General features: G+C 69.9%; 54 protein-coding genes (1 of these 54 cut by a window edge). 16 read left to right on the forward strand and 38 right to left on the reverse strand.

The features are described from left to right. Positions 1 to 46 precede the first annotated feature (46 nt). The 5 genes from infB to rimP form a co-directional block, all read right to left on the reverse strand. On the reverse strand, positions 47 to 2953 hold the full coding sequence (gene infB / locus UG56_RS02335; RefSeq protein ID WP_071326833.1) for a translation initiation factor IF-2: 2907 nt from the start codon (positions 2951 to 2953) through the stop codon (positions 47 to 49). A gap of 93 nt (positions 2954 to 3046) precedes the next feature. Next, positions 3047 to 3409, reverse strand: coding sequence for a YlxR family protein (locus UG56_RS27410; RefSeq protein WP_084100356.1), 363 nt, complete (start codon positions 3407 to 3409; stop codon positions 3047 to 3049). A gap of 77 nt (positions 3410 to 3486) precedes the next feature. Beyond that, the gene (locus UG56_RS02340; protein ID WP_084100358.1) at positions 3487 to 4311 is read right to left on the reverse strand and encodes an acyl-CoA thioester hydrolase/BAAT C-terminal domain-containing protein; all 825 of its coding nucleotides are present in this window, start codon (positions 4309 to 4311) and stop codon (positions 3487 to 3489) included. 2 nt (positions 4312 to 4313) lie between these two features. Then, positions 4314 to 5291 carry a transcription termination factor NusA gene (nusA, locus tag UG56_RS02345; protein WP_045549403.1) on the reverse strand — a complete coding sequence of 326 codons (978 nt, stop codon included), beginning with the start codon at positions 5289 to 5291 and terminating at the stop codon, positions 4314 to 4316. Between the two features lie 3 nt (positions 5292 to 5294). Then, a complete protein-coding gene (gene rimP, locus UG56_RS02350) occupies positions 5295 to 5777 on the reverse strand; it encodes a ribosome maturation factor RimP (protein WP_045549408.1) in 483 nt (160 codons plus the stop codon). A gap of 168 nt (positions 5778 to 5945) precedes the next feature. Here rimP and UG56_RS27760 point away from each other — a divergent pair, with 168 nt between their 5' ends. Both UG56_RS27760 and UG56_RS02360 read left to right on the forward strand, forming a co-directional pair. Further along, positions 5946 to 6383 carry a hypothetical protein gene (locus tag UG56_RS27760; RefSeq protein WP_143054877.1) on the forward strand — a complete coding sequence of 146 codons (438 nt, stop codon included), beginning with the start codon at positions 5946 to 5948 and terminating at the stop codon, positions 6381 to 6383. After that, positions 6380 to 6811, forward strand: a complete 432-nt coding sequence (locus tag UG56_RS02360; protein WP_052693666.1) for a DUF4439 domain-containing protein — start codon at positions 6380 to 6382, stop codon at positions 6809 to 6811. The genes UG56_RS27760 and UG56_RS02360 overlap by 4 nt, the downstream gene beginning before the upstream one ends. Before the next feature lie 225 nt (positions 6812 to 7036). Here the strand turns inward: UG56_RS02360 and UG56_RS02365 are convergent, their stop codons facing one another. The 3 genes from UG56_RS02365 to UG56_RS02375 form a co-directional block, all read right to left on the reverse strand. Next, positions 7037 to 7741, reverse strand: a complete 705-nt coding sequence (locus UG56_RS02365; protein ID WP_045549401.1) for an HAD family hydrolase — start codon at positions 7739 to 7741, stop codon at positions 7037 to 7039. 25 nt (positions 7742 to 7766) lie between these two features. Beyond that, positions 7767 to 9278 carry an acetyl-CoA hydrolase/transferase family protein gene (locus tag UG56_RS02370; protein WP_045549406.1) on the reverse strand — a complete coding sequence of 504 codons (1512 nt, stop codon included), beginning with the start codon at positions 9276 to 9278 and terminating at the stop codon, positions 7767 to 7769. Positions 9279 to 9395: 117 nt separating this feature from the next. Then, positions 9396 to 11156 carry a proline--tRNA ligase gene (locus UG56_RS02375; protein WP_045549400.1) on the reverse strand — a complete coding sequence of 587 codons (1761 nt, stop codon included), beginning with the start codon at positions 11154 to 11156 and terminating at the stop codon, positions 9396 to 9398. 91 nt (positions 11157 to 11247) lie between these two features. Here UG56_RS02375 and UG56_RS02380 point away from each other — a divergent pair, with 91 nt between their 5' ends. Continuing rightward, entirely contained in the window at positions 11248 to 12255 is a 1008-nt protein-coding gene (locus tag UG56_RS02380) for a hypothetical protein (protein ID WP_143054878.1), read from the forward strand. Between the two features lie 12 nt (positions 12256 to 12267). Here the strand turns inward: UG56_RS02380 and UG56_RS02385 are convergent, their stop codons facing one another. The 4 genes from UG56_RS02385 to UG56_RS02400 form a co-directional block, all read right to left on the reverse strand. Further along, the gene (locus tag UG56_RS02385; protein ID WP_045549398.1) at positions 12268 to 13113 is read right to left on the reverse strand and encodes a GNAT family N-acetyltransferase; all 846 of its coding nucleotides are present in this window, start codon (positions 13111 to 13113) and stop codon (positions 12268 to 12270) included. Between the two features lie 56 nt (positions 13114 to 13169). Next, a complete protein-coding gene (locus tag UG56_RS02390) occupies positions 13170 to 13829 on the reverse strand; it encodes a hypothetical protein (RefSeq protein ID WP_045549397.1) in 660 nt (219 codons plus the stop codon). A 125-nt stretch (positions 13830 to 13954) separates the two neighbouring features. Then, complete coding sequence (locus UG56_RS02395) at positions 13955 to 14734, reverse strand: SDR family NAD(P)-dependent oxidoreductase (RefSeq protein ID WP_084100361.1); 780 nt, start codon at positions 14732 to 14734, stop codon at positions 13955 to 13957. Further along, positions 14718 to 16724, reverse strand: coding sequence for a hypothetical protein (locus UG56_RS02400; protein ID WP_143054879.1), 2007 nt, complete (start codon positions 16722 to 16724; stop codon positions 14718 to 14720). Before UG56_RS02400 ends, UG56_RS02395 begins: the two co-directional genes overlap by 17 nt. A 221-nt stretch (positions 16725 to 16945) precedes the next feature. Between UG56_RS02400 and UG56_RS28175 the strand changes: the two genes are divergently transcribed. Both UG56_RS28175 and UG56_RS02405 read left to right on the forward strand, forming a co-directional pair. After that, positions 16946 to 17101 carry a hypothetical protein gene (locus tag UG56_RS28175; protein WP_177191407.1) on the forward strand — a complete coding sequence of 52 codons (156 nt, stop codon included), beginning with the start codon at positions 16946 to 16948 and terminating at the stop codon, positions 17099 to 17101. Continuing rightward, positions 17098 to 17511 (forward strand): hypothetical protein, encoded by a 414-nt coding sequence (locus tag UG56_RS02405; protein WP_045549394.1) that lies wholly within the window; start codon positions 17098 to 17100, stop codon positions 17509 to 17511. The genes UG56_RS28175 and UG56_RS02405 overlap by 4 nt, the downstream gene beginning before the upstream one ends. Positions 17512 to 17717: 206 nt before the next feature. Here UG56_RS02405 and ispG read toward each other — a convergent pair whose 3' ends face one another. The 5 genes from ispG to UG56_RS02430 all read right to left on the reverse strand — a co-directional run bounded on the left by ispG (position 17718) and on the right by UG56_RS02430 (position 25185). Then, entirely contained in the window at positions 17718 to 18872 is a 1155-nt protein-coding gene (gene ispG / locus UG56_RS02410) for a flavodoxin-dependent (E)-4-hydroxy-3-methylbut-2-enyl-diphosphate synthase (protein WP_045549393.1), read from the reverse strand. Between the two features lie 22 nt (positions 18873 to 18894). Continuing rightward, entirely contained in the window at positions 18895 to 20253 is a 1359-nt protein-coding gene (locus UG56_RS02415; protein ID WP_045549392.1) for a M50 family metallopeptidase, read from the reverse strand. Beyond that, positions 20250 to 21359, reverse strand: coding sequence for a 1-deoxy-D-xylulose-5-phosphate reductoisomerase (gene dxr, locus UG56_RS02420; RefSeq protein WP_256206395.1), 1110 nt, complete (start codon positions 21357 to 21359; stop codon positions 20250 to 20252). The genes UG56_RS02415 and dxr overlap by 4 nt, the downstream gene beginning before the upstream one ends. Positions 21360 to 21564: 205 nt before the next feature. Further along, positions 21565 to 23601 carry an acyltransferase family protein gene (locus tag UG56_RS02425; protein ID WP_071326834.1) on the reverse strand — a complete coding sequence of 679 codons (2037 nt, stop codon included), beginning with the start codon at positions 23599 to 23601 and terminating at the stop codon, positions 21565 to 21567. 141 nt (positions 23602 to 23742) lie between these two features. Beyond that, on the reverse strand, positions 23743 to 25185 hold the full coding sequence (locus UG56_RS02430; protein ID WP_045549389.1) for a gamma-aminobutyraldehyde dehydrogenase: 1443 nt from the start codon (positions 25183 to 25185) through the stop codon (positions 23743 to 23745). Between the two features lie 117 nt (positions 25186 to 25302). Here UG56_RS02430 and UG56_RS02435 point away from each other — a divergent pair, with 117 nt between their 5' ends. Beyond that, entirely contained in the window at positions 25303 to 26691 is a 1389-nt protein-coding gene (locus tag UG56_RS02435) for an aspartate aminotransferase family protein (protein WP_045549388.1), read from the forward strand. A gap of 7 nt (positions 26692 to 26698) precedes the next feature. Here UG56_RS02435 and UG56_RS02440 read toward each other — a convergent pair whose 3' ends face one another. After that, positions 26699 to 28108, reverse strand: coding sequence for an amidase (locus UG56_RS02440; RefSeq protein ID WP_071326835.1), 1410 nt, complete (start codon positions 28106 to 28108; stop codon positions 26699 to 26701). A gap of 65 nt (positions 28109 to 28173) precedes the next feature. Between UG56_RS02440 and UG56_RS02445 the strand changes: the two genes are divergently transcribed. Beyond that, the gene (locus UG56_RS02445) at positions 28174 to 28818 is read left to right on the forward strand and encodes a TetR/AcrR family transcriptional regulator (protein WP_071326836.1); all 645 of its coding nucleotides are present in this window, start codon (positions 28174 to 28176) and stop codon (positions 28816 to 28818) included. Here UG56_RS02445 and UG56_RS02450 read toward each other — a convergent pair. After that, a complete protein-coding gene (locus tag UG56_RS02450) occupies positions 28789 to 29403 on the reverse strand; it encodes a hypothetical protein (RefSeq protein WP_052693635.1) in 615 nt (204 codons plus the stop codon). The genes UG56_RS02445 and UG56_RS02450 overlap by 30 nt on opposite strands. A gap of 17 nt (positions 29404 to 29420) precedes the next feature. On the opposite strand from UG56_RS02450, the gene UG56_RS28180 reads away from it, so the two are divergent. Next, positions 29421 to 29594 carry a hypothetical protein gene (locus tag UG56_RS28180; protein WP_177191408.1) on the forward strand — a complete coding sequence of 58 codons (174 nt, stop codon included), beginning with the start codon at positions 29421 to 29423 and terminating at the stop codon, positions 29592 to 29594. Positions 29595 to 29712: 118 nt separating this feature from the next. Here the strand turns inward: UG56_RS28180 and UG56_RS02455 are convergent, their stop codons facing one another. After that, entirely contained in the window at positions 29713 to 31110 is a 1398-nt protein-coding gene (locus UG56_RS02455; RefSeq protein WP_045549317.1) for an NAD(P)/FAD-dependent oxidoreductase, read from the reverse strand. 115 nt (positions 31111 to 31225) lie between these two features. Between UG56_RS02455 and UG56_RS02460 the strand changes: the two genes are divergently transcribed. From UG56_RS02460 to UG56_RS02480, 5 genes are all read left to right on the forward strand, one after another. Beyond that, complete coding sequence (locus tag UG56_RS02460; RefSeq protein WP_008363265.1) at positions 31226 to 31699, forward strand: Lrp/AsnC family transcriptional regulator; 474 nt, start codon at positions 31226 to 31228, stop codon at positions 31697 to 31699. Then, positions 31696 to 33078: an NAD(P)/FAD-dependent oxidoreductase gene (locus tag UG56_RS02465; protein WP_143054880.1), complete on the forward strand. Its 1383-nt coding sequence runs from the start codon at positions 31696 to 31698 to the stop codon at positions 33076 to 33078. The genes UG56_RS02460 and UG56_RS02465 overlap by 4 nt, the downstream gene beginning before the upstream one ends. Before the next feature lie 75 nt (positions 33079 to 33153). Continuing rightward, entirely contained in the window at positions 33154 to 34461 is a 1308-nt protein-coding gene (locus UG56_RS02470; RefSeq protein WP_045549316.1) for a hypothetical protein, read from the forward strand. A 162-nt stretch (positions 34462 to 34623) separates the two neighbouring features. After that, on the forward strand, positions 34624 to 35496 hold the full coding sequence (locus tag UG56_RS02475; RefSeq protein WP_045549315.1) for a serine protein kinase RIO: 873 nt from the start codon (positions 34624 to 34626) through the stop codon (positions 35494 to 35496). A gap of 47 nt (positions 35497 to 35543) precedes the next feature. Then, positions 35544 to 36656, forward strand: coding sequence for an LOG family protein (locus UG56_RS02480; protein ID WP_045549314.1), 1113 nt, complete (start codon positions 35544 to 35546; stop codon positions 36654 to 36656). On the opposite strand, the gene UG56_RS02485 is transcribed toward UG56_RS02480, so the two are convergent. Further along, positions 36631 to 37791: a glycosyltransferase family 4 protein gene (locus UG56_RS02485; protein WP_045549313.1), complete on the reverse strand. Its 1161-nt coding sequence runs from the start codon at positions 37789 to 37791 to the stop codon at positions 36631 to 36633. The two genes, UG56_RS02480 and UG56_RS02485, sit on opposite strands and share 26 nt — an antisense overlap. A 232-nt stretch (positions 37792 to 38023) precedes the next feature. Between UG56_RS02485 and UG56_RS02490 the strand changes: the two genes are divergently transcribed. Continuing rightward, positions 38024 to 38455, forward strand: a complete 432-nt coding sequence (locus UG56_RS02490) for a hypothetical protein (protein ID WP_045549312.1) — start codon at positions 38024 to 38026, stop codon at positions 38453 to 38455. An 89-nt stretch (positions 38456 to 38544) separates the two neighbouring features. Here the strand turns inward: UG56_RS02490 and UG56_RS02495 are convergent, their stop codons facing one another. From UG56_RS02495 to UG56_RS02505, 3 genes are read right to left on the reverse strand one after another with little or no spacing between them, the layout of a single operon-like run. Next, positions 38545 to 40206 (reverse strand): ABC transporter substrate-binding protein, encoded by a 1662-nt coding sequence (locus UG56_RS02495; protein ID WP_045549311.1) that lies wholly within the window; start codon positions 40204 to 40206, stop codon positions 38545 to 38547. A gap of 50 nt (positions 40207 to 40256) precedes the next feature. After that, complete coding sequence (locus tag UG56_RS02500; protein ID WP_045549310.1) at positions 40257 to 41237, reverse strand: ABC transporter permease; 981 nt, start codon at positions 41235 to 41237, stop codon at positions 40257 to 40259. After that, positions 41234 to 42154, reverse strand: a complete 921-nt coding sequence (locus UG56_RS02505; protein WP_045549309.1) for an ABC transporter permease — start codon at positions 42152 to 42154, stop codon at positions 41234 to 41236. Before UG56_RS02505 ends, UG56_RS02500 begins: the two co-directional genes overlap by 4 nt. A 177-nt stretch (positions 42155 to 42331) precedes the next feature. On the opposite strand from UG56_RS02505, the gene UG56_RS02510 reads away from it, so the two are divergent. Then, entirely contained in the window at positions 42332 to 42766 is a 435-nt protein-coding gene (locus UG56_RS02510; protein ID WP_045549308.1) for a hypothetical protein, read from the forward strand. A 24-nt stretch (positions 42767 to 42790) separates the two neighbouring features. Here UG56_RS02510 and rlmN read toward each other — a convergent pair whose 3' ends face one another. From rlmN to rpsB, 8 genes are all read right to left on the reverse strand, one after another. Next, entirely contained in the window at positions 42791 to 43915 is a 1125-nt protein-coding gene (gene rlmN / locus UG56_RS02515) for a 23S rRNA (adenine(2503)-C(2))-methyltransferase RlmN (protein WP_045549321.1), read from the reverse strand. Between the two features lie 121 nt (positions 43916 to 44036). Then, entirely contained in the window at positions 44037 to 44435 is a 399-nt protein-coding gene (locus UG56_RS02520; protein WP_045549307.1) for a hypothetical protein, read from the reverse strand. A gap of 78 nt (positions 44436 to 44513) precedes the next feature. Next, entirely contained in the window at positions 44514 to 45017 is a 504-nt protein-coding gene (locus UG56_RS02525) for a histidine phosphatase family protein (RefSeq protein ID WP_052693633.1), read from the reverse strand. Positions 45018 to 45031: 14 nt separating this feature from the next. Continuing rightward, the gene (locus UG56_RS02530; protein ID WP_045549306.1) at positions 45032 to 45934 is read right to left on the reverse strand and encodes a phosphatidate cytidylyltransferase; all 903 of its coding nucleotides are present in this window, start codon (positions 45932 to 45934) and stop codon (positions 45032 to 45034) included. 158 nt (positions 45935 to 46092) lie between these two features. Then, on the reverse strand, positions 46093 to 46647 hold the full coding sequence (gene frr, locus UG56_RS02535) for a ribosome recycling factor (RefSeq protein WP_218145114.1): 555 nt from the start codon (positions 46645 to 46647) through the stop codon (positions 46093 to 46095). 63 nt (positions 46648 to 46710) lie between these two features. Next, a complete protein-coding gene (gene pyrH, locus UG56_RS02540; RefSeq protein ID WP_045549304.1) occupies positions 46711 to 47424 on the reverse strand; it encodes a UMP kinase in 714 nt (237 codons plus the stop codon). Between the two features lie 167 nt (positions 47425 to 47591). Then, on the reverse strand, positions 47592 to 48401 hold the full coding sequence (gene tsf, locus UG56_RS02545) for a translation elongation factor Ts (protein ID WP_008363301.1): 810 nt from the start codon (positions 48399 to 48401) through the stop codon (positions 47592 to 47594). A 48-nt stretch (positions 48402 to 48449) separates the two neighbouring features. After that, on the reverse strand, positions 48450 to 49325 hold the full coding sequence (rpsB, locus tag UG56_RS02550; RefSeq protein WP_045549303.1) for a 30S ribosomal protein S2: 876 nt from the start codon (positions 49323 to 49325) through the stop codon (positions 48450 to 48452). A 419-nt stretch (positions 49326 to 49744) separates the two neighbouring features. On the opposite strand from rpsB, the gene UG56_RS02555 reads away from it, so the two are divergent. Continuing rightward, complete coding sequence (locus tag UG56_RS02555; protein ID WP_045549302.1) at positions 49745 to 50371, forward strand: peptidoglycan DD-metalloendopeptidase family protein; 627 nt, start codon at positions 49745 to 49747, stop codon at positions 50369 to 50371. 63 nt (positions 50372 to 50434) lie between these two features. On the opposite strand, the gene UG56_RS02560 is transcribed toward UG56_RS02555, so the two are convergent. The 6 genes from UG56_RS02560 to UG56_RS02585 form a co-directional block, all read right to left on the reverse strand. Then, the gene (locus tag UG56_RS02560; protein ID WP_045549301.1) at positions 50435 to 51397 is read right to left on the reverse strand and encodes a tyrosine recombinase XerC; all 963 of its coding nucleotides are present in this window, start codon (positions 51395 to 51397) and stop codon (positions 50435 to 50437) included. Between the two features lie 29 nt (positions 51398 to 51426). Next, on the reverse strand, positions 51427 to 52599 hold the full coding sequence (gene dprA / locus UG56_RS02565) for a DNA-processing protein DprA (protein WP_045549300.1): 1173 nt from the start codon (positions 52597 to 52599) through the stop codon (positions 51427 to 51429). Beyond that, positions 52596 to 54179 carry a YifB family Mg chelatase-like AAA ATPase gene (locus UG56_RS02570; RefSeq protein WP_071326837.1) on the reverse strand — a complete coding sequence of 528 codons (1584 nt, stop codon included), beginning with the start codon at positions 54177 to 54179 and terminating at the stop codon, positions 52596 to 52598. Before UG56_RS02570 ends, dprA begins: the two co-directional genes overlap by 4 nt. Next, complete coding sequence (locus UG56_RS02575; RefSeq protein WP_045550892.1) at positions 54179 to 54544, reverse strand: YraN family protein; 366 nt, start codon at positions 54542 to 54544, stop codon at positions 54179 to 54181. The genes UG56_RS02570 and UG56_RS02575 overlap by 1 nt, the downstream gene beginning before the upstream one ends. A 140-nt stretch (positions 54545 to 54684) precedes the next feature. Then, positions 54685 to 54993: a DUF2469 domain-containing protein gene (locus UG56_RS02580; RefSeq protein ID WP_045550889.1), complete on the reverse strand. Its 309-nt coding sequence runs from the start codon at positions 54991 to 54993 to the stop codon at positions 54685 to 54687. A gap of 83 nt (positions 54994 to 55076) precedes the next feature. Next, positions 55077 to 55426 carry the 3' portion of a ribonuclease HII gene (locus UG56_RS02585; protein WP_045550888.1) on the reverse strand. It continues 343 nt past the right edge of the window, so the window shows 350 of its 693 coding nt (coding positions 344-693); its start codon lies beyond the right edge, outside the window — the gene reads right to left on this strand; the stop codon is at positions 55077 to 55079.

The following is a 55426-nucleotide window of genomic DNA, read 5'->3' on the forward strand; positions in this document are numbered from 1 at the left end:
GGCGCATCTGTGCGGGACAGATGCGCCGACTCGGCACGGTGGGGGGTCAGCCCCGGGGAATCTCCACCATCTCGAAGGCTTCGATGATGTCGCCTTCCTTGATGTCCTGGAAGTTCTTCAGGACCAGACCGCACTCGAAGCCCTCACGGACCTCGGAGGCGTCGTCCTTCTCGCGGCGCAGCGAGGCCAGGTCGAGGTTGTCGGCCGCCACGGCGCCGTCGCGCAGGACGCGAACCTTGGCGTTGCGGCGGATGAGGCCCTCGGTGACCATACAACCGGCGATGTTTCCGGCCTTCGACGAGCGGAAGATCGCACGGATCTCCGCCTTGCCGAGGACCTTCTCCTCGTACTCCGGCTTGAGCATGCCCTTGAGGGCCGCCTCGATCTCCTCGATCGCCTGGTAGATGACCGAGTAGTAGCGGATCTCGACACCCTCGCGGTCGGCCATCTCGGTCGCCTTGCCCTGCGGGCGGACGTTGAAGCCGATGATGATCGCGTCGGAGGCAGCAGCCAGGTCGACGTTGGTCTCGGTGATCGCACCGACACCGCGGTCGATGACCCGGATGGAGACCTCGTCGCCACCCACGTCGATCTTGGCCAGTGCGTCCTCGAGCGCCTCGACCGAACCGGACACGTCGCCCTTGAGGATGAGGTTGAGCTCCTGGCTCTCGCCCTTCTCCATGGAGGCCATGAAGTCCTCCAGCGTGCGGCGTACGCGGCGCTTGGCCTGCTGCGCGGCACGCTCGCGTGCCTCGCGCTTCTCGGCGATCTGGCGAGCCATCCGGTCGTCCTCGACGACCAGGAAGCTCTGACCCGCACCCGGCACCGCCGAGAGACCCAGGACCATCGCCGGACGCGACGGGGTCGCCTCGGTGATCTCGTGGCCGTACTCGTCGATCATCGCGCGGACACGACCGTGGGCCGGACCGGCGACGATGGACTCACCCACGCGCAGCGTGCCGCGCTGGACCAGGATGGTCGCGACCGGGCCGCGGCCACGGTCGAGGTGAGCCTCGATCACGATGCCCTGCGCGTCCTGGCTGGCGTTGGCCTGCAGGTCGAGCGAGGCGTCGGCGGTCAGCACGACGGCCTCGAGAAGGCCATCGATGTTGATCCGCGACTTCGCCGAGATCTCGACGAACATGGTGTCGCCGCCGTACTCCTCGGGGATGAGGCCGTACTCGGTCAGCTGGCCACGGACCTTGGTCGGGTCCGCCTCCGGCTTGTCGATCTTGTTGATCGCGACCACGATCGGGACACCGGCCGCCTTGGCGTGGTTGAGCGCCTCGATGGTCTGCGGCATCACACCGTCATCGGCGGCGACCACGAGGATCGCGAGGTCCGAGGACTGCGAACCACGAGCACGCATGGCGGTGAACGCCTCGTGACCCGGGGTGTCGATGAAGGTGATCTTGCGCTCGGTGCCGTCGACCTCGGTCGAGACCTGGTAGGCACCGATGTGCTGGGTGATGCCACCGGCCTCGCCCTCGATGACGTTGGCGTCACGGATGGCGTCGAGCAGCTTGGTCTTACCGTGGTCGACGTGACCCATGACGGTCACGACCGGCGGACGGACCGTCCAGTCGGACTCGTCGCCCTCGTCGCCGAGCTCGATGTCGAAGGACTCCAGCAGCTCGCGGTCCTCGTCCTCGGGGGAGACGACCTGGACGACGTAGTTGAGCTCCTCACCGAGCAGCTCGAGGGTCTCGTCGTTGACGGACTCGGTCGCGGTGACCATCTCACCGAGGCCGAACAGCATCTGCACCAGCTGAGCCGGGTCGACGTTGATCTTCTCGGCGAAGTCGGTCAGGCTCGCGCCGCGAGCCAGGCGAACGGTCTCGCCGTTGCCCTTGCGTACGCGGATGCCACCGATCGTCGGGGCCTCCATGGCCTCGAACTCCTGGCGACGCGCCCGCTTCGACTTCCGGCCACGACGCGAGGGACCACCCGGGCGACCGAAGGCACCCTGGGTCGTTCCGCGACCGCCGGGACGACCGGCACCGGGACGACCGCCACCGGGACCGCCGCCGAAGCCGCCGCCACCGGGACGACCGGCACCGCCGCCGCCACCGGGACGCCCACCGGCGCCCGGACGACCGCCGCCACCGGGACGACCCGGGGCACCGGCACGACCGCCGGGACCGCCACCGGGACGGGCACCGAACGCGGCCGGGGACTTCGGCATCATCGCCGGGTTGGGACGCGGCATGCCGGGACGGCCACCAGCCTGGCCACCCTCACGGGCAGCGGCAGGACGCGGCGGACGCTGGTCACCACCGGCCGGGGCACCACCCTGGCCACCCTGGCCTCCACCCTGGCCGGCGGGACGCGGACGCCCCATGCCCTGGTTGGAGGAGAACGGGTTGTTGCCCGGGCGGGGAGCGCCGGGCTTGCCGACCGGACGCGGACCGGGACGACCGGCACCGGCACCGCCGGTGCCACCCGCGCCACCGCGGGCCGCGGGGGCCTGCGGACGGGCGCCGGGCTTCGGGGCGCCAGGCTTGGGCGCACCCGGCTTGGCAGCCGCCGGCTTCGGGCTGGGCTTGGGTGCGGCGGGGGCCGATGCCGACGCCGCAGGCGCGACCGGTGCGGCCTCGGCCTTCTTGGCCGGGGGCTTCGGGCCGGGCTTGGGCGCGGCCGGCTTGGTCGCCGCGGGAGCCTCGGCAGGCTTCTCGGGCGCCGTGTCCGCAGCCTTCTTGGGGGCCGCAGGCTTGGGAGCTGCCGGCTTGGGGCCGGGCTTGGGGGCAGGCTTCTCGTCGGTAGACGCGGAACCACCCTTGCCGCCGGCCTTCAGGCCGGGGCCGATCTCCTTGCGGAAACGCATCTCCGCAGGCAGCTCGACGGTCGAGCTCGCCGACTTGACGAACTCGCCCATCTCCTTGAACTTCTCGAGAACGAACTTGCTCTCGACTCCGAACTCTTTGGCGAGTTCGTGGACTCGGGTCTTAGCCACGCTTCTCCTTCTGGCCACAGACCCAAATCCGGGTGAAAACTGTGACCACTAGTGGGTGTAGAACACGCTCATCGCGAAGTACTCATCGAGTGCTCATGAGCTTTTGCTCCAATTCCTGGTCAGTTGACCGTCGACGACGGTCGTGGGTGTTTGGCGCGTGTCGAGGTAGTCCTCCACCGGTGCGCTGGAAAGCCCGCCCTCGGCCCCCTTACCTTTCGGGAACAGGGCCCGGGTGAACGCCTTCCGGCGCACCGCGAGTTCGTAACACTCACGCGTGGGGTGCAGATGCGCCCCTCGCCCGGGTGCGGTGGCTGTCGGATCGGGCACCACGGCCGGCTGGCCGTTGCGGTCCGAGCCGGCGGTCACCCGCAACAACTCGCGCTTGGCGGCTCGCTTCCGGCAACCCACGCACGTACGGACGGGTCCGTTCTGCGTAGTTTCTTCGAGGCGTGCCACCGATCCTTAACACTACCGCTTCCGGGGTTCGGTAGACGAAACCGGGGCACAGGTCGTTCTTATTCCGTGACCCTCCCTCACAGGATGGCGGCGATCTCCGGCCACGCCCGCAGGCCGAGCTCGCGGTCGGCCTCCTCGGATCCGCCCCACGCGATCCTGCTGCTGAGCGGGAGCACCGGCTCGCCGGGCAGCACGACCCGGTGACCGGCGTCGGAATGGGAGACCACGATCGTCTCCAGGTCATGGGCGGTACGTCGCCGGCGCACCGCCTCCGCGAAGAGGACCGAGGGCCACAACGCGTCGGCTCCCCCGGCGACGAGGACGACCTCACCGGCGATGCGCTCGACCGGGATCGTCGCGGCGGGGACGCGGTCGGCGTACTTCTCCAGGGCCGAGAGGTAGGCCTCGCAGAACGACGGGAGCTCGCCGTCGGCCCCCTTCACCGCGTCCTCGATCGCCTCGTCGTCGAACGGCACGAACGGCACCGGCTCGCCCCGCAGCGTCCACGAGGACCGCTGCGGCCGCTCCTCGCTGAGCCCGGCCCAGGAGACGTACGTCGGGGAGATCCCGACCACCGCGTCGATCTCGGGGTGCAGGGAGCCGAGCAGCAGCGCCGCCTGGGCACCCCACGAGGTCCCGAGCACCACCAGCCGCTCGTAGCGGGAGTGGAGCTCGGTGAGGACGTCGTCGAAGGTCTCCAGCGGCATCAGCCGCGCCTCGGCCGGCTGGCCGGGACCGCCGAAGTAGCGGATCGAGGCCGCGGCGACCCCGTGCGAGGCGAGCATCCGGCACCGGTCGGTCTCGATCCGTCCCGAGGACCCCGAGAGCACGAGTACGCCGGTGGTGGCGCCCTCCGGCTCGAGCAGGACGCCCTCGGGGTCGGTAAGTGTGGTCTCACGCACGATCAGGCGACCGGGGTCTCCTCGTCGGAACGGATGTCGATGCGCCAGCCGGTCAGGCGGGCGGCGAGGCGGGCGTTCTGGCCCTCCTTGCCGATGGCCAGCGAGAGCTGGTAGTCGGGAACGACGACGCGGGCCGACTTGGTCGCCGCGTCGATGATCTCGACGGAGGAGACCCGGGCCGGGGAGAGCGCGGAGGCGACGAGCACCTTCGGGTCCTCGGACCAGTCGACGATGTCGATCTTCTCGCCCTGCAGCTCCGACATGACCTGGCGGACCCGCTGACCCATCGGGCCGATGCACGCGCCCTTGGCGTTGACGCCGGGGACGGTCGACTTGACCGCGATCTTGGTGCGGTGACCGGCCTCGCGAGCGATCGCGGCGATCTCGACGGTGCCGTCGGCGATCTCGGGCACCTCGAAGGAGAAGAGCTTCTTGACCAGGTTGGGGTGGGAGCGCGACAGGGTGATCTGCGGGCCGCGCATGCCCTTCCGCACCGACACCACGAGGGCCTTGATCCGGGTGCCGTGGCCGTAGTCCTCGCCCGGCACGCGCTCGGAGAGCGGGATGACGCCCTCGAGCCGGCCCAGGTCGACGAGCACGTCGTCGGGGTTGCGGCCCTGCTGGATGACGCCGGAGAGGATGTCGCCCTCCTTGCCGGAGAACTCGCCGAACTTCACGTCGTCCTCGGCGTCGCGCAGACGCTGCAGCACGATCTGCTTGGCCGTGGTGGCGGCAATCCGGCCGAAGCCCTCGGGCGTGTCGTCGTACTCCCCGACCACGTTGCCCTCGTCGTCGACCTCGGAGGCCAGCACGCGCACGTGACCGGTCTTGCGGTCCAGGTCGACCCGCGCCTTCGTCTGGGCGCCCTCGGTCTTGTGGTAGGCGGTCAGCAGCCCCTGCTCGATCGCCTCGACGAGCACATCGAGCGAGATCTCCCGCTCCCGCTCCAGCATCCGCAGGATGCTCATATCGATGTCCATGGCCTACTCCCCCTCGTCGATCCGCTTGAACTCGATCTGCACAAGCGCCTTCTTCACGTCCGCGTACGCCACCTCTCGGCGCTTGCCGCTCACCTCGAGGCTCACCCGCTCCTCGTCGGACTCCTTGACGCGTCCGGTGAACGTGGAACCGTCGGTGGCGGTGACCTTGACCAGGCGACCCTTGTTGCGGCGCCAGTGGCGCGGCAGGGTCAGCGGCCGGTCGACACCGGGCGAGGTCACCTCGAGGGTGTAGGGCTGCTCCCCCATGACGTCGGACTCGTCGAGGATCCGGTTGACCTCACGGGTTGCCTCGGCGACCTCCTCATGGGTGATCCCGCCGTCCTTGTCGACGGCGATCCGCAGGATCCGGCGCTTGCCGGCCGGCGTGATCTCCACGGCCTCGATGTCGAGACCCAGGGCCAGAAGCGGGTCCCCGAGCGCCTTCTCGATGGCACTCGCGATCGCGTCCTTCCGCTCAGCACTCAACGCGATCTCCCCCTGCATCCTGTTGTCCGGTCCTGTTGTGGTGCGCCTCCGAGCACGCGGCGCCTCTGGTGACACCATACCTGTACGCCTCGGGTGTCTCGAACGCCGCGCGGCTGTGTTGGAAAGCCGCCGACGCGACTCCCGCCGGGTGTCGTTAGGGTTCCTCACGTGACCAGCGCACGTGCCCTTCGGATGCTCTCGCGACGCACCGCCGTAGGTGTCGCCGTGGTTGCCCCGCTGGCCGCCTCGGCGTGTTCGGCCTCGGAGGTGCTGGATCCTGTCAAAGCACCCCCGCCGAGCACTCCCCCGGCCCCCACGAACCCCGACCAGAGTGTGATCGACGCCACGGTCGCGGAGATCCTCGGCGCCGACAAGGGTGCCCCCTCGGCGTTCGCGCAGCTCCATCGGGCGCACATCGAGGCGCTCGCTCCGACCAAGGGGGTGGCGGCGGTCCCGGCGAAGGGACGCTGGCAGGACCGCCAGGTCGCCCTGGTCACCACGCTCACCACCGCCGCCGGCCGGGCGGCCGACCCGCAGCTGATCACGCTGCTCGCCTCGGCCGCCGCCGGCCAGCAGCAGCTCCTGCACGGCAGGGGTCTGGCATGACGACGGCGAACTCGGCCTCCACCGAGGCGGTCCAGGCGGCGCTCGCGGTCGAGCACGCCTCGATCTACGTCCTGGGCGCGCTGGGCGGGCGCACGTCGGCGACGTCCTCACCGGCCCTTGCGCGGGCGCTCACCGATGCGTACGACGACCACGTGAACGCCCGGGAGGCGCTGGCCGCGCACGTGGTGGCCGCCGGGATCGAGCCGGTCGCACCCTCCGCCGTCTACGACCTGCCCGCCCGGATCCGGTCCGATGCCGGCATCGGCGCGGCGGCCCTGCGGCTGGAGAAGGACACCACCGCGACCTATCTCTCGCTGGTCCCGAAGGCGACCGGCTCCGACCGTACGCTGCTCATCCAGCTGCTCTGCCGGGCGGCTGCACGGCAGCTCGACCTGGGCGCCGAGCCGGTCGCGTTCCCCGGGACCTGAGGCCTGGCCCGCCCTGAAAATGGACTTGGCCCGCGAACCGTCCGGCGCGGGAGACTCCCGAGATGTCTCCCGAGACCGGGCGGCTCGCGGGCCAGGTTGAGGCCTGGACACGAGGCCTGAGAAGCCGCCTGAGGCGGAACCTCTCTTGCAGAAGTATGCAATCCCCGCTCAGAGTGGCACAGACCCGCAAAGTCGCATTGCAAGAACTTGCAATTTTTCCCGGTGTCATTCCCAGGTGCGAACGATCTGGTGTATGTCGCTCAGTCGCTGTGCGACGGCGTCCGGTGAGCCCTCGCTGTGGCCGACCTGGCTGCTCGGGATGTTGCTGTGCGGGATGTGGATCGCCCGCAGACCAGCCTTCTGAGCACCGTACACATCATCGAAGAGCCTGTCGCCCACGTAGACGCATCGAGACGGATCCGAGACCTTCACGGCCTCCATGGCGGCCTGGAAGGCCTCCTCGGCGGGCTTCGTCCACGGGACCTCCGAGGTGTAGACGTCACCGTCGAGCAGGTCGAGCACGCCGTCGCGCTCGAAGAAGCCGCGGTGCCACGCGCGCGGCCAGATCGTGTTGGACAGCACCCCGACACGTACGCCGTCGGCGCGGAGCGCCTCCCAGAGCGGCCCGACCTCGGGGTCGGTGAGCGTGTGCGGCTCCCAGAACTCGTAGTAGGCGTCGAGCAGCTCCGGGTCGTGCTCGAGTCCGGCCTCGTCGAAGAGGTCGCTGATCGTCGAGCTCTGCTGATGGTCGCGGCTGCGGGCCCAGATCGTGTCTCCCGCCCGGTGCAGCCTGGTCGCGTTGACCGGGTGGTCGTCGTCGCAGGCACCCTTCACCGCCTGGGCCAGCGCCAGCGACTCCGCGTGGAAGTCGATGTCGTGCCACTTCGTCAGCGTGCCGCCCCAGTCGAAGATCACCGCGTCGATCGCCATGGCCCGACCCTATCGACGGGCGGTCTCACATGTGTCCGGTCTCCAGATAGGAGCGGTGCCACGAGAGCGCCTCGCCGAGCAGGTGCGGGGTGTGCATGGCGTCGGGACGCTCGCGCTGGGCCCGTTCGAAGTAGTCGGCGAGGCGGTCGCGGTAGTCGGGGTGGGCGCAGCGGTCGATGATCTTGCGTGCCCGCGCCCGCGGCGAGAGACCACGCAGGTCGGCCAGGCCCTGCTCGGTGATCACGACCTGGACGTCGTGCTCGGTGTGGTCGACGTGGCTGACGAACGGCACGATCGAGGAGATCGCGCCGTTCTTGGCGGTCGAGGGCGACACGAAGAAGTTGAGGTAGGCGTTGCGGGCGAAGTCGCCCGAGCCGCCGATGCCGTTGACGATCGCGGAGCCGGCCACGTGGGTGGAGTTCACGTTGCCGTAGATGTCGGCCTCGACCATGCCGTTGATCGCGATCAGGCCGAGCCGTCGGACGACCTCGGGGTGGTTGGAGATCTCCTGCGGTCGCAGCAGGATCCGGCCCTTGTAGTGGTGGATGTCGTCGTTGAACCGCCGGGCACCCTCCTCGGAGAGCCCGAACGACGTCGAGGAGACGCCGATCAGCTTGCCCGAGTCCAGCAGGTCGAGGAGGCCGTCCTGGATCGTCTCGGTGTAGGCCGTCAGGTGCTCGAACTCGGCGTCCTGGAGGCCGGCCAGGACCGCATTGGCGACGTTGCCGACACCGGCCTGGAGCGGGAGCAGGCTCGGGTGCAGCCGGTCGTTGCGTACCTCGTGGCGGAGGAAGTCCACGAGGAGGTCCGCCATCGCGCGGCTGTCCTCGTCGAGGGGGCGCAGGGGCGAGTTGCGGTCGGGATGGTCGGTCGCGACGACGGCGACCACCTTCTCGGGATCGACCCGGAGGTAGGGGTCGCCGATCCGCTGCATCGGCGTGGTCAGCTGGATCGGTGCTCGTTGCGGTGGCAGCCGGGTGCCGTAGTAGATGTCGTGGAACCCCTCGAACCCTCGCGGCTGCCAGCTGTTGACCTCGAGGATCACCCGGTCCGCGTTCTCCAACCAGGTCTTGTTGTTGCCGACGCTGCTCGTGGGGACGAGCAGCCCGTTGGGCAGGATCGCGGCCACCTCGACCACGGCCACGTCGAGGTCCCCGTAGAAGCCGAACCAGCTGTGCTGGGCGACGTGGGACAGATGGACGTCGACGTACTCCACCTCGCCCGAGTTGATCTGCTGGCGCAGCAGCGGGTCGCCGTTGTAGGGCAGCCGCTTGGAGAGCCCGTGCGCCTCGGCGAGCACGCCGTCGAGGTCGGGGGCCGTCGACGCCCCGGTCCACGCCTGGACCCGGAACTCCTCGCCGTCGGCGTGAGCCGCCCGCATCCGCGCCGCCAGCGCCGCCGGCACCGCCTTGGGGTGGCCGGCCCCGGTGAACCCGGAGAACCCCACGGTCTCCCCCGGGCCGATCTGCTCGGCCGCCTCCGCGGCGCTCGTCATCCGTCCGGCGAGCGTACGGTCAAGAATCCTGTCCCCCGTCATGGGGTCGATCTTGCCGTATTCGGGGTCGTTGGAATCCCCGGTCAACCGGGTATCCCTGCACTTCTCAGGCGTTGCAACACCGGAGAAGTGCAGGAAACACCGGAGAAGTTCCGGTGATCAGCCGGCGACGACCTCGGTCAGGTGAGCGACGGCCTCGGCGAGCGCGACCTCGGTCTTCTCCCCGCTCTTGCGGTCCTTGACCTCGACCTTGCCCTCGACCAGGCCCTTGCCGACCGTGACGATGGTCGGCACACCGATCAGCTCGGCGTCCTTGAACTTCACACCCGGGGAGACCTTGGGACGGTCGTCGTAGAGCACGTCGATGCCGGCGGCCTCGAGCTCACCGGCGAGCTTCTCGGCGGCCTCGAAGACGGCGGCGTCCTTGCCGGTGGCGACCAGGTGGATGTCGTACGGAGCGACGTTGCGGGGCCAGACGAGACCGATGTCGTCGAGGGTGCCCTCGGCGATGGCGGCCACGGCACGGGTGACGCCGATGCCGTAGGAGCCCATGGTGACGGTGACGAGCTTGCCGTTCTCGTCGAGCACCTGGAGACCCAGCGCGTCGGCGTACTTGCGGCCGAGCTGGAACACGTGGCCCATCTCGATGCCGCGCGCCAGCGTCAGCGGACCGGAGCCGTCGGGGGCCGGGTCGCCCTCGCGCACCTCGGCGGCCTCGATGGTGCCGTCGGGGGTGAAGTCACGGCCGGCGACGAGGTCGATGACGTGCTTGCCCTCGACGTTGGCGCCGGTGACCCAGCGGGTGCCGGTGACCACGCGCGGGTCGACCAGGTAGCGGATGCCGGAGGCCGACTCCTCCCCCAGCGCCTGGGGCCCGATGTAGCCCTTGACGAGCTCCGGGTGCTTCTTGAGCTCGACGTCGTCCATGGGCTCGACCTCGATCGGCTCCAGCTGGCCCTCGAGGCGCTTGATGTCGACCTCGCGGTCACCGGGAAGCCCGATCGCGAGCGGCTCGGAGGTGCCGTCGGGGTGGCGCAGCATCACGAGCACGTTCTTCAGCGTGTCGCCGGCCTCCCAGGGGCGGTCCTCGCGCGGGTACGCCTCGTTGAGGTGGTCGACGAGGGTCTGGATCGTCGGGGTGTCGGGGGTGTCCTCGGCGTGGGCAGCGGGCACGCCCTCGTAGGAGATCGGCTCGGGGGCCAGCGTCGTGACCGCCTCGACGTTCGCGGCGTAGCCGCCGGGCGAGCGTACGAAGGTGTCCTCGCCGGCCTCGGAGACGGCCAGGAACTCCTCGGAGGCCGAGCCGCCCATCGCGCCGGAGGTGGCCTTGACGATGACGTACTCGAACCCGAGGCGGTCGAAGACCTTGACGTACGCGGCCCGGTGGGCGTCGTAGGACGCCGCCAGGCCCTCGTCGGAGACGTCGAAGGAGTAGGAGTCCTTCATGATGAACTCGCGGCCGCGCAGCAGCCCCGCGCGCGGACGCGCCTCGTCGCGGTACTTCGTCTGGATCTGGTAGATCGACAGCGGCAGGTCCTTGTAGGAGCCGTAGAGGTCCTTGACCAGGAGGGTGAACATCTCCTCGTGGGTCGGCCCGAGCAGGTAGTCGGCGTCCTTGCGGTCCTTGAGCCGGAAGATGCCGTCGCCGTACTCCGTCCAGCGGCCGGTCGCCTCGTAGGGCTCGCGGGGCAGCAGCGCCGGGAAGTGCACCTCCTGGGCGCCGATCGCGGCCATCTCCTCGCGGATGATCCCCTCGACCTTGCCGAGCACCCGCAGGCCCAGCGGCAACCAGGAGTAGATACCCGGAGCGGCGCGGCGGATGTAGCCGGCACGGACAAGCAGCTTGTGGCTCGCGACCTCGGCGTCGGCGGGGTCCTCACGCAGGGTCCGCACGAAAAGGGTCGACATACGGGCGATCATGCAGGCAAGCGTACGGCGCACCGGACCGCTCCCGCGAACCGGTTGGAATTGGCGTTGCAACCTCGACGGCGACCCGCGCATCTTTACGTTCATGAGAGGTATCCGAATCCCGGCACTGGCCACGGCCATCCTTGCTGCTCTCATGCTCCCGGCGACGTTCCTGTCACCGGCTTCTGCGGCGGCTCCGACCGTCGACGTACGTCCCCTTCCCCTGCCGGTCGGCGAGAGCCCGACCGTTCCCTACCTCGACCGGCCCTCGGACACGTCGGTCGTGGTGGTCGACCCGACGACCGGCACGAAGACGCCGGTGACCCCTGTCGGCGACGATCTCGACTCCTACGAGCTCCTGGGCCGCTCCGGGAGCGGGTTCGTGCTGCGGATCCGCAACCGCAACATCGACCGGATCGTCCGGGCCCAGCTCGGTGTCCCACAGAAGTCCCTCAAGGACATGTACTACGCGGACCTGGCCAGGCTGTCGGCCGACAACCGCTACCTGCTCAACACGGCGACCCTGAGCACCGGCGGGATCCAGGTGCAGGTCCGCAACACCACCACCGGCGCGGTCGTCGCCCGGCGCACCTTCAAGGCATCCACCAAGCCCGACCCGATCGACGTCAGCGGCACGCGCGTGCTCGTGGGTGGCTACAGCACCCCGCGCACGATGATCTGGGACTGGAAGGCCGGCACGGTCAAGACGATCGCCTCCCGGGCGGCGTACGCAGGCAGCTTCGCCACCAACCGGCTGGCGACCTACACCAAGAACCCGTCAGCCTCCGACGCGTGCTCGGTGGTCTCCACCATCACCGCACCGGGCACCACCCTGTGGCGTGGCTGCCTCGAAGCGGTGGCGTCCTTCTCGCCCGACGGCGCCCGCTTCGCAACCGATGCGATCGCCCACGAGAGCGCGGTCGTCGTCCGGCGCCGCAGCATCCGAGGCACGCTGCTGACCACCTACCGGAACCCCAACAAGGTGTGGATGCACGCCTGGGAGACGAACACCCGGATCCTGCTGCGGTCCTACCCGGCCGATGGCGGTGGCCCATGGCTGGTGCGCTGCGAGACCACCGACTGCGAACGCGCTTGGCGGGCGTACTCCTAGGACGTCGCCGGATCAGAACATGATGGTGGAGAAGCGGGCCGTCTCGAGGAAGCCGGCCCGCTCGTAGGCACGACGCGCGGGAGCGTTCCACTCGTTGACGTAGAGCGAGACGCGTGGAGCGATCTCGTTGCGGACGATCTCGCAGACCGCGGCCATGCCGCGGGCTGCGAGGCCCTCGCCGCGTCGGTGCGCGGGCACCCAGACGCCCTGGATCTGGGCGGCCTCCGGGGTCGCGCAGGCGACCTCGGCCTTGAAGACGACCTCGCCGTCCTCGATCCGGGCGAAGGACCAGCCGCGCGAGATCAGCTGGAGCACCCGGGCGCGGTAGAGGTCGCGGCCTCCGCCGGTCTCGGGCGAGATCCCGACCTCCTCGGTGTACATCGCCACGCACGCCGGATAGAGCACGTCCATGTCGGCGCGGACGGTGCGGCGTACGAACGGGTCGGGGTCGACCAGGCTCTGCAGCTGCTGCTCGAGGTGGGGCTGCTCCCAGCGCTGGTCGCGTGGCTCGCCCCAGGACTCGCCGATCGATCCCCACAGCGCCCGGACGGCTGGCTGCCGGCCGACGATCGTGGAGACGGTGCGTACGCGGCTGCGGGCCCGCTCGCCGAACGCGAAGGCGTCGTCCTCGGTGGCCTGGATCGGGACCAGGTTGGCGCCGACATGGCAGGCCGCGACCAGGTCGCCACCGTCCCAGCGCCCCCAGATCTCACCGCCGAGCCAGCGCGGCTCGAGGTTAGTGGTGCGCGCCCGGTATTCCGCGAACACGTTCACCACCGGATCGAGGGCGGTCAGCTCCAGGAACGCGCTGAGATCACCCGCATGCAGCGGGCGGATCCCTTGGCGCGTGGTGAGCATGTCACCGAGCCTAGGGCCAATCTGGTCGTACGTCGCCCTGCGGCTCGCTGGCCGGATCAGGCAAAGATGCGTTCGATCGTGTGCATACGCTCGCGGATGGTCTTGAGGCGTACGTCCTGACCGGCCTCGCCGGTGTCACCCCAGACCGCCCGGCCGACCATCACACCGCTCGCCCCGAGCGCCCGGACCTGCGGCAGGCGCTCGCTGAACTCGTCCCAGCCCATCCCGTCGGAGCGCGCGACCCACGAGGCTCGCGCGACGTCGGCTCGGCCGATGGCCGCGAGACCCTCGTCGTTGACCTTGAGCTTGAGCACGATGCCGCCGCACCGCGACCGGGTGGCCAGCCTGGCCAGATCGTCGAGGCAGTCAGGCGTGGTGCAGTAGGGCTCGAGGAAGACCCGGTCGTAGCCGGGGAGGCGCTCCAGGATGGCCAGCGCCATCGGGGCGCAGGCGGCCTCGTGGTCGTCGAACCCGACCTTCACCGCGTCCGTCGTCCGCTCCGGGACGACGAGATCGTCGACGGCCTCGATGTCGGGGAGCCCGGCGCAGGCGAGCTCGCGGCGTACGTCGCCGTGCCCCTGCGTGGGACGCACGACGATGCCCCAGCCGGGGGTGGTGGCCACCAGATCGAGGATGCCGGACCTGATGTCGGAGGAGTCCGGGGTGCGGAACAGCGCGTCGTCCGCGTGATCGATGGCAAGCCAGAAATTGGTCACTGTTGTCGCCAGTCTGAGATGGGAGGAAGAAGGCGTGTGGAGGCGCTAGGCGAAGCCTAAGCAGAGCGACCGCGCATCACCGGCATCTTGGGTAAATTGAAGATTTCGGGTCGCGCCGCCGGGCGTCAGTACTCCCCGCCGTCGGCGACGATGCACTGGCCGTTGATCGCGCCCGAGACGTCGGAGGCGAGGAAGACGCAGACCTTGGCGACGGCGTCGGCGGTGACGAACCGGTGGCCGGGGATGCGCGCCGCGCGGTAGGCGATGTACTGGTCGACGGTCACCCCCTCCTTGCGGGCGTGCTTGACGAAGACCTGCCGGGAGGACTCGCTCCACATCGGGCCCGGAGCGACGACGTTGGCCCGGACGATGCCCTCCTCCTCCTGCGCGATCGCCTGGGCGAGCCCGGTCAGGGCGTGCTTCGACACCCCGTAGGCGGCCCGTCGCGACGGCGTACGGATCCCGAAGACGGAGCTGACCAGGACGACCGCGCCGGAGCGCGCCGCGCGGAGCCTCGGGAGCGCGAGCGAGGCCGTGCGCCAGGCCGAGGTCAGGTTGAGGTCGAGGGTGAGCTGCCACTCGGACCGGTCGATCTCGGCGACCGTGTCGGGGCTGGGATTGATGCCGGAGCAGTTGATGAGTCCCGAGAGCGTCTCGAACCCGGCCAGCGTCTCGGCCAGGGCGTCCACGCCGGCGTCGGTGGTCAGGTCGCCGTCGACCCTGGCGACGGCACCGGTCTCGTCGGCCAGGTAGGCCAGCTCGGTGGTGCGGCTGTAGGCGTGCAGGATGACCGGGGTGCCCTCCGCGGTGAGCCGGCGCGCGACCGCGCTGCCGAGGTCGCCGGTCGCGCCGAGGACGAGCACGGGAGGCCGTGGCGGGGTGCCTGACTCAGACGCTGTGCTCATGGCGCTCCTTGATCCGGTGGATCGCCGCCCTCACCACGTCCTGATGGGCGGGCGGCAGACCAGTGAGACCTTCGAGATGGCTCAGGCAAGTGATATCACCCATTTGCCCGAGCCGGTACGCGGTGATCGGAATCGCCGGAGCCAGGACCGGATGGTGCAGCCGGCGGACCAGTGCCTCGGTGATGTCGGTGCCCCAGCCGAGCACGTCACGCTCGCGGGCGACCGCACCGGGATCCTCCTCACGGTCCAGGATCTCGAGGTAGCCGTCGACCGGGACCCGGCCGCGCAGGATCAGCTGGAACATCGCCGCCTTGCGCAGGAACAGCGACCGGAACGCCTCGAGCACGAACTCCAGCTCGTCCCAGTAGCGCTCCGGTGCCTGGTCGAGGAGGTCCCCGTAGTCCTCGCGCTCCTCGGTCAGGTAGAGGCAGATCAGCCGGTCCATCCAGGACAGGCTCTCGCGTACGCTCAGCCGGGCCACCGCGTCGAGGTCGCCGGGCTGGAACCCGGCCTTGAGGAACGTCATCACCAACGGCCCCATGTGCATGTCGGCGAACCGGGCGCCGTCGAGGGCCATGCCGTGCCCGTCGCGCAGCCGGTCGCGGATGCCCTCGGCGACGAAGTACTGGTAGAAGGTCTCGTGGGCGAACTCCGCCGACTCCACCGAGTCCTTGGTCCGTCCGGTCACGCCGAAGACCTCGGAGTGGTCGAGCAGGTCCGCGATCCATTCGTACGTCAGGAAGTCCCGTTGCCGGGTGATGTCGAGGTCGCGCTGCAGGTTGGCGAAGAGCCACTCCGAGACGCGCGGGACCGGGATCAGGTCCTGCTCCTGCGAGTCCGGCTCGTCCATCCCGGTGAACAGGTCCCAGGCGATGTCGCGGTAGGTCTGGAACCGCACCCGGCTGGGGATGCGTGAGCTCTTCCGGTCCCACGGCTGACCGCAGACGTGCTTGAGGTGGACGGTGTAGCCGTCCCACTGGGTGCGGGGGGCCGCCACGCCCTCCTCGAGGGAGGCGTAGAGCTGCTTGAGGACCATCGGGGTCGCCGGGAAGAACCCGCCGCCACGCTCCATCTCCGCGGCCAGATTGCGCAGCTTGTCGTCGCCGCCGCGCTCCTCGCCGAGGGCGCGCACGTCGGCCGGTGAGATCGGCTCGACGCGCACGACCATCGCCGCCTCGACGCCGAGGTCCTCCAGCCGGGCCGGGCTGCGCAGCTGCTCGGCGAGCTCGTCGCGCTCGGTCTGCAGGTTGCGCTTGCTGATCACCACGAAGCGGCCGCCCCGGCCGAAGGCCGAGCGCAGCTCGCTCAGGTCGGGACGGTTGACACCGTGCTCCTCGGCGCTGGAGGAGATCAGGTCGAAGTCGTCGATGACGATCGGCGAGCGGTCCTCGCCGACCAGGTCGCCGTAGTCGACCGCGCCGTCGCGCAGGCTGATGTAGCGCACCTGCTCCTTCGAGGCGGTCCACTCCCGGACCTCGATCGTCTTGCCCGAACCCGAGGGGCCGGTGAGGAAGAAGAGGTTGGACTCGGTGTTCTCGAGCCACCGGCCCAGCGCCTCGACGAGCGGGATCGTGGCCTGATCGGTCGTCAGCCCGCTCAGCGCCGCCACCCGGGCTCGCGGGAAGGTCAGCCGGGAGCTGGTCGTCGTCGCCGGCGTCGGGGCCGCGAGCGTGGGGGCCAGCACCGGACCGGGCGGCTCGGCGCCGGCATCGCGCCAGGCGTACGCCTTCCACCACTTCGCCTGCCAGATGCCGGTGTTCTTCCGGATCCACTCCCCGCGATGGGCCGGGTCGAGGGTGCGGGGCACCGACCCGCCCACCACCCGGATGAGCTCGTCGAGCGGCATCAGCTTTGAGCCGGACGTACGCCGATAGAAGGTGCTCCTGGCCATCGCGACGCCGGCGCCACCATCAGCTTTTCCGGTCACCTGCCGGACCCAGGCGCGCAATTCACTGTTGAACTGCTCTGGTGAGAGAGATTCGTCGGTCATCGCCCCTCGCCCAGTCGCCCGCGTTCGCGGTTGAGAGTATCCCGCAGGTGTCCCAATTCTGTCCCAGAAACGTCCCAACTCAGCTGGGACTGTCTTCACATCGTCCCCACTCCCGCCCGCCCTCTGGCGAGACACATGTGGCCTCCGCCACCGTGGGATCGTCCCCACAGGGACAGCGCCGGCCCCACCTACGGGCCCCACCGCTGAAGGAGATGATGACCATGAGGAACCACAAGTTCAGCATCGCCACCTTCGCCGTCACGCTTCTTGTCGTGTTCGGCTTCAACCAGCTGCTCAGCGCCGAGCCGCCCACGTGCCAGGCAACCGCCGGCACCTCGTCCGTGTCCGTCGTCCTCACGGAAGGAGCGCTGTCATGACCCGCGACTTCATGCGCCTCGGCGATACCGTCAAGGCCCACGGCGGCGTCCGTTCCGGAAAGCGCGGTGTCGTCGTCGCCACCGCCGCAGGCCGCACCAAGGTCCGTTTCAACGGCACCAGCGGCACCCGCTGGGTGCGCAGCAGCAACCTGAGGTCCACCGGCAGCGGCTCGCTGTCCTGGATCCTTCCGGTCAAGGCCGCGCTCCTCCTGTTCCTGGTCGTGCCGGGTCTCCGGTTCGTCGTCGTCTACCTGTGGACCCACGGCGGACTCGACGGCTTCGCCACGGCCCTCGGGAACCAGATGGGCCAGGCCGCGCTCGCCTGGGGCCACCTGGTCACCACGGACCCGGTCGGAGCCCTGCTCCACCTCGGGTTCCTCGGCGTGGTCTCCAGGCTGATGCACTGGTGAGTCCGCCGACATCGTTTCGCGACGTACGCGAGGGGGACGCCGCGAAGCAGACGAAGAGGCCCGGTCCGAGAGTTCGGACCGGGCCTTCTTGTGTGCGCGCGGGGGCGGATGCTGACCGAGATAACTCGGTCGGTGCGCACTGCCTTCATGGAGTTCCACGAGGGCAGTGACCGTTCACCGAGTTACCTCGGTGAACATCCAGCCGGTCAGCCGCTGACGGAAACCGATGCTGCCGCGCCCTCGACCGGCTCCATGCCCTCGGCGATCTTCATCGCCTCCTCGATCAGGGTCTCGACGATGGCGGCCTCGGGGACGGTCTTGATGACCTCGCCCTTGACGAAGATCTGGCCCTTGCCGTTGCCGGAGGCGACACCGAGGTCGGCCTCGCGGGCCTCACCGGGGCCGTTGACGACGCAGCCCATGACGGCGACCCGCAGCGGGACCTCGAGGCCGTCGAGACCCGCGGTCACTGCGTCGGCGAGCTTGTAGACGTCGACCTGGGCGCGGCCGCAGCTCGGGCAGGAGACGATCTCGAGGCGGCGCGGGCGGAGGTTGAGCGACTCCAGGATCTGCAGCCCGACCTTGACCTCCTCCACCGGCGGCGCGGAGAGGGAGACCCGGATGGTGTCGCCGATGCCCTTGGACAGCAGCGAGCCGAAGGCGACCGCGGACTTGATCGTGCCCTGGAACGCCGGGCCGGCCTCGGTGACACCGAGGTGGAGCGGCCAGTCGCCGGCCTCGGCGAGCAGCTCGTAGGCGCGGACCATCACGACCGGGTCGTTGTGCTTGACCGAGATCTTGAAGTCGTGAAAGCCGTGCTCCTCGAAGAGGCTCGCCTCCCAGATCGCCGACTCGACGAGCGCCTCGGGGGTGGCCTTGCCGTACTTCTCCAGCAGCCGCTTGTCGAGCGAGCCGGCGTTGACGCCGATCCGGATGCTGGTGCCGTGGTCCTTGGCCGCGGCGGCGATCTCCTTGACCTGGTCGTCGAACTTGCGGATGTTGCCCGGGTTGACCCGGACCGCCGCGCAGCCGGCCTCGATGGCGGCGAAGACGTACTTCGGCTGGAAGTGGATGTCGGCGATCACCGGGATCTGCGACTTCTTCGCGATCGCCGGCAGGGCGTCGGCGTCGTCCTGGCTGGGGCACGCGACCCGGACGATGTCGCAGCCCGACGCGGTGAGCTCGGCGATCTGCTGCAGGGTCGAGTTGACGTCGGAGGTGAGCGTGGTCGTCATCGACTGCACGGAGATGGGGCTCTCGCTGCCGACACCGACCGAACCGACCTTGATCTGGCGGGTCTTGCGGCGGGGGGCGAGCACCGGAGCAGGCGCTTCCGGCATACCGAGGGGGATGGACGTCATGTCTACCAATCTTACGTGCGGGTCAGGCCTGGAGATGAAGCGGGACGGCGAGGTCGGCGACGATCAGGACAACACCCATCACCAGGAGAGCCGAGGCCACGACGTACGCCACCGGCAGCAGCTTCGCCGGGTCGGCATGCCCCGGTTCGGGCCGTCGGAAGACCCGGGCGAAGGCGCGGCGGATGCCTTCCCACAGTGCCGTCGCGATGTGACCGCCGTCGAGGGGCAGCAGCGGGACGAAGTTGAAGATGCCGATGAAGAGGTTGAAGCCACCGACCAGGAACGCGAAGCCGGCGATCTTCTCGCTGACGTCGAAGTCGTCGTGGGTGGCGATCTCACCGGCGATGCGGCCGCCGCCGACGATGCTGACCGGGCTGTCGGCCGAGCGCTCCTCGACGCCGACGATCGCGAGCGCGACGTGCCAGACCTTGACCGGAAGGCGCACCAGCGAGTGGACGGCGTTCTCGGCCATCGCGCCCATCTCCTTCAGCACGTAGACCGGACCTTCCTTGGTCGTCACGTCGTGCGACTCGGGAGTCATGCCGAAGAAGCCGACCTTCGCGGTCTCGGGGTCGGCGCTGGTGTCGTTGACGTCCTTGACCCGTTCCTGCACGACGGTCTGGGTGTGCAGCGTCATCCGCTCACCGTCACGCTCGATCACGATGGTCGCGTCACCGTCCATGTTGTTGCGGATCACCTTCTGGGCGACCGACCACGAGGTCAGCTCTGTGCCGTTGAAGGAGATCAGCTCGTCGCCGGGCTTCAGGCCGGCGTCGGCGGCCGGCGTCGGCTTGTCGCTGGGGCGGCACTCTCGGCCCTGGTCCTCCCAGCTCAGCAGGCACTCCTGCAGGCTCGAGACGACCGGATGTCCCGCGTTGACGACCTTCTCCTGGACCCCGTAGATGCCGAAGACGCCCCAGAGCACGAAGAACGCGATCGCGATATTCACCGTGGGCCCGCCGGCCATCACGATGACCTTCTTCCACCACGACATCTTGTAGAAGAGGCGCGGCTCGTCCTCGGGACGGATCAGCTCCCACTCGGCCGAGCGGGCGTCGCTGATCAGCTGGGTGAACATGCCGGTGTTGGACTTGCGCACCTTCAGGGCGCCGTCCGCGGTGCGCTCACCCAGCTGGTCGGCTCCGGGCGGCAGCATCCCGATGATCTTGACGTAGCCACCGAGCGGGATCGCCTTGAGGCCGTACTCCGTCTCGCCGATCTGCTTGGACCACACCGTCGGCCCGAAGCCGATGAAGTACTGGGTGACCTTTCCACCGAACGCCTTCGCCGGGATCATGTGGCCGAGCTCGTGGAGCCCGATCGAGGCGAGGATCGCGACGATGAAGCCGATCACGGCCAGCGTGTAGAGCACGACACTCATTTCTGGGTCTCCAGGATCCGAGCGGCTTCCTCGCGCGCCCAGGCGTCGGCGGCGAGCACATCCTCGATGGTGAGGCTGCCTTCCGAGCGTACGCCGTGGTGGGCTGCCATCACCTCCGCAATCGTGTCGACGATGCCGGTGAACGGGATCCGGCCGTCGTGGAAGGCGTCCACGCAGACCTCGTTGGCGGCGTTGTAGACGGCGGGGTGGGTGCCGCCGCGGGTGCCGGCCTCGCGGGCCAGCCGCACCGCGGGGAAGGCACCGTCGTCGAGCGGCTCGAAGCGCCAGTCGGCGGCCTTGGTCCAGTCGATCGGCGTCTCGGCGTCGGCCACCCGCTCGGGCCAGGCCATCCCCATCGAGATCGGCACCAGCATCGTCGGCAGCCCGAGCTGGGCGACGACGGCGCCGTCGGTGAACTCGACCATCGAGTGGATGTACTGCTGCGGGTGGACGACGACGTCGATCCGGTCGAAGGGTACGTCGAAGAGCAGATGCGCCTCGATGACCTCCAGCCCCTTGTTGACCAGGGTGGCGGAGTTGGTGGTGATCACCCGCCCCATCGCGAAGTTGGGGTGCCGGAGCGCCTGCGCCGGGGTGACCTGGGCGAGCTCGTCGCGCGAACGGCCGCGGAACGGGCCGCCGGAGGCGGTGAGCACGAGCTTGCGCACCTCGTTCGGGGAGCCCGCGCGCAGCGACTGCGCGATCGCGGAGTGCTCGGAGTCGACCGGGACGATCTGCCCCTCGCGCGCGACCCGCTTGACCAGCGGCCCACCGATGATCAGCGACTCCTTGTTGGCCAGGCCGAGGGTGTTGCCGGCCTCCAGCGCGGCCAGCGTCGGACGGAGCCCGACGGCGCCGGTGATGCCGTTGAGCACCACGTCGGCCGGCTGCGCGGCGGCCTCGGCCGAGGCCTCCTCCCCCAGCCCGGAGAATTTCGGGGCGAACTCGGCCACCTGGGCTTCGAACAGCTCCTTGTTGGACCCGCCGGCGGTCAGCCCGACGACCCGGAACCGGTCCGGGTTGGCCCGCACCAGGTCGAGCGCCTGGGTGCCGATGGACCCGGTCGAGCCGAGGATCACCACGTCGCGTGGTCGCTGATCGTTCACCCGCCCATTCTCCCAGCAGAGGCTGAGAGGGCGCCAAGCGGCCGCCGTCGCGCGCCGAAAAACTTCAGGGGAAATAGCAACAGCCCCGGACTCCCCCACGGGTCCAGGGCTGTGCATGAAACGTTTTGCAACGTCTGGCCACAATTAAGCCACAAAGATGCACGCGAAAGCAAATCCTGAAACGCGGGTCCCAGTTAAATCTGCATCAGATCAAGGGGGCGAGGATGACACCGAGCCGCGGCGCGACGTGGCGGACCCACGACCGGGTCAGGTGCGAGTCGTCGTAGTAGGTGACCTTCTCCCCCACGACCAGCGGGCAGCGGTCCTCGGCGCACACGAAACGCTGGGTGTCGACGTACGTCGCCTCGGTGCCCTTCAGGGCCGCCTCGGTGAGCTCGTTGCTGCTGGTCTCGCGCGAGTCCGGGTCACTGAGGCAGGAACGCTGGTCGGCCTCGGGGGCGCTGAGGCAGTCGGCGGGGTTGTGGTCGACCTTGGGTACGTCGCCGAGGACGACCACCCGCTCGGAGATCTCCCGGTAGGCCGTCACCGTGCTGCGCACCGCCTTCGACCACTGCTCGTCGCGGCTCATCCCGTCGTAGGTCTTGGGCATGAAGAGCTGACCGCGGGCCGTCGAGACGATGGCGTCGGGGTCGAGGCGCCGGAGGCGGTCCGCGGTCCAGGCGCGGAAGTCGTCGCACTCGGCCTGGGTCATCTTCTTGCCGCGGTGCTGGACCGGGTAGGGCGCACAGCCGACCTTCACGACCGGCACGACCCGGAAGCCGTTCTCCTTGCCGAGGTCGTCGAAGGCGGTCAGCCACATGCCGGCATGGGAGTCGCCCACGACGGCGACGGTCTTCTTCGCGTCCGTGTCACCGAGGGTGCAGTCGGCGGCGCGGGTGTCGCCGTAGTTGGCGTAGCAGTCGCCGTAGGTCTTCTGCCACCGGTCCTCGGTGATGTCCTCGCCGAGCACCGCCGGCGGGATCGGACCGCCGCGGTCGGCGATCTCGAGCGCGGCGCGGAGCTCACGCTGGACCTGCGGCGGGCCGCCGGTCTCGGCGGCGGTGTCGGGCACCTCGTTGGCCGCGAACCACGCCTGCGCCTCGGCGACCCGCTCCTTCTCGGTGTACGCCGCATAGCCGGTCGTCAGCCAGCCGCTGCCGACCGCGAGCACGAGCGCGACCGGCCACAGGCCCAGCGAGCGCAGCCCGTGGGAGAGCACGGGCACCTGCTTGCGCTGGAACGGCAGCTCGACGAAGCGGTGGCTCAGCGCGGAGAGCAGCAGCGCGGCGGCGACCGCGACCGTCATCTCCAGGGCGGCGCTGCCGAGATGGAGAGCCTCCGGGACGAGCACGGCCAGCGGCCAGTGCCACAGGTAGAGCGAGTAGGAGATGTCGCCGACGTAGCGCAGCGGGCGGACCGCGAGCAGCTTCGCGGTCGGGGCGTCGGCTCCGGAGGCGAGCAGCGCGACGGTGCCGAGGGTGGGCACCAGCGCCTGCCAGCCGGGGAACGGGGTGGCCTCGCTGAACACGACGGTCGAGACGAGGATCGCGGCTGCCCCACCGAGGCCGGCCGCGGCACTCGCGGCGCCCTTGAGCCGGCCGCCCCAGCAGGCCAGCAGCGCCCCGGCGGCGAGCTCGTAGGCACGCGCGGGCGTGGAGAAGTAGGCGGCGGTGGGGTTCTCGCCGGTGGCATGGACCGACCAGGCCAGGCTCGCGACCGCGATCACCGCGGCGACGATCGTGAAGCCCCTGCGGCCGAGCCTGGGGATGAGCAGGAGCGCCAGCACCGGCCAGACCAGGTAGAACTGCTCCTCGACCGAGAGTGACCAGTAGTGCTGGAAGGGCGAGGGCTCGCTGGGCTGGAAGTACTGCACGCCCTCGGCGGCGAAGTGCACGTTGGCCAGGAAGAACGCGGCCCAGGTGCCGTCGGAGGCCGCGTCGGAGAGCCGGGTGGTGGGCAGCTGCCAGGCGGCGTACGCCAGGACGACCAGGATCACGAGGGTGGCCGCCGGCAGGATGCGACGGGCACGGCGCGCGTAGAACTGCGGGATGCTGACCGTGCCGGACTCGCCGGCCTCACGCAGCAGCAGCGTGGTGATCAGGAAGCCGGAGAGCACGAAGAAGACGTCGACGCCGACGAAGCCGCCCTCGGTGTGCGGGACCCCCGCATGGGCAGCGACGACCAGGCCTACGGCAACGGCCCGGAGACCTTGGACATCTGTCCGCCATCGCTTGGCTGACATGTGGGGTGCACCTCGTGTGGGGGTCGGCTGCTTCCATCGCTGGGTCCGAGTCGCGGAGGTGCGCGAAACGGGCCCTCGATGCTTTCACGGACATGGTCTGCTCGCACATCGAGGGTCGCCGGTCGGCCTGTTCGTTCGGTGTCAGCCCCCGATGTAGGACATCACGTGCTTGATCCGGGTGTAGTCCTCGAACCCGTAGACCGAGAGGTCCTTGCCGTAGCCGGAGTGCTTGAAGCCGCCGTGGGGCATCTCGGAGATGTAGGGGATGTGGGTGTTGATCCACACCACGCCGAAGTCGAGGCGCTTGCTGACCCGCAGCGCGGTGGCGTGGTCGGTGGTCCACACGCTCGAGCCGAGGCCGTAGTCGACGTCGTTGGCGTACCGGAGCGCCTCGGCCTCGTCGGCGAACCGCTGCACGGTGATCACCGGGCCGAAGATCTCCTGCTGGATCTGCTCGTCGTCCTGGCGCAGGCCGGCCAGGACGGTGGGCTGGTAGAAGTAGCCGTTCTCGCCGCCCTCCACCCGTGCCGGCGCTCCCCCGGCCGCGATCGTGGCGTGGTCCGGGAGCCGCTCGACCATGCCTGCGACCCGGGCGAGCTGACCGGGGTTGTTGAGCGCGCCGACGTCGCGGTTGTCTTCCGGGAGCCCGACCGTGGTGCTGCGGGCAGCCTCGGCGAGGGCGGCGACGAACTCGTCGTGGATGCCGGCCTGCACCAGCACCCGGGTCGCGGCGGTGCAGTCCTGGCCGGCGTTGAAGTAGCCCGCGGCGGCGATGCCCGCGACGGCTTTGTCGATGTCGGCGTCGTCGAAGACGATCACCGGCGCCTTGCCGCCGAGCTCGAGGTGGACGCGCTTGACGTCGGCCGCGGCGCTCGCGGCGACCTCCATGCCGGCGCGCACCGAGCCGGTGATGGCGACCATCTGCGGCGTCCTGTGCCGGATCAGGGCACGGCCGGTGTCGCGATCCCCGGTGACGAGGTTGAGCACCCCGGGCGGCAGGAACTCCTGGGCGAGCTCGGCCAGCAGCGAGGAGCTGGCCGGGGTGGTGTCGGAGGGTTTGAGCACGACCGTGTTGCCGGCGGCGAGCGCAGGGGCGATCTTCCACGACATCATCGCGAGGGGGTAGTTCCAGGGCGTGACCTGCCCGATCACGCCGATCGGCTCGCGGCGGATCCAGGAGGTGTGGTCGGCCAGGTACTCGCCTGCGCTCTTGCCCTCCAGGGTCCGGGCGGCACCCGCGAAGAAGCGGAAGTGGTCGATCGTCGGGGGCAGCTCCTCCTCCAGGGTCAGCTGGAACGGCTTGCCGGTGTCCTTGACCTCCACCGCGGTCAGCTCCTCGGCCCGGGCCTCCATCGCGTCGGCGATCCGGAGCAGCGCCAGGCTGCGCTCCTGGGGCGTGGTCTCGCCCCAGGTCTCGAAGGCGGATGCTGCTGCTGCGTACGCCCTGTCGACGTCGGCCTCCCCTGACATCGGGGCCTGCGCGTAGACCTCGCCGGTGGCGGGGTCGACGACGTCGTACGTCGCGGCGTCGGCTGCCTCGCACAGCTCGCCGGCGATCACGTTCCTGAAGGTCTGATCAGCCATGCGGTAGAGACTAACTCCTTCCTGTAACAGCGATGTCACAACTGAATCCGCAGTGATATTCGCACTTTGGAACGGATTCGCTTGCGAAAGCGAGATGCGGTAGGTGACCATGGAGTCATGACCGGCAACCACGAGCAGCTGCAGCGCGACGCCAAGGACCACCTCTGGATGCACTTCACGAGGCATTCGAGCTACACCGAGGCCGATGTGCCGATCATCGCCCGGGGCGAGGGCGCCTACATCTACGACATCGAGGGCAACCGCTACCTGGACGGCCTCGCCGGCCTCTTCGTCACCCAGGTCGGCCACGGGCGCGCCGAGCTCGCCGAAGCCGGCGCGGAGCAGGCCAAGCAGCTGGCCTTCCACCCGCTGTGGTCCTACGCCCACGAGCCGGCGATCGAGCTCGCCGCCCGGCTGGCCTCGCTCGCTCCCGGCGACCTGAACCGCGTCTTCTTCACCAACTCCGGCTCCGAGGCCGTCGAGACCGCGTGGAAGCTCGCCAAGAACTACTTCAAGCTCCGCGGCAAGCCGGGCAAGCACAAGGTGATCGGGCGCAACATCGCCTACCACGGCACCACCCACGGTGCGCTGTCGATCACCGGCCTGGCCGACATCAAGGCACCGTTCGAACCGCTCGTCCCGAGCACCTTCCGGGTGCCGAACACCAACATCTACCGGGCCTCTGAGATCACCGGCGGGCTGATGGACGGCAGCGACCCGGAGGCGTTCGGCCGCTGGTGTGCCGACCAGATCGAGTTCGTGATCCAGGCCGAGGGCCCGGACACGGTCGCCGCGGTCTTCCTCGAGCCCGTGCAGAACTCGGGCGGCTGCTTCCCGCCTCCCCCGGGCTACTTCCAGCGGGTGCGGGAGATCTGCGACGAGCACGACGTGCTCCTCGTCTCCGACGAGGTCATCTGCGCCTACGGCCGGCTGGGCACGATGTTCGGCGCGGAGCGCTTCGGCTACGTCCCCGACATGATCACCTCGGCCAAGGGGCTGACCTCGGGCTACGCCCCGCTGGGCGCCACGATCATCTCCGACAAGCTGATGGCCCCCTTCCTCGAGGGCGAGGAGACCTTCTACCACGGCTACACCTTCGGCGGTCACCCCGTCTCCACGGCGGTGGCGCTGGCCAACCTCGACCTCTTCGAGGCCGAGGACCTGCTCGGCAACGTACGCCGCAACGAGGCCGCCTTCCGCGCCACGCTGGAGAAGCTGAAGGACCTGCCGATCGTCGGCGACGTACGCGGCACCGGCTACTTCTACGGCATCGAGCTGGTCAAGGACCGTGGGACCAAGGAGACCTTCACCGCGGAGGAGTGCGAGCGGATCCTCTACGGGTACGTCTCCAAGGCGCTGTGGTCCGAGGGCCTCTACTGCCGCGCCGACGACCGCGGCGAGCCGGTCATCCAGCTCTCCCCGCCGCTCACCGTCGGCCAGGCCGAGTTCGACGAGATGGAGCAGATCCTGCGCCGGGTGCTGGAGAAGGCCTCGACGATGCTCTGACCCGGGGTCAGCCCTGGATCCGTGGCCACGGCGACTGCTCCTCGAGCGCATAGCCGAGCTCGAGGAGCGTCCGCTCGTCGCCGTACGCCGCCGAGAGCTGCACCCCGATCGGCAGCCCCTCCTCGCTGAGCGCCATCGGCAGCGAGATCGCCGGCGCCCCGGTGATGTTCTGCAGCGGCGTGAACGCGACGTGCCGGCGGAGCCGGTCGACGAGCTCCTCGAACGGCACGTTCGGTGAGAGGTGACCCAGCGGCGGGGTGACGCCGGCGACGACCGGGCACAGCACCACGTCGTGGCGGTCGAAGACGGCCGCGTACGCCGTCGCAGCCCGGCGCAGGCGGAGCAGGGCCGCGGGCGTCTGCCGCCAGCCGCCGGAGGTGAAGGCGCGGCGCAGGCCGTCGGTGAGCCCGTCGAGGCGGGCGGTGTCGAGGGTCCGGTCGATGGTCAGCCGGCCCAGGTTGCCGGCGAGGAAGGCGAGCAGGCCCCAGTAGCTGAGGAAGTCGTCGCCGAAGCGCGCGTCGACGGGGATCGAGACCGGCTCGACGCTGTGGCCCTGCTCCTCCAGCAGGGTGGCGGTCCGTTCCACGGCAGCCTTCGTCGGCGTGTCCACGACCGCGTCGGTCACCGACTCCATGATCATCGCGACCCGGAGCCGGCGCCGCGCGGGCCCCTCGACCAGCCCGAGCGGCGGCAGCGCCGGGTTGCGCCAGTGCCGCTCGAGCGCGGCATGGAAGGTCGCGGTGTCGCGGACTGTGCGGGTCAGCACGCCTTCGCTGACCATGTTGATCGGCAGGGTGCGGGCCATCTCGCCGTCGAGGTGCCGGCCGCGGCTGGGTTTGAGCCCGACCAGCCCGGCGGCCGCGGCCGGGATCCGGATGGAGCCGCCGCCGTCGTTGGCGTGCGCGACCGGCACCGCTCCGGCGGCTACCAGGGCGGCCGCGCCTCCGGAGGACGCGCCGACCGAGTGCCGCGTGTTCCAGGGGTTGGGCGTCGGCGGCCCGCTGCGGAACTCCGTGGTCGCGTTGAGCCCGAACTCGGGCATCCGGCTCTTGCCGAGCACCGTCATCCCGGTGCTGAGGAACTGGGTCGCGTAGCGCCCGTCGCGGGTGGCCGGGCGCGCCCGGATCGCCTCCGAGCCGTGGTTGGTCGGCATTCCTCGCAGGTCGGTGTTGTCCTTGAGCAGCGTCGGCACGCCGTGCAGCAGTCCGGTGTCCTCGGCCGGGCGGCGGGGCGCGTCGTAGGCCTCGTACGCCAGCGCGTGCAGCTGCGGGACCACCGCCCGCATCCGGGCGACCGCCGCCGCCTCGACCTCTGTCGCACTCAGCTCGCCGGTCCGGACCAGGCGGGCCAGCTCGACGGCGTCGTGGTCGGCGAGGGCGTCGTCGGTGAAGGCATGGACGCGGGTCGGTGCGGTCATGCCGACAGCGTGCGGGATCTGCCTCGAAAAGTCTAGAAGATCTTCCAGACTTTATGCTGGCTCCCATGAAGCGACGGCACGGCGACAGCGCCCGGCAGCGACGCGACGCGCTCGTCCGCGCCACGATCGAGGTGGCCGCGGAGAAGGGCATGGCCGGAGTGACCCACCGCGCGGTGACCGAGCGCGCCGGGCTGCCGTTGGCGACCGTCGGCTACTTCTTCGACTCGATCACCGACCTGGCGGCCGAGGCGCTGCGTACGGGCGTGGCCGAGGACGTCGCCCGGCTGCGTACGCTCGCCGACGAGCTCGCCGCGACCTCGCCCGGCACCGACGCCATGGCCGAGGCGTTCGCGGCGGCGCTGATGTCGCCGCCGACCGACGCGCTCGCGTTCCTGGAGGGGCTGCTCCACGCGGCTCGCGACCCCGCGTTCCGCCCGGTCGTGGCCGAGGTGGTCACCGCCGGCCGCGACGTCGCGGACCGCGCGGCGACCGTCGCCGGAGCGACCCGGACCGATCCGGCCTCCGTGCTCGCCCTCGTGCACGGCTACCTGCTGCACGCCCTCGCGGCCCCCGACCTGGTCGACCCCGGCGACCTCCTGCGCGGGCTGCGCGCCCTCGTGATCGGCACCCTGGTCGAGAGCGGCGAGATCGAGGTCGCCCTGCGGCTCGCCGGCCGCGGGTCAGCCGACGACGCGTACCTCGCTCCCTAGGACCGCGCCGTCCTGCAGGGTCAGGTGGTCACCGGACCAGAAGCGGCCCGGGTCGTAGTAGTTGGTGGGCCGCTCGTCGTCGAGCAGCCCCATCTCCTGGTAGGTGGCCGCGACGACCTCGGCGCAGTAGACCTGCTCGATGCCGGCCTTCGAGCGAACCCTCCCCCGCGCCCACCGGCCGGCCAGGTTCACGGTCGAGGGGAACGGGGTGCCGTCGAGACGGGCGATCGTACGCAGCAGGGCATCCTCGCGCTCACGGCTGATGTCGGCGGTGAGCTGACGCAGCCAGACCTGCTGCTCGTAGCGGCCGGCCCACTGCTCGACCGCGGCCCGGAGATCATGGAGCTGTACGCCGCGGTGGTGGGTGCCGGTGTAGAGATCGAGCAGTCCCTTGCCGAGCTCGGCGTGCCACATCAGCGGCGGCAGGTCGTCGAGCACGACCGCCATCCCGACATGGTTGACCGGGGCGTTGCTGAGCATCCGGATCGCCCGGTCGGCGACCGAACGGCCGCGGAAGAGCCACAGATCGCCGGTGCGGGTCTGGTCCACGGCGTCGGCAAGGGAGATAGTGGTGTCGTCAGACATCGTGAGCAGGGGGTCCTATGAGTTTCGGCAGTGCACGCGTGTGGAAGATCGTCGGTCTCGCCGGCCTGGCCGGAGTCACCGCGACAGGCGTCATCATCGCGCGCAACCACCGCCAGCGTACGCAGCGCACGCCGGAGGAGATCCACGCCAGGCTCCGTGAGCGGGTCGCGGCGGCGCAGAAGGCTGCCTGAGCCGGGCGCAGGGATACCCGGTTAACCGGGTATCCCTGCACTTCTCAGGCAATGCAACACCTGAGAAGTGCAGGAACTGCCTGTACGCCGTGACGGATGATGCTCGAGTGACTCGCGCCTAGGAGTCGAACCCGAGCCCGAGCCGGTCCATCGTCCGCAGGAACAGGTCGCGGCGGCCGCCGTTGGCGTCGGCCTTGCCGAGCGAGCGGACCATCATCGAGATGCCCGCGTAGCGCGCCGGCTCCGGCGGGAACGGCAGCGGCTTGGAGCGCACCATCTCCAGCGACGTACGTTCCGTCTGCTCGCCGCTGAGCAGGTCGAGCATCACCTGGGCGCCGAAGCGGGTGGCCCCGACGCCGAGACCGGTGTAGCCGAGCGCATAGGCGACGCGGCCGGCGTACGCCTTACCGAAGAAGGCCGAGAAGCGGGTGCAGGTATCGATCACGCCGGCCCAGCGGTGGGTGAAGCGGAGCCCCTCGAGCTGCGGGAAGGTCTCGAAGAAGTGGCTCGCGAGCTTGTCGTGGGTCGCGCCGGTCTCCAGCTCCGGCGAGATCTTCGAGCCGTAGTGGTAGATCGCGTCGTAGCCGCCCCACAGGATCCGGTTGTCCCTGGTCAGGCGGTAGTAGTGGAAGTGGTTGGCGGAGTCGCTGACCCCCTGCCGGTTGGCCCAGCCGATCGCGTCCATCTGGGAGGCCGAGAGCGGTTCGGTCATGAGCACGTAGTCGTAGACCGGCACGGTCATCATCTTGAGTCGCCGCAGCAGCGGCGGGAAGGCGTTGGTGGCCAGCGCCACCCGCCCGGCCCGCACCGACCCCGTGAGGGTCGAGACCCGCATCCCCGCCCCGTCGCGGGCGAGACCGGTGACCGCGGAGCCCTCGTGGATCACCACACCGGCGTCCAGGCAGGCCTGCCGCAGCCCCCAGGCCAGCCGGGCCGGCTCGACGGTCGCGGTGTCGCCGAGCACCTCCAGACCACCGAGGTACGTCGGCGAGCGGAGCTCGTCCCGCACGCCGGTCTCGTCCAGCAGCCGGTGCTTGATGCCGTGGTCGGTCAGTGCGTCCGACCACTCGGCCAGGTCGTCGACCTCGTGCGGCCTGGTCGCGACGTTCAACGCACCGGTCAGCCGCCAGTCGCAGTCGATGCCGTGCTCCTGGATCGTCGCGGCCATCTCGTCGAGATTCTGCTGACCGAGCCGGTCCAGCGTCGCCAGCTCGTCGGGCCAGCGCTCCAGACCGTTCCAGAAACCGTGGGTCAGGGAGGCCTCGGCGAAGCCACCGTTGCGGCCCGAGGCCTGGTCGCCACACTGACCGGCCTCGAGCAGCACCACCGACCACGACGGAAACCGCACCCGGGCCAGCAGCGCCGTCCACAGCCCCGAGTAGCCGCCTCCGACGACCAGCAGATCGGCCGAGGCCACCCCGAGCAGAGGCGGCAGCGGCGCGGGTCTGGCGGGGTCGTCCAGCCAGTAGACGGCGGGCTTCGCATCGGTGAGCGCGACATGGTTCACGACGCCCACTATGACAACTCTGGAGCCCCTCAGCCACACAGAATGTACGGAATCATGGAAATTGTTCGTTACACACGACGGATTTCGTTGCATCTGCGGTCGGCGAAAAGGTTGACTGGGCGCCATGACCACTCGCAAGCGCAACGGGGGCGCTCACCTCGACGAGGTCAACAAGCTGATCATCGAGCAGCTCCAGCAGGACGGCCGGCGCAGCTATGCCGCCATCGGCAAGGAGGTCGGCCTGAGCGAGGCCGCGGTGCGCCAGCGCGTGCAGCGACTCGTCGACAGCGGCGTCATGCAGGTCGTCGCGGTCACCGATCCGCTCGAGCTCGGCTTCGCGCGACAGGCCATGATCGGCGTACGCACCTCCGGGCCGATCGAGGGGATCGCCGACGAGCTCGGCAAGCTCGACGAGGTCGACTACATCGTCATCACCGCCGGCTCCTACGACCTCCTCGTGGAGGTCGTGGCCGAGAGCGACGAGGCCCTCCTCAACCTCGTCTCCAGCAAGATCCGCGCCATCGAGGGCGTGGTGAGCACCGAGACGTTCATGTACCTCCACCTGCACAAGCAGACCTACGCCTGGGGTGTGCGGTGACCAACGACTACCCCGGCATCAGCCTGTGGCACGAGACCGCGGGCGACTCCTGGGAGCCGCGTCCGGCGCTGATGGGCGACCTCGAGGTCGACGTCGCGATCGTCGGCGCCGGCTACACCGGCCTGTGGACCGCCTACTACCTGGCCGAGGCCAGGCCCGAGCTGAAGATCGCGATCCTCGAGGCCGAGGTCGCCGGGTTCGGAGCCTCCGGGCGTAACGGCGGCTGGTGCTCGGCGCTGTTCCCCGCCTCGCTCGACAAGGTCGCGGCCGGCTCGAGCCGGGAGGCCGCGCTCGCCCAGGACCGGGCGATGCGGGCGACCGTCGACGAGGTGATCCGCGTCGCCGAGGCCGAAGGCATCGAGGCCGACATCGCCAAGGGCGGCACCGTCGTCGTGGCTCGTACGCCTGCCCAGCTCGAGCGCGCCCGGGCCGAGGTCGAGCACGCCCGTTCCTGGGGTCTGGGCGACGCCGAGCTCTCCCTGCTGGACCAGGCCGCCGCCGAGAAGCGGCTCGCCGCGACCCACACCCTCGGCGCCACCTACACCCCCGACTGCGCCGCACTCCACCCGGCCAAGCTCGTCCGCGGCCTGGCCCGCGCCGTCGAGGCTCGCGGGGTCACGATCTACGAGCAGACCCGGGTCACCTCGATCGGGCCGCACACCGTGCGGACCGAACGTGACGTGGTCTCCGCCGACGTCGTCGTGCGGGCCACGGAGGGCTACACCCCCACGCTGGCCGGTCTCGAGCGCGAGGTCATCCCGGTGCGCTCGCTGATCATCGCCACCGAGCCGCTCACCGACCTGGTCTGGTCGAGCATCGGCCTGGAGGAGCGCGAGACGTTCTCCGACGGGCGCCACCTGCTGATCTACGGGCAGCGCACCGCGGACGACCGGCTGGTCTTCGGCGGGCGGGGCGCTCCGTACTCCTTCGGCTCGAAGATCACCCATGCGGACGCCTCCGACCTGCGCACCCACCATCGCCTGCAGGAGACCCTGGTCGAGATGTTCCCGGCCGTACGCGGCCACAAGATCACCCACCGATGGGGCGGTGTCCTCGGCATCCCTCGCGACTGGCACGCCTCCGTCGGCTACGACCCCGCCGGCGGGCTCGCGCACGCCGGCGGCTACGTCGGCGACGGCGTCGCGACGACCAACCTCGCCGGCCGTACGCTGCGCGACCTGATCCTCGGCAACGACTCCGACCTCACCGCCCTCCCCTGGGTCGGCCACGTCTCGCCCCGCTGGGAGCCGGAGCCGCTGCGGTGGCTCGGCGTCAACGCCGGTCTGCGCGCCATGACCGTCGCCGACGCGGAGGAGAGCGCCACCGGGAAGGGCTCGCTGGTCGCCCGGGCCGTCGCGCCGCTCGTCGGCGGTCACTGACATCCCGCGCCTTCGCCGGTCCCCCATGATCGGGCATTACGCTGCCGCTGTCGCACGAACGTCTCGGGGGAAGTCATGGCTGTCTCGTCCGGCGCCAAGAAGGCGCTCGTCTCTGTCGGAGTGTTGGTCTGCGTCGGCGCGCTGCTCGTCGGGATCGGGCACTGGCGCGCCTACGACCTGATCTCCGGGGACGTCGTTTGGCATATGGCGGCCGAGGACAACGGCGATGATGCGGTCGTCGTACGCGACCGGATCTACACCTACGACAACGACCGGCTGACGATCCGTGACCTCGACTCCGGGAAGAAAGTCGCCGAGGAGTATCGGGACGGCACGTGGGCGTTCGTCGGCGACGGCGGGCACGTCGCGGTCGTCGATACCGGCAGCATCGCGATGTACGCCCGGGACGGCCAAGAACTCTGGCACCGGACCACGGACGATCTCTACCAGCCCATCGCCATCAACCGCGGCGGCATGCTCGACGCGATCACATGCTCGGAGGAGAGTGCCTGCGTCACCGCGCACTTCGACGCCTCCGGCCAAGCGACCCACACCTCGCGGAAGTCGACCGACCTCTGGACACCGGCGGTCATCGGCGTCGACACCTTCGAGGACCACCCGTCCGTCCGGCGAGTCCCCACCATCGCGGCCGACATCGACCCGAAGAAGCATGCAGCTTTCCAGGTACGCGACGGCGAGGCGTACGGTCCCGCGGTCGACGTCACGGACGAGGAGGTCGCCGCCCAGGTCGGCGACCTGCTCGTCGGCATGTCCCGCAAGGACGGGACCTGTCACTTCGCCGCCACCCGAGCAGGCAGACGGGCATGGACGACCTCCACTCCGTGTCCTGATCTCGGCTACCCCAAGGTCGACGTCTTCGCCGACCGGATCTACGTCACCAACCCGTCGGGTGACGCGTACGACGTGGTGACCGCGGACCTCGAAGGCCGGCGAGCCACGAGCTTCCGGATCAAGACCGGGCCGACCTCGGAGAACGACAGGGTCCGGCTCTCGCCCACTCCGGATGCCATCGTGCTCACCCTGACCGACCAGATCGCCGGTTACTCCCCCACGACCGGGAAAAGGCTCTGGAGCCAGAAATTGTCGCGAACCTCCCATGACGCACTGGACGAGACGAAGAAGCTGTACCCCGGCGTCGAGGTGAGCGGACCGGTCATCGACCGGTACGGGAACGGCCCCGGGTCGTTGGCCACGCTCGCCATCGGGCGCGACGTCCCGGCCTACACGCACACCTATCTCGATGCCGGCTCCGGCAAGAAGTCGGCCGAGCTCGCCGCGCCGTACGGGGTCTCCTCCCTCGGCCTGGAGGACGGACGTGTCCTGGTCCTCGGGGACGAGGACATCTGGCTGGTCGCCGGGTAGGAGCCGGATAAACCTGTTGCGTACGCCGGTCGCGGTCCTCCACCATGGACCGCGACCGGCGTTCTCGTCCACGAGACGCCCTGATCGAGAGGAGCAGACCGATGACTGTCGTTGTCCTGTGCCTGCCCACAGACCACACCTCTCGCATCAGGAGCACCCGAAGTGACTCAGGAGAACATCTCCGCTGATCCCATCGATGGGATCGACCCGAATTTCGTCTTCGACTTCCAGGCCTACGACGACCTGGAGGACGGACAACGCTGGTCCACCTGGCTCTCCGTGGAGCCGCTCTCCCGTGGACCGGAGCCGCGCCCGGACTGGGTGGTGACCTCACAGGGAGCCATCGACACCGAGCTCGGCGTACTCAAGACCGGCAAGGAGGCCGACGCCTTCCTGATCGTGCGCGCGGACCCGCTCTACCCCGAGCAGGAGGCGTTCATGGTCGCCAAGCGCTACCGCGACAGCGACCACCGCACCTTCCACCGCGCCGCCAGCTACACCGAAGGCCGTTCGGTCAAGCGCTCCCGTGACGAGCGCGCGCTGAAGAAGGGCTCGACCTTCGGCCGCGAGGTCGCCAAGGCCGAGTGGGCCAACGCCGAGTGGAACGCGCTCGTACGCTGCTGGAACCTCGGTCTCCCGGTCCCCTATCCGGTGCAGATCGACGGCACCGAGATCCTGATGGAGTGGATCGCGGTCGACGACGGCAACGGGGAGCTCGAGACGGCACCGCGCCTCGCCCAGACCCGCCCGGAGCGCCACGTCCTGGAGATGTGGTGGGACGGGCTCGTCGACGCGCTGGCCACGATGGTGCAGGCCGGACTGGTCCACGGCGACCTCTCGCCCTACAACATCCTGGCCCAGCAGGACCGGCTGGTGGTCATCGACCTTCCCCAGATCATCGACCTCGTCGGCAACCCGCTGGGTTTCGACTTCCTGCTCCGCGACATCACCAACGTCGCGAAGTGGTTCCAGGCCCGCGGCCTGGAGGTCGATGAGCAGGAGGTCTACGCCGACCTGATGGCGCACGCCTTCTGACCAGCCGCCGAGCCGGCACGACGTCGGCGGGGGCTAGGTTTGCTCCCATGAAGCATCACCGGGGACGGCACGTCGACATCGAGTCGGTCGCGGAGCTCGACGGTCACCTGGCAGCCGGCGCGGGCAGCCTGAAGGGATGGCGGCTGCGGTCGCTGGACCTGACGTCCCGCTCCGCTGCGCTGAAGGAGACCGAGCTCGCCGGGGCGACGTTCCTCGGGTGCACCTTCGCACCCGGGGACGTCGACTACGCCGAGGACGAGGGCGCGCTGGTGATGCCGGTGATCCCGGAGGCGCCGGTCGACGTCTACCGCTCGCAGCTCTACACCGCCGACGAGCTCTACGACGACCCGGTCTACGCGCGCAGCCTCGATGCGAGGGCGTACGCCTGGCTGCAGCAGCCGCTCGACGCCGACGACGAGCTGGCGATCACCCTCCACGACCATGCGATCGACGCCGCCCTGGAGGCCTGGGTCCGTGCCAGGCGCGACGAGGGGACGCGGATCGTCGGGGTGATGGGCGGTCACGCGCTGAAGCGGGGCGAGGAGACCTACGCCGACGCCGCCCGCCTGGCCCAGCACCTGGCGAGCCGCCACGTGGTCGCCACCGGCGGCGGCCCGGGAGCGATGGAGGCCGCCAACCTGGGTGCCTTCCTCGCCGGGGCACCGAAGACGGTGCTGGACGGTGCCCTCGAGTCGCTGGCCGCGGTGCCGACGTTCCGGCCCTCGATCCGGGCCTGGGCGCAGGTGGCCCTCGACGTACGCAACCGGGTCGAGGGCACGCCCGGAAGGTCGCTCGGGATCCCGACCTGGCACTACGGCCACGAGCCGCCCAACGTGTTCGCCGGCGCGATCGCGAAGTACTTCCGCAACGCCACCCGCGAGGCGGTGCTGCTGGAGGTCTGCGACGGCGGCATCGTCTTCCTGCCCGGGGCGGGCGGCACGGTGCAGGAGGTCTTCCAGGACGCCTGCGAGAACTACTACGCCGACACCAGCGCGGTCGCGCCGATGGTGCTGGTCGGACGCAGCTACTGGACCGAGGAGCTGCCGGTCTGGCCGCTCCTGAAGGCCCTCGCCCGCGGCCGGGCGATGGAGGACCACGTCCACCTCGTCGACACCGCGGAGGAGGTCCTCGACGTCATCGCAGCTGGCGTGCCCGGATGACGTCGCGGTAGTGGTCCACCAGGGCGGCGTTCACCGCACCCCACGACTTGTGAGCGACGCTCTTGCGGGCCTCCCGCCCCATCCGCAGTCGCAGCTGCGGGTCGTTGTGGAGCAGCGCCACGTGGGAGCCGAGGTCGTCACGGCTGCCGGGCTCGTAGAAGAACCCGGTGACGCCGTCGGCGACCAGGTCCAGCGGCCCGCCGGAGCGCGGCGCGACCACCGGGACCCCGGAGGCGAGCGCCTCCTGGACCGCCTGGCAGAACGTCTCGTGCGAGCCGGTGTGCACGAACACGTCGAGCGAGGCGTACGCGGCCCCGAGCTCCTCCCCCTGCAGCACTCCCAGGAAGGTGGCGTTCGGGAGCAGCTGGCGCAGCTCGCGCTCCTGCGGGCCGCCGCCCACGAGCACGACCTTGTACGCCGGGTTGCGCGCCAGCGCGGCCAGCAGGTGCAGCTCCTTCTCCTGGGCGAGACGGCCGACGTACCCGACGATCGTCTCCCCGTGGGGCGCCAGCTGCGCGCGCAGCTCGTGGTCGATGCGGCTGGGGTGGAACAGCTCGACGTCGACACCGCGGGGCCAGAGCCCGGTGCGCTGGACGCCAAGGCCCTCCAGCTGGGTGAGCGCCGACGAGCTGGGTGCCAGGGTGCGGTCGGCGGCCGAGTGCGCCTGCCGGGTGAGCATCGCGGCGGCCTGCGGGCCACCGACCGCCTTGTACTTGTCCCAGAAGCCGACCAGGTCGGTCTGGTAGATCGCCACGCTCGGGATCCCGAGCTCCTTGGCCACCAGCACGGCCTGCCGGCCGAGCAGCGCCGGCGAGGCGACGTGGATGACGTCGGGGGCGAACCGGCGCATCACCGCGCGCAGCTTGCGCCGCGTCTCGAGGCCGACGCGGAAGTCCTTGTAGACCCAGAACGTCGCGCCCCGGGTGCGGGTCACCGGGAAGCCGGCGTACTCGGCCGGCCCGGTCGGAGCCACGACCTCGACGGTGTGGCCGTCGACCGCGAGATGCTCCAGCACGCGGCGTACGGAGTTCGTCACCCCGTTGACCTGCGGAAGGAACGACTCCGTGACGATGAGGACACGGAGCGGCTCCGAGTTGGCGGCGACCATCGGGACCCGATCGAGGCTGATGCTCATGCAACTGATCGTGAGCGCCGTCCGGCAACGTGATCCCCGACTTGGTTGACCGGTCGGTGAACCTCCCGTGGCCAGAACTCCGTGCCGGACGACAGGTGGTCCGGGCGGTGTCATCAGCGAAAACGTCGCGTGACTCTCAGAAATCTGTCATCCCGCCCCGCCCGTCGACAGAAGAGCGAGAGCCCGCGTTCCTAGGCTCGGGCCCGACATCACTGCGATACAAGGAGTCACGATGAACTTCGTACGACGCGCGCTCGCCGCGCTCGGTGCGGTCGTCGCACTGGGCGGGGGCCTGGTCGCCATCTCCAGCTCACCCGCCAGCGCCTACGACGCCACCCCGTGCCTGGCGCCCTACTGGCACAGCGGGGTCGCCCGCTACGTGCAGACCTGCCCCGACTGGGGCATGTCCGGGACCAACGACATCCCGGTCTACGACCTCGACGCCAGCCCGCCGGCGATCGTCGGGTGGATCGATGCCGCCGGCAACGACTGGTACGTCTGCCAGAAGCAGGTCACCCAGTACGACCCGTACGCCTACGCCGGCTACTACAACGACTGGTTCGCCTACACGTTGGCCGACAACGGCAAGTGGGGGTGGGCGCCCGAGGTGTTCTTCCAGGGCGGCGACAACATGGAGCCCGACCGCAAGCTCGCTCTCTGCTGATTCCTCCGGGCCGATCACGGCATCGTCGAGGGGGACGTACGCGGACCGGGCAGCATGTGCCCGGTCCGCGTACGTGTACAGCCCGGGCCTCAGGGCTTGAGCGTGACCGCGGTGTAGACCGGGTAGGCCGGGAAGGAGCCGATGTAGAAGTCGGCGACCTTCGAGCCGTGCAGGAACGAGTTCTTCGTGTAGATCAGCGGCACGACCGGGGCGTCGCCGAGGATCGTCCTGTCCGCCTGCGCCCACAGCTTCCCGGCCGCGTCCTCGTCGGTCTCGGCGAGCGCCTTCTTGATCAGCTCGTCGGCCGCCGCGGACGTGTAGCGGGAGATGTTGTAGCCACCGCCGCCGATCTGGCTGGAGTCGAACAGCGGCTGGATGTTGCCGGCCGCCGAGGGGTAGTCGGGCTGCCAGGAGCCCAGCGAGAGGTCGTACGCCCCGGCGTCGTCGCCCGTCGCGGTGGTCGTCCACGCGTCCTGCTCGAGCGGCTTGATGGTGACCTTGACGCCGACCTTCGCGTAGGCCTGCTGGATCGCCTCGGCCTTGGCCACGTCGGTGGCGTCGTTGGTCGCGATCAGGGTCAGGGCGAGGTCCTTGACGCCGGCCGAGGCCAGCAGCGACTTCGCCTTCGCCACGTCGCCGCTCTCCCCCGCGTCGTAGAGCTCGTAGTCCTCGCGGCCGGCGATCCCCGGCGTGATCAGCGTCGAGGCGGCGTCGGCGGAGACCGGTCCGCCGGCGGCGACGATGTAGGCCTTGCGGTCGATCGCGTAGTTGAGCGCCTGCCGCACCTTGACGTCCTTCAGCTTCGGGCTCTGGGTGTTGAGCGCCAGATACTCCAGCGCGCCCGGCCCGGAGGTCACCAGCCGCTTCTTGGCATCCGGCTTGCCCTGGATCTGGGCGAGCTGCGCGGGCGGGACGAAGTCGGCCCCAAAGGTCTTCTGGTCGGCCGGCGCGTCGGCGATCAGCTTCTGTGCCTCGACCGCCGGGTCCTGGCCCTGGCGGATGACGATCTTGTCGGGGCCGGCGGTGCGGACCGAGTCGGTCTCGGCGTCCCAGTGCTCGTTGCGTACGAGGACCAGGTCACCGCCTGCGGTGTAGGACTCCACGGCGTACGGACCGCTGGTCACCGGCTTCTGCCCGAAGGTGTCGGCGGGCGCCTTGCCGGCCGGGACCGGCGCGGTCGAGGTGGTCGAGACGATCCAGGGCCAGTCGCCGTAGGGCGCGTTGAGGTGGAAGACGATCGTCTTGTCGTCGGGGGTCTCGATGGAGTCGAGCTCCTTGCCGTCGAAGGGCCCCTGGTAGCCGTCGGACCCGGCGAGCAGGGAGCGGTGGTAGCCGATGCCCTCGGACAGCGCCGGCGCGTAGGTGCGCTCGATGGCGTACTTGACGTCCTTGGAGGTGATCGGGGTGCCGTCGGAGAACTCGATCCCGTCCTTGAGGGTGTACGTCCAGGTCTTGCCGTTCTCCGAGGGGGTGCCGGTGTCGGTCGCGAGGTCCGGGACGACCTCGGCCTCGCCGGACGTGCCGACCTTCCAGTTGGTCAGCCGGCGGTCGAGCAGGCCGAGCGTGGTGACCGCCAGGTTCCAGCTGTTGGCCGGGTCGAGCGTGATGCTGGTCGACGAGGTGAGGATCGTCAGCGTCCCGCCCTTCTGCCCGCCCTCCACGTCGCCGGAGGTCGAGTTGGCGCCGCCGCAGGCGGCCAGGGTGGTGGTGAGCGCCAGCGCCACCAGGGCGCTGCCGAGTCGCAGTCTCATGTGTGGGGTGTGTCCTTTCCTCTTTCGGGCCCCGTATCTCGGGATCGCCGTCAGACCCGTGGATCGAGGGCCCGGTAGGCCAGGTCGACGACGAGGTTCGCGACCACCACGAAGGCGGCGGCGAGGATGGTGACGCCGGTGATGACCGGCAGATCGGTGTGGCCGACGGCATCGATCAGCAGCGCGCCGAGGCCGTACATCGAGAAGACCCGCTCGGTGATCACCGCACCGCCGAGCAGGGCGCCGAGGTCGAGACCGAAAACGGTCACGACCGGCACCAGCGCGGTGCGGAGCGCGTGCCTGACGACCACGGTCCGCTCGCGCAGGCCCTTGGCGCGAGCGGTGCGGACGAAGTCCTCGCCGAGCGTCTCCAACAGCTGGCTGCGGGTCAGCCGGGCGTAGATCGCGGCGTTGAGCAGCGCGAGCACGCACCAGGGGGTGATCAGGTGGAACGCCCAGTCGACGGGGTTCTCGGTGAGCGGCACGTAGCTGCCCACCGGGACCACGTCGAGGGTGAACCCGAAGAACAGGATCGCCAACAGGCCGACCAGGTAGGACGGCATCGAGACACCGACCATCGCCGTGGTCATCACCGCCCGGTCGGGCAGCCGGCCTCGCCTGAGCGCGCTCACCGTGCCCGCCGCGACGCCGGTCAGGAGCCACAGCACCGCGGCGCCGGCGGCGATCGAGACGGTCACCGGGAAGGTCTGCGCGATCAGCGTCGTCACCGGCTGGTGGTGCTGGACGGAGTAGCCCAGGCAGGGCGCCGCGCACACGATCGCGCCGCCGCCATCGCCGAAGGTCCGTCCCGCGACAAGCCCCTTCAGGAATTCCAGGTACTGCACCCACAGCGGCTGGTCGACACCGAGGAACTCCCGCGCCTGCGCCAGGCTCTCGGGCGTGCACGGCTTGCCGCAGGCCATCCGCGCAGGGTCGGCCGGGAAGACGTAGAAGATGACGTACGTCGCGGCCGTGACCGCGAGCAGGACGCCGATGATCCCCGCGGTGCGGAGCACGAGGAACCTGATCATCCCCGGCTCCCGGAGACCCGCGGGTCGTACGCGTCGCGCAGCCCGTCGCCCAGCATGTTGAACCCGAGCGTGAGCAGGAAGAGTGCTGCCCCCGGCGCGAGGAGATACCAGGGATCGACCTGGATCCAGCTGACCGCGTTGGCGATCGTACGTCCCCACGACGGTGTCGGCGGCGTCACGCCGATCCCGAGGAAGGAGAGCGCGGCCTCGGCCGTGATCGCGCCGGGCACCGCCATCGTGGCGAGCACCGTGACCGAGGAGGCGAGGTTGGGCCAGATCTCGGCGCGGAGGATCCTGCTCGTCGGTGCGCCGATCGCGCGGGCGGCCAGCACGAAGTCCCGCGTGCGGAGCGTGAGCGTCAGCCCGCGCACCACCCGCGCCACCGACGGCCACCCGAAGGCTCCGATGACCAGCACGATGAAGAGCGCCTTCGGGAAGGAGCTCGGGACGATCGCGCCGAGCGCGATCATGAAGATCAGCGACGGGAAGGCGAGCATGAGGTCGGTGAAGCGCGAGAGCAGCATGTCGGCGAACCCGCCGGTGTAGCCCGCGACGACCCCGACCACGGTGCCCGCCACGACCGAGACGGCGGTCGCACCGAGGCCGACGAGCAGCGACGTACGGGCCCCGTAGACGAGGATCGCGAACAGGTCCCGGCCGGTCTGGGGCTCGACGCCGAGCCAGTGGGCTCCGCTCACCCCGCCGAACATCCCCATCGGCACGCCGGCGGCGTCGAGCGCCTCGATGTCGTAGGTGTAGGGATCGGTGTGGCTCAGCGCCGTCAGCAGCGGCGCGAGGACCGCCAGGAGCACGAAGCCGGCCACGAGCGCCGCACCCATGAGTGCCCATCGGTCGCCGCGGAGCTGACGCCAGGCGCCCGTCGTTGCCTGGAGGTGGTGGGGGTCGAGTACCGCCATGGATCATCGGGGCGAAGCGCCCGAACCGCCTTCTTGCTCAGAGTTATTAAGTACATCGGGTTTATACACTAAGAGCGTACGGGGGTATTCCCGGGGTCCCTCCGGGCGTCAGGGCCGCCAGGCTGCCCGGCGGCCTCCGGGTTGCCGTCTGCCCGCTCGGCTTGCCACGATCACGGCATGACCACCGATGAGGAGCACATCCGGCCTGAAGGCGTCGACGACCTCACCGTCGAGGCGCTCGGCACCATCAGCGAGGCGCTCGAGGCGATCGAGATCGCCCGCGGTCATCTGTACGCGATGCATCGCATCACCGGCACCGCCGACCTCACCCTCGGCAAGGGCGTCCAGCAGCTGCGCGAGGCCGGCCACACCGAGCTGGCGGACACGTTCGAGCGCGAGCTCGTCGGACGCAACGTCCTCGAAGGCAGGTGGACGTTCCAGATCGTCGAGGAGTACGACGACGGCTACTACGCCACCTTCAAGCGGCTGGAGAAAGAGGCTCGCGACGCTCTCGTCGGGGGCAAGCGACACCTCTACGAGTCGGAGCTGAAGGACGCCCGACGCACCCAGGGCCGGCGCGGCCACGAGCGCCGGCCCGAGCCAGGGGCCTGAGCCGGCCGGTCGTGTCGCCTGCGGCTAGGACACCGACTGAGCGGCGAGCTGGCCGCAGGCGCCGTCGATCTCGCGGCCACGGGTGTCGCGGACTGTCGTGGAGATGCCCTTGGCCTCGAGGCGGCGTACGAACTCACGCTCGTCGGCCGGGTCGGAGGCGGTCCACTTCGAGCCGGGGGTCGGGTTGAGCGGGATCAGGTTCACGTGGACCCAGCCCCAGTCGCCGTAGCCGTTCAGGACGTCGGCGAGCAGGTCGGCGCGCCAGGCCTGGTCGTTGATGCCGCGCATCATGGCGTACTCGATGGAGACGCGGCGCTTGGTCACGCGGGCGTAGTTCCAGGCGGCCTCGACGGTCTCGGCGACCGAGAAGCGGGTGTTGATCGGGACCAGCTCGTTGCGCAGCTCGTCGTCGGGTGCGTGCAGCGAGAGGGCGAGGGTGACCGGGATGCCCTCCTCGGTGAGCTGCTTGATCCTCGGCACGAGACCGACGGTGGAGACGGTCACGTGGCGGGCGGAGAGGCCCAGGCCTTCGGGGGCGGGCGAGGTGAGGCGGCGTACGGCGCCCATCAGCGCCTTGTAGTTGGCCATCGGCTCCCCCATGCCCATGAAGACCACGTTGGAGAGACGGCCCGGGCCACCGGGGATCTCGCCGCTGGCCATCTGCCGGGCCGCGACGACGACCTGGTGGACGATCTCGGCGGTCGACATGTTGCGCTCGAGACCGCCCTGGCCGGTGGCGCAGAACGGGCAGGCCATGCCACAGCCGGCCTGGGAGGAGATGCAGACCGTGGCGCGGTCGGTGTAGCGCATCAGCACGGACTCGACCAGGGCACCGTCGAAGAGCTTCCACAGCGTCTTGCGGGTGGTGCCCTTGTCGGCCTCCTGCTGACGGATCGGCGTCATCAGGTCGGGCAGGAACGTGTTGACGAGCTCCTCGCGCTGGTTCGCCGGGAGGTCCGTCATCTTGGCCGGGTCGTCGACCAGCCGCTCGAAGTAGTGCACCGAGAGCTGCTTGGCCCGGAATCCGGGCAGCCCGGCCTCCTTGGCCGCGTCCTGACGGCCGGCCAGGTCGAGGTCGGCCAGGTGGCGCGGCGGCTTCCCGCGACCCTTGGGCGGCGCCATCACCAGAGGCAGGCGGCGCCCCTCCATCGCGGCTGCCTCGGCCTCGGGGCTGTGCGGGGCTACGTCGGTCGCGGGGTCGGGCTCGGTCACCCCTCCAGTGTCCCACCGGCGTGCGGCGTACGGCGAAACCTCGATCCGGCCTGGCTGGTCAGCCCGTCTCGAGCAGGATCCAGAACACCAGCGCCCCGACGCCGACGACCACCAGCACGGTCAGGATGATCCCCAGCCAGACGAACTGGGCCAGACGGCGGGTCTTGCGCGGGACGAGCATGGCCAACGGCACGAGCAACGTCAGCGCCACCCACGGGAACAGCTGCTCGGCCCGCTCCTGCCCGACGACCCACGTCAGCAGAGCGCCCCAGGTGCCGGGCACCAGGATCGCGTACGCCAGGCCGATGTAGAACCCGACCAGGGCTGCCACGGTCGGGTGCGAGTCGTGCAGCCACGCCCACAGTCCACCGGACCCCGAGGACTCCCCCTCCGGGCCGTGATCTGCCTCGACGTCTGGATCGGGGTCCACGTCGAGGTCCGCGGGACGCTGGGTCACCCTTCAACCGTAACGCCCACCACCGGTATCACTTGGTAAAGAATCGCTGCCGCAGGAAACTGGGCCGGATCGCGGCGATCAGGCATCGACGGTGATCACGTCCGGGAGGCCGAGCGCTCGCCACCGGGCCAGATCCGGGGGTGTGCCGGTCAGCTCGCTCGCCAGGACCGTCCAGGCGGTGCCGTGGCCGATCAGCACGACATCCTCGCCGGCGTGGGCCGACAGGATGCCGGAGACCGCCTTCGTCACGCGGGCACGGCACTCCTCGAGCGGCTCCCAGCCGTCGTACGCAGGCACCGTCGGCTCCGCGAAGGCGCGCTCGACCGTGGCGTCGAAATCGTCGACCCACGCCTCGCCGCGGCGGTGCTCGCGGAGATCGTCGACCACGCCGACGTCGCCGTCGGTGAGCAGCTGGGCGGTCTGCTGTGCCTTGGGCTCGGGCGATGAGTACCACGCCGCGCCGGCCGGGAGCCGGTCACGCAGCGCCCAGACCTCGTCGAACCCGGCCGGGTCGAGCTCCCAGCGATCCGCGGCGACGCCGCGGACCTGGAGGGGTCGGCCGTGGCGTACGAGGTGGAGCATCAGAGGACGCGCCCTCAGAAAACCGCGTAGTGGAGGATCAGCCAGACCGGGGCGACGGTCGCCAGGAGCGAGTCGAGGCGGTCCATCAGGCCGCCGTGGCCGGGGATGATCTGGCTCATGTCCTTGATGCCGAGGTCGCGCTTGATGACCGACTCCACCAGGTCGCCCAGGACGGCCATCACGCAGGCGACGACGCCGAGGGCGACACCGACCCACCAGGGTCCGTCGAGGAGCCAGACGACCAGGCCGACGCCGGTGGCGACGGTGAAGACCACCGAACCGATGAAGCCCTCCCACGACTTCTTCGGGGAGATCACCGGCGCCATCGGGTGCTTGCCGAAGAGGACGCCGGCGACGTAGCCCCCGATGTCGGACATGATCGTCAGCAGGACCCAGACGATGATGCCGCGTACGCCGTCGTCGGAGATGCCGCCCGAGGTCCAGCCGCCGCCCTCGCGGAGCATGAGGGCGACGAACGAACCCAGGAACGGCAGGTAGAACAGGGTGAGCACCGATGCCGCCGACGTACGTACGTAGCCGTCGACCCCTCGGCGGAGCACCCACAGCATGATGACCAGAGCAGTGACCGCGGTGGCCGTCACCAGCGCGTCGGAGCCGAGGAAGTAGGCCACCAGGACCATCACCGTGCCGCCGATCATCAGCGGCTGCTCGGGGACGTCCATGTCCTTGGCCATCAGGCCGCGGTGGAGCTCCCAGGTCGCGGCGACGACACAGCCGACGACGATCAGCATGAACGCCGTCTTCACGAACATCAGGCTGAACGCGATGGCGACCAGCAGGACGACGGCGGAGCCGATCGCGGCAGGCAGGTTGCGGCCGGCGCGTCCGTAGTCCTTCTTCGGCGGCTCGGAAGCTGACGGCGACGGCGGCGTCTGGCTCACAACGGATTCCTTCATGCTCAGGTCCTTTTCTGGTCTCGACCCCGCGTGGCTCGCTCGCGCGACTGTGTCACTTGCTGGATCTCGACACGCGGTCACGCCTTCGCAAGCTCAGGCGTGCGCTCGCTCGATCTCTTCGCGTGGTGACCCTGCGGCTTCGTCGCAGGGTCACAGGCTCAGACCTCGAGCAGCTCGGCTTCCTTGGACTTCAGCAGATCGTCGATCGCGTCGGTGTGCTTCTTGGTGAGGCTGTCGAGGCGCTTCTCGGCACCGGTGATGTCGTCCTTGCTGGCCTCGCCGTCCTTCTCCAGCTTCTCCAGGCTCTGCTTCGCCTTCTGACGCACCTGGCGCACCGAGACGCGGCCCTGCTCGGCCTTCTCCTTGGCGAGCTTGATGTATTCCTTGCGGCGCTCCTCGGTGAGCTCGGGGAAGACCGCGCGCAGGATCTTGCCGTCGTTGGACGGGTTGACGCCGAGGTCGGAGTCACGGATCGCCTTCTCGACGTTGGCCATCGCGCCGATGTCGAACGGGGCGATGTTGATGATCCGCGGCTCGGGGCTGGTGAACGAGGCGAGCTGCTGGATCGGCGTCGGGGTGCCGTAGTAGTCGACCAGGATCTTGTTGAACATCTGCGGGGTGGCTCGGCCGGCACGGATGGTGGCGAAGTCCTCACGCGTGGAGTCCACCGACTTCACCATCTTGCTGTCGGCCTCGTTGAGGATGTCGTTGATCACCGGATGCTCCTGTGCGCTCGTAAGTTGTGTAGGTGTGGGTGGCGTGTGGGCTCGTGCCGCTCAGCCAGCGGTGACGAGCGTACCGATCTTCTCACCCTGGACGATCCGGTAGACCGCCCCCTCGTCCTCCGCGCCGTAGACCACGATCGGCATCTTGTTCTCCATGCAGAGGGCGAACGCGGTGGCATCGGCGATCTTGAGCTGCTTCTGCAGCGCCTCGCCGAAGGTGAGCTCATCGTACTTCGTCGCCGTCGGGTCCTTCTTCGGGTCGGCGGTGTAGACCCCGTCGACGCCGTTCTTGGCCATCAGGACCACCTCGGCGTGGACCTCGAGGGCACGCTGGGCGGCGACGGTGTCGGTGGAGAAGTAGGGCATGCCGGAGCCGGCCCCGAAGATCACGACCCGGCCCTTCTCGAGGTGGCGCATGGCCTTGCGCGGGATGTAGGGCTCGGCGACCTGGCCCATCGTGATGGCGGTCTGCACGCGGGTGTCGACGCCTTCCTTCTCGAGGAAGTCCTGCAGCGCGAGGCAGTTCATCACGGTGCCGAGCATGCCCATGTAGTCGGCGCGGGACCGGTCCATGCCGGCCTGCTGGAGCTCGGAGCCGCGGAAGAAGTTGCCGCCGCCGACGACGATCGCGACCTGGACGCCGGAGGCGGCGACAGCCGCGATCTCCTTGGCGATCGAGGCGACCACGATGGGGTCGACGCCGACCTCGCCACCGCCGAAGTTCTCTCCGGACAGCTTGATCAGGATGCGCTGGTAGCGGGTCATGCCGTGGCCTTTCCTCGGGCGACGTCGTGCGGGGTGGTGCAGGTGGGGGTGGCGTGCGAAAGGGCCGGTCCGATGATCACCATTCGGTTCATCGGACCGGCCCTTTCGTCGTACGTTGCTGCTTAACCTAACTGATCACGCCTCACGGCGCGGGGATCAGGCTCGGTTCAGGCGCCGACGTCGAAGCGGGCGAACTGCTTCACCTGCGTGTTGGCGGCGTCGAGGACCTGCTTGACGGACTTCTTCGACTCGAAGACCGACTCCTGGTCGAGCAGGACGATCTCCTTGAAGAACGCCTTGATCCGACCCTCGACGATCTTGGCGACGGCAGCCTCGGGCTTGCCCTCCTCGAGCGTCTTCTTGGTGAGGACGTCCTTCTCGGCCTCGACCACGTCGGCCGGGACCTCGTCGGAGGTCAGGTACTGCGCCTTGAGCGCGGCAGCCTGCTGGGCGGCCTGCTTGGCGGCCGCCTCGTCGCCCTCGTAGGCGACCAGGACGCCGAGGCTCGGCGGCAGGTCGGAGGCCTTCTTGTGCAGGTAGACCGTGGTCTCACCCTCGAAGTAGGCGACCTGGCCGAGCTCGATCTTCTCGCCGATGGTGCGGGCGAGCTCCTCGACGGTCTCGCCGACGGTCTTGTCGCCGAGCGAGACGGCCTTGAGGGCCTCGAGGTCGTTGATCTTGTTGGCGTTGGCGGCGTCGGCGATCTGCTGGGCAGCGGCGACGAAGCCCTCGTTCTTGGCGACGAAGTCGGTCTCCGAGAGGAGGCTGACCAGCGCGTTGCCCGAGGCGGCGACGAGGCCGGCCGAGGTGGTGCGCTCCGCGGCGCGGGCGGCGGCCTTGGCCGTGCCCTTGACGCGAAGGATCTCGACAGCCTTGTCGAAGTTGCCGTCAGCCTCGTCGAGCGCCTTCTTGCAGTCCATCATGCCGGCCTGGGTCAGCTCACGGAGCTTCTTGACGTCGGCAGCGGTGTAAGCCATGTGTGTCTTCCTCTGACTTGTTAAGTGGCTCTTGGGTGGACGTGAGGCTCAGGCCTCGGCCGGGGCCTCAGGGGTCTCGGCGGGGGTCTCCTCGGCCGGAGCCTCGGTCGCCTCGGCGGCGGGGGTCTCCTCGGCCTTGGCCTCCTCGGCGGCCGGGGTCGCCAGGAGCTCGCGCTCCCACTCGGCCAGCGGCTCCTCGGCGGTCGCACCCTCGGTGCCCTCGGTCTTGCCACCGGAGCGGGCGATGAGGCCCTCGGCGACGGCGTCGGCGACCACGCGGGTCAGCAGGCCGACCGCGCGGATGGCGTCGTCGTTGCCCGGGATCGGGAAGTCGACCTCGTCGGGGTCGCAGTTGGTGTCCAGGATGCCGACGATCGGGATCCGGAGCTTGCGAGCCTCCTCGACAGCGAGGTGCTCCTTCTTGGTGTCGACGATCCAGACGGCGGACGGGGTGCGACCCATCTCGCGGATGCCGCCCAGGGTCTTCTCGAGCTTGTCGCGCTCCCGCTTCATCTGCAGGAGCTCCTTCTTCGTGCGACCCGAGCCGGCGACGTCGTCGAAGTTGATCTCGTCGAGCTCCTTGAGGCGGTTGATCCGCTGGTGCACGGTCTGGAAGTTGGTGAGCATGCCGCCCAGCCAGCGCTGGTTGACGTAGGGCATCCCGACGCGGGTCGCCTGCTCGGCGATGGCCTCCTGGGCCTGCTTCTTGGTGCCCACGAACATGATCGTGCCGCCCTTGGCCACGGTCTCCTTGATGAAGGCGTAGCTGCGGTCGATGTAGGCCAGCGACTGCTGCAGGTCGATGATGTAGATGCCGTTGCGGTCGGTGAGGATGAACCGCTTCATCTTCGGGTTCCAGCGACGGGTCTGGTGTCCGAAGTGGACGCCGCTCTCGAGGAGCTGGCGCATGGTCACGACTGCCATGATGTTTTTTCTCCTAGGTGGTGGCCCGCGTTTGCACCGCTGGTGGCTCGACCTTGCTTTTCTCGAGGTCGGGCGGGTGCGGCGCGAGCCGGTCGGTTTTCAGTTTCGCGCCCATCGGTGTGATGGGCCCTGACGCCTGCACGCGGTCCGACCTGAGCGGATGCTCCGGACTGAGGGCCGCGCCCGCGGGCGACCGGCGTCTCGGAGCGAGGCACCGTCGCGGTCTGCTGGCGTGCGAAGTCAGCCCACAGGGGGCTGCCGGTCCAAGACTAGCCGCCGACGGGGGTCGCGGGCCAATCCGCCGTGGCTGGCGTCTTCTCGGGCCGATCGGTGTCCACAGGGGTATCTCGGGACGCGGTTATCCACAGGACGTACGAAGCTCGTTGTGCGGCTCCCTGATCCGGGGTTGTCTGCTCGCCATGACCTCGTATCGCCTCTCCGACCGGGCCCGCGCCCTCGTCGCGGCCCTGTTCCTCGTCGTCCTCGTGGCCCCATCAGGCCCAGCCTTCGGAACGCCACGTGCCGAGGTGGCGCCGTCCGGCGCCTCGCTGGGTGGGGCCGTGGGTCACGACGAGGGTCCGAGTCCGGTCGTCGCGGCTGACGAGGAGGTCCCGCAGGGCGAATGGCCGTTGGCGCCTCAGCCGGAGGTCGTGCGCCGCTTCGACGCGCCGGATGCCCCCTGGGGAGCGGGTCATCGTGGCGTGGACCTGGCCGGTTCGCTGGGAGCCGTCGTTCGCACCGCGATGGCGGGAAAGGTCGCGTTCGCCGGCATGATCGCCGGCAAGCCGGTGGTGAGCATCGACCATGGAGCCACCCGGACCACCTACGAGCCGGTGGTGGCGACCGTGGCCGTCGGCGACCCGGTGGCGGCCGGTGCGCCGCTGGGCAGGCTCGGCGTCGCCGGCTCCCACTGCTTCCCCGCCGCCTGCCTGCACTGGGGCTGGATCCGCAACGCGGACGACGTCTATCTCGACCCGCTGCTCCTCGTCGACGAGCCGCGGCCGGTCCGGCTCCTCCCCCTCTGGCGAGGTGAACCGGTCGGCTAGGCCGCTCACCAACGAGCGCGCCCGGGGTGACGCCTCGACCGACCGGGGCGACGCCTCGACGGGTCAGGCGCGGGGGTGGGCCTGGCGGTACGCCTTGCGGAGTCGGTCGCTGCTGACGTGGGTGTAGATCTGGGTGGTGGCCAGACTGGCGTGGCCGAGGAGCTCCTGGACCGAGCGGAGGTCGGCGCCGCCCTCGAGGAGGTGGGTCGCGGTGCTGTGGCGCAGTCCGTGAGGGCCGAGATCGGGGGCGCCGGGGACGTCGGCGAGGCGGCGGTGGACGAGGGTGCGTACGGCGCGCTGGTCGAGCCGGCCGCCCCGGGCACCGAGGAACAGGGCCGGACCGGAGGACTCGGTCAGCAGCTGGGGACGGCCACGGACGACCCAGCGGTCGAGTGCGCGCGCCGCGGGGCCGCCGAAGGGCACCATCCGTTCCTTGCGTCCCTTGCCGAACACCCGGACGACCCGGCGTTCGTAGTCGACGTCGTCCAGGTCGAGGCCGACGAGCTCGCCGACGCGGGCGCCGGTGGCGTAGAGCATCTCCAGCACGGCGATGTCGCGCATGCCGACCGGTGTGCCGTCCTCGGCGGCGGCGATCGCGGCGGCGATGAGGGACTCGACCTCGTCGGGGCGCAGTACGGGCGGGAGCGTGCGGTGGGCCTTCGGCGACCCGAGCGCGGCGCCGGCGTCAACCTGTGCCCGACCGGTCCGGACCAGCCATCCGCAGAAGACCCGGGCGGCGGTCGCCCTCCGGGCCAGAGTCGTACGCGAGTGGCCGGTGGTCTGCTGCTTGGCCAGCCAGCTGCGCAGCGTGCGCAGGTCGATGGCCTCGGGCTCGGTGCGGCCCATCCGGCCGGCGTGGTCGAGCAGGCTGCGGATGTCGCCCAGGTAGGCCCGGACCGTGTGGTCGGAGAGGCCGCGCTCGGCGCTGAGGTGTCGTTCGTAGTCCCCGAGGAGGGCGGCGTAGGGCTCGGGAAGCTCCGCCTCCGCGGACCCGCCCTCCGCGTCTGCCTCCGGATCAGCGCTCACCCGAGCCAGGATAGGTCGTGACTCGAGGCTCAGGTGCGAGCCGCGCCCGGCGCCAGCTGCCACCCCTCCGGGAACCGCTCAGCGAGGCCGAGCGCCTCGAGCCGCGACAAGGCGGTGCCGGCTGTCTTCGGGTGCAGGCACGCCGCCCTCGCGATGTCGAGCTGCGACGAGGGGCTGCTGACCGGGACCGCGTCGAGGACCTGTTTCTCGACGGAGGTGAGCGAGTCGCGGCGGCGTACGGGGCCTCGGGGCTCGACCGGGAGGGCCTCCCCCATGTCGCCGACGAGCTCGCGTACGTCGAGACCGTCCGTCACCAGGACGCCCTTGCCCCGGCGGACGAGATCGTGGGTGCCGACCGAGGTCATCGCTCCGACCTGACCCGGGACCGCCATCACCGGGGTGTTGATGCTGTAGGCCCAGTGGGAGGTGTTGAGGGAGCCGCTGCGCGCCGCCGCCTCGACGACCACGGTGCCCCGGGCGAGCGCGGCGATGATCCGGTTGCGGGAGAGGAATCGATAGCGCGTGACCGGGAAGCCGGGAGCGATCTCCGAGATCACCGCCCCGCTCTCGGCGATCGCGTCGATCAGGCGCCGGTTGCGCAGTGGATAGGGAACGTCGACGCCACCCGCGAGCACGGCGACGGTGCTCCCTGGCGGGCCGGTGAGTGCGCCCCGGTGTGCGGCCGCGTCGATTCCGACCGCAGCCCCGGAGACGGTCACGAAGTCGTTGACCGCCAGGTCGGCGGCGATCCGCGCCGCGGCATCGGCGCCGTAGGCCGTCGCATCCCTGGACCCGACGATGGCGACGGAGCGGTCGAGGTCGCTGAGCAGGAGCGGTCCCCGCACCCACAGTCCGAGCGGGGTGCCGGTGCGGTGTTGCAGTGGCTCCAGCCCGGCGAGCCGTTCGACCTGGGTGGGCCACTCCTCGTCGCCGGGGATGACATAGCGGAAGCCGGCATTGGTCGCCCGCTCCAGGTCTCGGTCGGGATGGATCTGGGCCAGCCGCGACCTCGCTTCGAACCCGTCGTCGCCGAGATCGGGGTCCTCCTCCGCGAAGCGGCGATAGACGTCGGTCGCGGTGGATCCGACCAGACAGGTGTCGAGAAGTGGGGTGCCGGGCTCGATCAGCTGGGTCAGCGCAATCCGGGCCAGGCGCTCGCGCTCGAGGTCGGTGAACGTGGGCGCGACGGGCGCGGTGGTCATGCGGACCTCCCCTCGAAGACCGATACCGTGAGCGAGCCTCCGCTGCGCAACGCGAGCGCCGTCTCGGTCTCGGCCACGCCCGGCCAGTCGACACCGGCGAGGTCGGCCACCGTCCAGGCGAGGCGATGCACCCGGACCGCGCCACGACGGGTCAGGGCACCGGAGAAGATGCGTGAGTCGATGAGCGCCTCGGCCGACGGCGGCAGTGGCCAGTGGTCGCGCAGCGCGATCCCGCTGGCCTGGCCGTTGAGCCGCCACCCGAAGTCGGCGTAGCGCTCCTGTTGGCGGCGCCTGGCCGCAGCGACCCGCTCGCGGATGTCGGCGCTGGTCTCCGAGCCCCACGGGTCGTGGTTCTGCTCGGACATCGGTCGCAGCGTGCGGGTGATGTCGATGCGGTCGGTGATCGGTCCGGAGACCTTGCGCTCGTAGGCCTGGCGCTCGTTGGACCGGCAGATGCAGCCGTCCTTGGTGATCGAGGCGTCGTAGTTGCCGCACGGGCACGGGTTGGCGGCGAGCACGACGAGGGCCCGCGCCGGAAGCGTCACCGACTCCTCTCCCCGTGACACGGTGATGTCGCCGCTCTCCAGGGGCTCGCGCAGGCACTCGATGACGTCGCTCTTGAACAGCGGGAACTCGTCGAGGAAGAGGACGCCGGCGTGCGACAGCGAGACCTGGCCCGGGCGGACCCGTCCGCTGCCGCCACCGACGATGCCCGGCTTCGAGGCGTCGTGGTGGGGAGCCGCGAACGGCGGCCTGGTCAGGAGCCCGTGGTCCACGTCCAGCACGCCCGCCAGCGACTGCACCGCCATCACCTCCAGCGACTCCTCACGCGAGAGGTCGGGGAGGATCGTCGGGATCCGCTCGGCGATCGACGTCTTCCCGCAGCCCTTCGGCCCCTTGAGCAGCAGGTGGTGTCCACCGGCGGCCGCGACCTCGACCGCGTAGCGGGTCTCGGGCATCCCGCGAAGGTCGGACATGTCCATGTCGTCGAGGCGACGGTCGCCCCGCCAGCCGAGCAGGCTGCCGCCGGTGCCGGTCGCGACCGGCGGCGCGTCGGGCACCGGCTCGCCGCGCAGCTCCGCGACCACCTGGCCCAGCGACCGGAACCCCAGGATCTCCATCCCGGGCACCATCCGCGCCTCGGCGACCTGCGGCTCCGGCACCACCACCCGAGCGATCCCGGCGTGGGAGGCGGCGAGCACCATCGGGAGCACGCCGGAGGTCGGCCGCAGTCCACCGTCGAGCGCGAGCTCGCCGATGAAGACCGTGCGTTCCAGGCCGATGGTCTCGATCTCGCCGCCCGCCGCGAGGATGGCCAACGCCATCGCGAGGTCGTAGTGCGAGCCGCCCTTCGGCAGGTCGGCCGGCGAGAGCAGCACCGTGATCCGCTTGGTCGCGGGCCACTCGAGATCCGAGTTGATGATCGCCATCCGCACCCGGTCGCGGCCCTCGGCCAGCACGCTGTCGGCGCGGCCGACCAGTGTCACCCCCACCAGCCCGGGCGAGACGTCGGCCTGCACGTCGACCAGGTGGCCGACCGCGCCGCGAAGCGCGACGCCATGAGTGCGTGCGTATCCCATCACAGGCCCCTGACGTGCTCGACCAGCGCCGACCCGCGGGGCGCGTGCATCACCGCGACGAGATCGATCCGGATCCCCGGTGCTCGCACGTCGTGCTGCTCCAGCCAGGCGATCGCCAACCGCTTCAGCCGGTCGAGCTTGGTCTTGTCGACCGCCTCGTGCGGAGTGCCGCAGCCGTCATGGCTGCGGGTCTTCACCTCGCAGACGACCAGGGTGTCGCCCTCCCGGAGGACCAGGTCGATCTCTCCGTCCGGGCATCGCCAGTTGCGATCGAGCACGGTCATGCCCGCCTCGACCAGGTGCCTCTCGGCGACCGATTCGCCGTAGTTTCCCAGCGCGATCCGCGCCGGCGCCGTTGAACTCATCATGGACCTCCTGCCATTCGGCTTCGAGGTCCAGACTCATCGCGAGCACCGACAACCAGAGGGAGTTCCGGGGCGCCTGGGGATAACCCCGGATCGAGATCGCCCTGTGGACGGAAACTGGCCCGCTGGGCTGAGGGCGGTCAGTCCAGCGGCTGGTCGATGTCGGTCGGGTTGAGCGTCTCGACGTTGACGTCCTTGAAGGTGAGCACCTTGACCGCCTTCGCGAAGCGGGCCGGCCGATACATGTCCCACACCCAGACGTCGTTCATCGACACCTCGAAGTAGACGTCGCCCGAGTCCGTACGCGCCCGGACATCGACCTGGTTGCACAGATAGAACCGACGGTCGGTCTCGACGACGTACTTGAAGATGCCGACCACGTCGCGATACTCGCGGTAGAGGGTCAGCTCCATCTCGGTCTCGTACTTCTCGAGATCCTCCGCGCTCATGCCGCCACCTCCGTCGAGGAAAGCAGAGAATACGGACGCGGCGGCCTGAGGTCGACGGTCGCTCGCTGACGCTCGCTCATGTTCTACGACTCTAGGGCCAAGACAGGCGAAGTGCCGGGAAGACTCCACGAGCGGCGGTGATATGCCGAGGGACCGAGGCGTTCGAGCGCGGCGATGTGGGCGGGCGCGGAGTAGCCCTTGTTGTCGGCCCACGCGTAGTCGGGATACTCCTCGTGCAGCGCGACCATCAGCGCGTCGCGCGAGGTCTTGGCCAGGATCGACGCCGCGGCGACGGCGGCGCACTTCATGTCGGCCTTGATCATCGTTGTCACCGGCGGCACCTCGACCTCGTCCACCATCGCGGAGACCTCACCGAAGAGGCCCTCCTGCACCGGCGGGGTCAGGTAGTTGTGGTTGCCGTCGAGCAGCAGTG

Origin of the sequence: Nocardioides luteus, from assembly GCF_000960475.2 — a bacterium.
Taxonomy (GTDB): domain Bacteria; phylum Actinomycetota; class Actinomycetes; order Propionibacteriales; family Nocardioidaceae; genus Nocardioides; species Nocardioides luteus_A.

Bases quoted from the DNA above. Each gene is read 5' to 3' on its own strand.
- nusA (WP_045549403.1), bottom strand. From the start codon at position 5,291: ATGGACATCGATATGAGCATCCTGCGGATGCTGGAGCGGGAGCGGGAG.
- UG56_RS02360 (WP_052693666.1), top strand. From the start codon at position 6,380: ATGACGACGGCGAACTCGGCCTCCACCGAGGCGGTCCAGGCGGCGCTC.
- UG56_RS02365 (WP_045549401.1), bottom strand. From the start codon at position 7,741: ATGGCGATCGACGCGGTGATCTTCGACTGGGGCGGCACGCTGACGAAG.
- UG56_RS02370 (WP_045549406.1), bottom strand. From the start codon at position 9,278: ATGACGGGGGACAGGATTCTTGACCGTACGCTCGCCGGACGGATGACG.
- UG56_RS02375 (WP_045549400.1), bottom strand. From the start codon at position 11,156: ATGATCGCCCGTATGTCGACCCTTTTCGTGCGGACCCTGCGTGAGGAC.
- UG56_RS02380 (WP_143054878.1), top strand. From the start codon at position 11,248: ATGAGAGGTATCCGAATCCCGGCACTGGCCACGGCCATCCTTGCTGCT.
- UG56_RS02385 (WP_045549398.1), bottom strand. From the start codon at position 13,113: ATGCTCACCACGCGCCAAGGGATCCGCCCGCTGCATGCGGGTGATCTC.
- UG56_RS02395 (WP_084100361.1), bottom strand. From the start codon at position 14,734: ATGAGCACAGCGTCTGAGTCAGGCACCCCGCCACGGCCTCCCGTGCTC.
- UG56_RS02400 (WP_143054879.1), bottom strand. From the start codon at position 16,724: ATGACCGACGAATCTCTCTCACCAGAGCAGTTCAACAGTGAATTGCGC.
- UG56_RS28175 (WP_177191407.1), top strand. From the start codon at position 16,946: ATGAGGAACCACAAGTTCAGCATCGCCACCTTCGCCGTCACGCTTCTT.
- UG56_RS02405 (WP_045549394.1), top strand. From the start codon at position 17,098: ATGACCCGCGACTTCATGCGCCTCGGCGATACCGTCAAGGCCCACGGC.
- ispG (WP_045549393.1), bottom strand. From the start codon at position 18,872: ATGACGTCCATCCCCCTCGGTATGCCGGAAGCGCCTGCTCCGGTGCTC.
- UG56_RS02415 (WP_045549392.1), bottom strand. From the start codon at position 20,253: ATGAGTGTCGTGCTCTACACGCTGGCCGTGATCGGCTTCATCGTCGCG.
- UG56_RS02425 (WP_071326834.1), bottom strand. From the start codon at position 23,601: ATGTCAGCCAAGCGATGGCGGACAGATGTCCAAGGTCTCCGGGCCGTT.
- UG56_RS02430 (WP_045549389.1), bottom strand. From the start codon at position 25,185: ATGGCTGATCAGACCTTCAGGAACGTGATCGCCGGCGAGCTGTGCGAG.
- UG56_RS02435 (WP_045549388.1), top strand. From the start codon at position 25,303: ATGACCGGCAACCACGAGCAGCTGCAGCGCGACGCCAAGGACCACCTC.
- UG56_RS02440 (WP_071326835.1), bottom strand. From the start codon at position 28,108: ATGACCGCACCGACCCGCGTCCATGCCTTCACCGACGACGCCCTCGCC.
- UG56_RS02445 (WP_071326836.1), top strand. From the start codon at position 28,174: ATGAAGCGACGGCACGGCGACAGCGCCCGGCAGCGACGCGACGCGCTC.
- UG56_RS02450 (WP_052693635.1), bottom strand. From the start codon at position 29,403: ATGTCTGACGACACCACTATCTCCCTTGCCGACGCCGTGGACCAGACC.
- UG56_RS28180 (WP_177191408.1), top strand. From the start codon at position 29,421: ATGAGTTTCGGCAGTGCACGCGTGTGGAAGATCGTCGGTCTCGCCGGC.
- UG56_RS02460 (WP_008363265.1), top strand. From the start codon at position 31,226: ATGACCACTCGCAAGCGCAACGGGGGCGCTCACCTCGACGAGGTCAAC.
- UG56_RS02470 (WP_045549316.1), top strand. From the start codon at position 33,154: ATGGCTGTCTCGTCCGGCGCCAAGAAGGCGCTCGTCTCTGTCGGAGTG.
- UG56_RS02480 (WP_045549314.1), top strand. From the start codon at position 35,544: ATGAAGCATCACCGGGGACGGCACGTCGACATCGAGTCGGTCGCGGAG.
- UG56_RS02485 (WP_045549313.1), bottom strand. From the start codon at position 37,791: ATGAGCATCAGCCTCGATCGGGTCCCGATGGTCGCCGCCAACTCGGAG.
- UG56_RS02490 (WP_045549312.1), top strand. From the start codon at position 38,024: ATGAACTTCGTACGACGCGCGCTCGCCGCGCTCGGTGCGGTCGTCGCA.
- UG56_RS02495 (WP_045549311.1), bottom strand. From the start codon at position 40,206: ATGAGACTGCGACTCGGCAGCGCCCTGGTGGCGCTGGCGCTCACCACC.
- UG56_RS02500 (WP_045549310.1), bottom strand. From the start codon at position 41,237: ATGATCAGGTTCCTCGTGCTCCGCACCGCGGGGATCATCGGCGTCCTG.
- UG56_RS02505 (WP_045549309.1), bottom strand. From the start codon at position 42,154: ATGGCGGTACTCGACCCCCACCACCTCCAGGCAACGACGGGCGCCTGG.
- UG56_RS02510 (WP_045549308.1), top strand. From the start codon at position 42,332: ATGACCACCGATGAGGAGCACATCCGGCCTGAAGGCGTCGACGACCTC.
- rlmN (WP_045549321.1), bottom strand. From the start codon at position 43,915: ATGGAGGGGCGCCGCCTGCCTCTGGTGATGGCGCCGCCCAAGGGTCGC.
- UG56_RS02525 (WP_052693633.1), bottom strand. From the start codon at position 45,017: ATGCTCCACCTCGTACGCCACGGCCGACCCCTCCAGGTCCGCGGCGTC.
- UG56_RS02530 (WP_045549306.1), bottom strand. From the start codon at position 45,934: ATGAAGGAATCCGTTGTGAGCCAGACGCCGCCGTCGCCGTCAGCTTCC.
- pyrH (WP_045549304.1), bottom strand. From the start codon at position 47,424: ATGACCCGCTACCAGCGCATCCTGATCAAGCTGTCCGGAGAGAACTTC.
- tsf (WP_008363301.1), bottom strand. From the start codon at position 48,401: ATGGCTTACACCGCTGCCGACGTCAAGAAGCTCCGTGAGCTGACCCAG.
- rpsB (WP_045549303.1), bottom strand. From the start codon at position 49,325: ATGGCAGTCGTGACCATGCGCCAGCTCCTCGAGAGCGGCGTCCACTTC.
- UG56_RS02555 (WP_045549302.1), top strand. From the start codon at position 49,745: ATGACCTCGTATCGCCTCTCCGACCGGGCCCGCGCCCTCGTCGCGGCC.
- dprA (WP_045549300.1), bottom strand. From the start codon at position 52,599: ATGACCACCGCGCCCGTCGCGCCCACGTTCACCGACCTCGAGCGCGAG.
- UG56_RS02570 (WP_071326837.1), bottom strand. From the start codon at position 54,179: ATGGGATACGCACGCACTCATGGCGTCGCGCTTCGCGGCGCGGTCGGC.
- UG56_RS02575 (WP_045550892.1), bottom strand. From the start codon at position 54,544: ATGAGTTCAACGGCGCCGGCGCGGATCGCGCTGGGAAACTACGGCGAA.
- UG56_RS02580 (WP_045550889.1), bottom strand. From the start codon at position 54,993: ATGAGCGCGGAGGATCTCGAGAAGTACGAGACCGAGATGGAGCTGACC.